We start from the raw sequence: 55,623 nt of genomic DNA on the forward strand, positions 1-55,623 counted from the left end.
CATGTACGCCCGGTACACCGCGAGGTCCTGCCGGGAGGGGTACGCGAAGGCCACATGGACGACCCGCTCACGCCACTCGGGGTACCCCGCCAGCAGCTCCCGGTACGCCAGCAGCCCCCGCACGATGTTCTTCGACAGCTCGGTGCGGTCCACCCGTACGATCGTCCGCCGCTCCGCCCCGCCGATCTGCTCCCGCAGTACCGCCATCCGCTCCGCGACATCCGGTTCGTGCGACCGCCGCCGAAGGAAGTCCGCGTCGGCCCCCAGCCCGTGCACCCCGATCGCGGTGTCCCCGGTCCCGCCCGGCACGAACGCCTCGCAGCACGCCCGGAACGCGTCCGCCCAGCGCCCGGTGAGAAAGCCCAGCCGGTCCGCGCCGAGCATCCCGCGCAGCAACTGCCCGGCGATGTCGTCCGGCAGCATCCGGAAGTACTCCGGCGGCGCCCACGGCGTGTGCGAGAAGTGCCCGATCCGCAGATCCGGCCGCAGCGCGCGCAGCATCCCCGGCACCAGCGCCAGGTGGTAGTCCTGCACCAGCACCGCCGCGCCCTCGGCCGCCTCCGCCGCCAGCGCCTCGGCGAACGCCCGGTTGTACGCCTCGTACGCCGCCCACTGCCGCCGGAACCCGGCGTCGAAGACCGGCTCCAGCGGCGTCTGGTACAGCATGTGGTGGACGAACCACAGGACCGAGTTCGCGATCCCGTTGTACGCGTCCGCGTGCACGTCCGCCGGGATGTCCAGCATCCGTACGCCCGGCTCGCCCACCCCCCGCCGGACCGCCTCGCGGTCGCCGTCGCCGAGCGCGGAGCACACCCACAGGGCGTCCGCCTCGGGCCCGATCGCGGAGAGCCCGGACACCAGTCCGCCGCCTCCGCGCCGGGCATGGAGGGTCCCGTCGTCGCCCACGGTGTACGTGACGGGACCCCGGTTGGAAGCGACCAGTACGCGCGCGGCGCCGGAAGTGGGTGCGGCCATACGCCTCAACCTAGCCCGCGCCGTAAACGCTCAAACGTACGGTTCCAGCACCTGTCCGTCGTATACGGCCGCCCGCGCGGCACCCCTCACGCCACCTTCCGGGCCGCGTACTCGGCGATCTCCACCATCGGCGGGCGCTCCTCGGTGTCCACCGCGTACGTCCGTGGCGCGAAGCCGTCCTCGACCCGCTCGAACTGGGTGAGCGAGGGCCGTACGAGATGCCCGCGGGCCAGTCTCAGCTGCGCGGTCCGGTAGATCGCGGCGGCCATCCGGCCCAGCGCCTGCCCGTCCTGGTGCCGGTGCTTGCGCACCCCGACGTCGACCTGTCCGAGCGCGTCCAGCCCGACCAGGTGCAGCGAGTCCACCAGCATCCCCAGCTCGACGCCGTACCCGACGGGGAAGGGCAGCTGCTCCAGCAGGGCGCGCCGGGCCGCGTACTCCCCGCCCAGCGGCTGTACGAAACCGGCCAGCTGCGGCCAGTGCAGATTGAGCAGCGGGCGGGCCACCAGCTCGGTGACCCGGCCGCCCTGTCCGGCCGCCCCGGCGAGCGGACGGTCGTACATCCCCTTGACCAGGTCCACGCCCGGCTCGGTGAGCAGCGGGCCGACGATGCCGGAGACGAAGCCGGACGAGAAGTCCCGCAGGTCGGCGTCGATGAAGCAGACGATGTCACCGTCGGTGACCAGCAGGGAGCGCCACAGCACCTCGCCCTTGCCGGGGGCGGCGGGCAGCCGGGGCAGGATCTGGTCGCGGTGCACCACCCGGGCGCCCGCGGCGGCGGCCCGCTCGGCGGTGCGGTCGGTGGAGCCGGAGTCCACGACGACGATCTCGTCGACGAGCGGCACCTGGTCCATCAGATCGCGGCGGATCACCGTGACGATCTCGCCGACGGTCTCCTCCTCGTTCAGCGCGGGCAGCACCACACTGACCGACTGGCCGGTGGCGCGTTTGGCGGCCATGATGCGATGGAGCGGTCGGTCGGACAGGGACCAGGTGCGGGTCCTCAGCCAGCGCTCGACTTCTTCCAGCACGGTCGGCGGCTCCTCACTGTTCGGACCATCTGGGGGCGTCTCGTGCCCGTATGTGATCCATCTCGCGGTTCGGACGACTATCTCAACTGTGCTGGCCTTCGGTTACAGTCTTGAACAACGCTGGTGACCATCGCATGTCAGGGTCGACAGCGTTCACAACCGCTCGGACAACCGTATAAACAACCACATATTGCTCATCCAGAGGGGCAGAGGGAAACGGCCCGATGAAGCCCCGGCAACCCTCCAGCCGGTCTCGTAGCGATCAGATCCGCCAGTTCTGCCGGATCAGTGACGATCGTCCCCGCGAGGCTCCCGGCTAGGGAAGGTGCCAAATCCGTCTCACGGCGAAATGCGTCGTGAGGAAGATGAGGAGAAAGGGCCTCGCCTCACATGGCTGTGCAGACTGTCGCGAACACCGGCAATTCCACCCTCGATCTCGGACCCGCCGCCGCGCTCTCCTGTCGCGAATGCGGCCACCGCGTCCCCCTCGGCCCGCTCTTCGCCTGCGAGGAGTGTTTCGGCCCGCTGGAGATCGCCTACGACTTCTCGGCCTACGACACCGAGGAACTGCGCAAGCGGATCACCGCGGGCCCCGCGAACATCTGGCGGTACGCCCCGCTGCTGCCCGTCCCCGCCGACGTGGCCGAGAAGCCCAATCTGAACCCCGGCTGGACCCAGCTCGTCCAGGCCGACAACCTCGCCCGCGAGCTGGGCATCACCGGCGCTCTCTTCGTCAAGGACGACTCCGGCAACCCGACCCACTCCTTCAAGGACCGGGTCGTCGCCCAGGCCCTGGAGGCGGCCCGCGCCTTCGGCTTCACCACCCTGTCCTGCTCCTCCACCGGCAACCTGGCCGGCGCGGTCGGCGCCGCGGCGGCCCGCGCGGGCCTGCGCTCCTGTGTCTTCATCCCGCACGACCTGGAGCAGGGCAAGGTCGTCATGGCCGCGGTCTACGGCGGCGAGCTGGTCGGCATCGAGGGCAACTACGACGACGTGAACCGCTTCTGCTCCGAGCTGATCGGCGACCCCGCCGGAGAGGGCTGGGGCTTCGTCAACGTCAATCTGCGGCCCTACTACGCGGAGGGCTCCAAGACCCTGGCGTACGAGATCTGTGAGCAGCTCGGCTGGCGGCTGCCCGACCAGCTCGTGGTGCCGATCGCCTCCGGCTCCCAGCTCACCAAGATCGACAAGGGGCTGAAGGAGCTGATCGCGCTCGGGCTGGTCGAGGACCGTCCCTACAAGATCTTCGGCGCCCAGGCGGAGGGCTGCTCGCCGGTGTCGGCGGCCTTCAAGGCGGGCCATGACGTGGTGCGCCCGCAGAAGCCGGACACCATCGCCAAGTCGCTGGCCATCGGCAACCCGGCGGACGGCCCGTACGTCCTGGACATCGCGCGGCGCACCGGCGGAGCGGTGGAGGACGTGACCGACGCGGAGATCGTCGACGCGATCCGGCTGCTGGCCCGCACGGAGGGGATCTTCGCGGAGACGGCGGGCGGGGTGACCGTCGGAGTGACGAAGAAGCTGGTGGAGAGCGGGCTGCTCGACCCCGCCCTGACGACCGTCGTCCTCAACACCGGGGACGGGCTGAAGACGCTGGACGCGGTGGCCGACACGGGGCTGACCGCGACGATCCGGCCGAGTCTGGAGTCGTTCCGCGACGCGGGTCTCGCGTCGGCGTCGTCCTAGTCGTTGTTCTTCGCCCAGTCGTTGTTCCCTGCGGGCCGGTGGGGGCTGGTCGCGCAGTTCTCCCCCAGAGGGGGGACCCCCAGCGCCCCTGAGCGCGTTCCCTTTTTCCGGAGGTTTTCATCGTGAGCGTCAGTGTCCGCATCCCCACCATCCTGCGCACCTATACCGGCGGTGCCGCCGAGGTGACCGCCGAGGGCACCACCCTCGGTGAGGTCATCGCCGACCTCGAGGCCAAGCACACCGGGATCGCCGCCCGCGTGCTGGACGACCAGGGCAAGCTGCGGCGGTTCGTCAATGTGTACGTCAATGACGACGATGTCCGCTTCGAGCAGGGACTGGAGACGGCCACTCCGGACGGCGCCGGGGTGTCGATCATCCCGGCGGTGGCCGGCGGCTGCTGAGCGTCACACACTGTTCCCTGAATTGCCCCCTCCGTGAGAGAAGCGGAGGGGGCAATTCTCTATGGTTAGACGAGGTAGAGTTGGGGAACCGCTGCCGATCGCGTTCCACTTTCCTTCCGCTCTCGTTCTGAAGCAGCGATGAGAAGTAGCCAAAGTGTGTGGTTCCTTTGCGTCTTTAGTTCTCTTTGTCGGGCCCGACTTGCCCCGAACTCTCAGTAATTCTCCAGAAATTCCCGACCGGTCCTGCCCGGATTTCTCGTCCGATTGACCTGTTGCAGACGGCAGTTGGACAGATACATTCGGCCGCGGTCGACGCGTTCCGGCGCACGCCCCCACCGATCGGGGGGTGAGGTCTGACCCGGGTCCGCGAAGGGTGGATCTGTGCAAGGGCCAGTAATAGGGGAGTTAGGCATGGCTCAGGGCACCGTCAAGTGGTTCAACGCGGAGAAGGGGTACGGCTTCATCGCGGTCGACGGTGGTGCGGACGTCTTCGTCCATTACAGCGCCATTCAGATGGACGGCTACCGCACCCTGGAAGAGGGCCAGCGGGTCGAGTTCGAAATCTCGCAGGGCCAGAAAGGCCCGCAGGCCGACATGGTTCGCGTGACCGCCTGAAACGTTTCTGTCCGGAAGGGCCCGCATCCACCTGGGTGCGGGCCCTTCCGCCTGCCCGGCGCGGGCCCCGTGCCGAGGGCGTCCCGGACCCCCTCGCGGACCGGCGGATCATGGCAGGCGCTTGCACTCTCCTAGGGCGAGTGCTAATCATTGGCGTTAGCACTCTGAAGGTGAGAGTGACAACGAAGGACCGGGTCGGTGAGGCCGCAGGCCGGGTGGGGCAAGGAACCACGAGGCAGGCGAGCCGTCCGTCGCGGGCGCGGGCGCGGTCCGATGAATCACCCCCAGTCCTGGAGGGACCACTTCACATGGCCAAGATCATCGCGTTCGACGAGGAGGCGCGGCGCGGCCTTGAGCGCGGTATGAACCAGCTCGCCGACGCCGTCAAGGTCACCCTCGGCCCCAAGGGCCGCAACGTCGTCCTTGAGAAGAAGTGGGGCGCCCCCACGATCACCAACGATGGTGTCTCCATCGCCAAGGAGATCGAGCTCGAAGACCCGTACGAGAAGATCGGCGCCGAGCTGGTCAAGGAAGTGGCGAAGAAGACGGACGACGTCGCCGGTGACGGTACGACGACGGCCACGGTCCTCGCCCAGGCGCTGGTCAAGGAAGGTCTGCGGAACGTAGCCGCGGGCGCCAACCCGATGGCCCTCAAGCGCGGTATCGAGAAGGCCGTCGAGGCCGTCTCCGGTGCCCTGCTCGACCAGGCCAAGGAGGTCGAGACCAAGGAGCAGATCGCCTCCACGGCCTCCATCTCCGCCGCCGACACCCAGATCGGCGAGCTGATCGCCGAGGCCATGGACAAGGTCGGCAAGGAAGGCGTCATCACCGTCGAGGAGTCCCAGACCTTCGGTCTGGAGCTCGAGCTGACGGAGGGCATGCGCTTCGACAAGGGCTACATCTCCGCCTACTTCGCCACCGACATGGAGCGCATGGAGGCGTCGCTTGAGGACCCGTACATCCTCATCGCGAACTCCAAGATCTCCAACGTCAAGGACCTGCTCCCGCTCCTGGAGAAGGTCATGCAGTCGGGCAAGCCGCTGCTGATCATCGCCGAGGACGTCGAGGGCGAGGCCCTGTCGACCCTGGTCGTCAACAAGATCCGTGGCACGTTCAAGTCCGTCGCCGTCAAGGCCCCGGGCTTCGGCGACCGCCGCAAGGCGATGCTGAACGACATCGCCATCCTCACCGGCGGCGAGGTGATCTCCGAGGAGGTCGGCCTCAAGCTGGAGAACACGACCCTGGACCTGCTCGGGCGGGCCCGCAAGGTCGTCATCACCAAGGACGAGACCACGATCGTCGACGGCGCCGGGTCCTCGGACCAGGTGGCCGGCCGGGTCAACCAGATCCGCGCCGAGATCGAGAACTCCGACTCCGACTACGACCGCGAGAAGCTCCAGGAGCGCCTGGCGAAGCTCGCGGGCGGCGTGGCCGTCATCAAGGCCGGTGCCGCGACCGAGGTCGAGCTGAAGGAGCGCAAGCACCGCATCGAGGACGCCGTGCGCAACGCCAAGGCGGCCGTCGAGGAGGGCATCGTCGCCGGTGGTGGCGTGGCGCTGCTCCAGGCTTCCTCGGTCTTCGAGAAGCTGGAGCTCGAGGGCGACGAGGCGACGGGCGCGGCTGCGGTCAAGCTCGCGCTGGAGGCTCCGCTGAAGCAGATCTCCGTCAACGCCGGCCTTGAGGGCGGCGTCGTGGTGGAGAAGGTCCGCAACCTCACCCCGGGTCACGGTCTGAACGCCGCGACCGGTGAGTACGTGGACATGATCGCCGAGGGCATCATCGACCCGGCGAAGGTGACGCGGTCCGCGCTGCAGAACGCCGCGTCGATCGCCGCGCTGTTCCTCACCACGGAGGCGGTCATCGCCGACAAGCCGGAGAAGGCCGCGGCGCCTGCCGGTGGCGGTATGCCGGGTGGTGACATGGACTTCTGATCGGGCTTGCTCGATCTGTGTCCTGCTGGTCCGAGGGCGACACCTTCCGGGGTTCCGGGGGTGTCGCCCTTGGGCGTTTGGGGGGCCTGGCGGGCCCGCTTCTCGTGCAGCGCGGAGGTCGCGTGCGGTGCACATGCCGTTGATGTCTCGGGGTGGGCATGTCGTCTCCGCCGGTGAAGGGGGCGGGGTGGTGGTCCGCCGGGCTGCCGACCCTCAGCGTGAGCCGTGGGTGGCCGGGTACTCAGGGGGGCGAACGCTTTCGCACAGGCTCCGGATGACCGCCACGGCGCGGGTGCGCAGTGTGTGCAGGGCGGGTCGTAGCCGTGGCTTGCGGTGGCGGGCGCGGCGGGGGTGCGGGGTCGGTGGGGTGCGTGGGGTGGATACGGGCCAGAGGGCGAGGACGTAGAGCCCGGTGTGATCGGCGGCGATGAAAGCGAAGGGGTCGCCCGATTCCAACTGGGCGACGACCGCGCGCTGTTCGCCGGGGGAGTTCGCCCACTGACGCAGGAGGGTCGGTACGTCGCCCTCCGCCTCGCTGACGGTCGCGGTGACCGGCCGCAGTGCCGCTGCCGGAACCCAGGGCTCCGCGGGGTGTGGGTCGAGCCGGTTCGCGATGCGCAGGGCTTGGGTGGCCAGCCAGTGGGCCGAGGCGTGCAGATGGGGGCTCTCGAACTCGGCGAGGACGATGCGGGCGGTCTCGTCGCGGCCGTGGACGGGGCCTTCCGCGGTGATCTCGGCCCAGTAGCCGCCGGTGGGGTTCACCAGGTCACGTCCCCTCGGCTGCGGGCGTTCACCTCGGTGAGGGCGGGCCTGAGCTGGTCCGCGACGGTCGCCGGCCGGACGTCGTCGTGCGACGCGTACCACTCGATGCCGCCCCTGGGCGGGCGGAGCGCGTAGCGGCCGTCGCCCCCGTCCGCGCCGGTGTCCATGACGACGCCGAGGGCTCTGGTGCGGGTGTCGAACGCCAGGTCACCGATGCTGAGTTGGGGGGCCTGGTGGTGCTCCGGTACGTTCCGGTCGGACATGGCCGACTCCTCTCCGTAGTGATTTCACTACCGGATGGAGTCAGCGTGGCTTCGGCTGGGACCTCAATCAACGTGGCTGTCAGGACAGAGCAGTTGGGGGAACGGATGGTGAACCGCAAGGATCTGAACCCGGATGCCTCGCCACAAGCAGCGTTCGGCGCGCGTTTACGCAGTTCACGGGAGGCGCGTGGCTGGACGCAGGAAGATCTCTCCACGCATATGGGTGTGTCCAGCGGGCATATTTCGGGCGTCGAAACTACCCGCAAAACACCTTCCTTGCGCTTCGCGAAGGCTGCGGACAGGGCCTTTGGCCTGGAAGGCACGGTAGATACGTTCGAACGCCAGTGGCGTGAGATGCAGAACGGCAGCTTGCTGGAGGGTTTTCCGGAGTACGTCGGGTACGAGGAGCGGGCTGTAGAGATCCGGATCTTCGAATCCGGACTGGTTCCCGGACCGCTCCAGACTCGCGAATACGCACGGGCGCTGGCTGACTTCGCGGTCCAGCGAGGCGATATCACGCCCGAACAAGCGACTGAGCGGGTCGATTTCCTCATAGAGCGGCAAGCCGCGCTGGTCCGGACCCCGCCGCCGATCGTCTTCGCGGTGCTCGATGAGAGTTGCATCCGTCGGCCCATCGGGGGACCCGACGTCATGGCGGGTCAGTTCGCGCGGCTGATCGAGTTCGCCAAGGAGCCGAACACTTCGTTCCAGATCGCTCCGTTCGCCTTGGGGGGACGGACGCCGTTCCGTCGGCTGGTCCACCTTCTGACCATGACGGACCGGACTCTGATGTCCTACGTCGAGTCGCAGACGCAGAGCCATCTGGAACGTGAACTGTCCTCCGTAGTACCGCTGATGAGGAACTACCATCAGTTGCAGGTCGAGGCTGCCTCACAAGCTGAATCGGTCGCCATGATCGAAGAGCTACGAAAGGGACCTATGTGATGGCCACAACCAACTCTTTCTCCATACGGTGGGTCAAGTCCTCCTACAGCGTCGACAACGGCGGATCGTGCGTCGAGTGGGCGCCCGAGCACGCCGCGGCCTCCGGCATCGTCCCGATCCGCGACAGCAAGTGCGCGGACGGCCCCGTGCTGACGGTGTCCCTGCACGCGTTCGCCGGGCTGGTCGCTCTCGCCCAGTCCGCCGACCTCTAGCACCGCGCCACCCCGGGCCCCGCCGTTTCCCGAGATCTCCTGGAGCGGCGGGGCTCGGGTGTTTGGGGTTCCCGGATGGTGATTCCTTTTGTTCGTACCTACAGATCGAGGCAGCCTCACAAGCGGAATCGGTCGCCATGATCGAGGAGCTACGAAAGGGAAGTATGTGATAGCCACAACCAACTCCCCGTCGCTGCGCTGGGTCACGTCCTCCTACAGCACACAGAACGGCGGATCGTGCGTCGAGTGGGCGCCCGAGCACGCCGCGGCCTCCGGCATCGTCCCGATCCGCGACAGCAAGCGCGCGGAGGGTCCCGTACTGGCGGTTTCCGTGCGCGCGTTCGCCGGGCTGGTCGCCCTCGCCCGGTCCGCCGACCTTTAGAACCGCGCCGCCCCGGGCCCCGCCGTTTCCCGAGACCTTCGGAGCGGCGGGGCTCGGGCGTTCGGGTCCCCGGAAGGTGGGGCCTTCTCCTCGTACGCCGCACGCGGAGCGCAGGTGGCCGCTAGCGTGCCGCGTATGCGCATTCTCCATCTGTCCGACACTCATATCGAGCGGACCGCCGGGCCCAACCGGCACGGCGTCGACGCCACCGAATCGTTGCGCCTGATGCTGGGCGAGCTGCGACATCAGCGCGGGGTCGACGCGATCATGGTCACCGGGGACGTCGCCGACGACGGCGCGGTGGAGTCGTACACCATCGCGCGGGAGTTGATCGGGGAGTTCGCGGCTCAGTTGGGGGTGCCGCTGTTCTTCACCGTGGGGAACCATGACGACCGGGCGGCCTTCGGGAAGGTGCTCGGCAGCGGGCATCTCGCGGTCGACGGTTCGGACCGTGCCACGACGGTCCTCTCCTCCGCCGAGGGCGAGAAGGCCGCGGTGAGCGTGGTGCGCGGATACCGGTTCATCACCATGGACTCCCAGGTGCCCGGCCAGGTGTACGGCGGGCTGAGCGATGCCCAGCTGGACTGGCTGAACGATCTGCTGCGCACCACCGGCGAGCGCGGCACGATCGTCGCCTTCCACCATCCGCCGATCGCCATGGACGTCGACACCCAGCGCGCCTTCGGGCTGCGCAACCCGCGCTCGCTGGCCGAGGTGCTGCGCGGCAGTGATGTACGGGCGGTGCTCACCGGGCATTTCCATCTCCAGTTGTTCGGGCTGCTCGCCGCGGTTCCGGTGTGGGTCGGTCCGGCCGTGGTCGACCGGATCGATCTGACCGCGCGTCCCGACACCGAGCGGGCGGTGCGGGGCGCCGCCGCGTCGGTGATCGACATCGGCGGGGCGGCGGGGCCGCTCTTCCACACCCTGCACGCCCGTGATCCACGCGCCCACGAGACCGTCTACGAGCTGGACGAGGACCAGGTGCTGGAGGTCATCGAGACGCGGGGCTGGGTGCGCTGAGTGCGCTGAGCCGGTCGGGCACCGGCACGGTGGCGGTCACGGTCGGCCGGTACGGGCGGGTGTGCGAGGAGCGGCTCGCGCCCCCCGCGGCGGCTCGCGCCCCCTGCCGCCTCCATCGGGGGCGCTTCACTCCTGTCCCCTGAGCATTATTTCTTGAGTAACTCAATCAATTGCCTTACCGTTGCCTCGGTCAATCACTTTGTGCTGTCCGACGGAGGCCCCGACATGTCCGACGCTCCCGCGCCCACCACCGCGACCGGGGGAGCGGCACCGCCCCGCAGCAACGCCGTGGTGGCGGTGCTGGCCTTCAGCGGCATCGTCGTCTCGCTGATGCAGACGCTGGTCATCCCGATCGTCCCGGAGCTGCCGCGGCTGCTCGCCGCGCCCGCGTCGGACGCCGCGTGGGCGGTCACCGCGACCCTGCTGGCGGCGGCCGTGGCCACCCCGGTGATGGGACGGCTCGGGGACATGTACGGCAAGCGGCGGATGCTGCTGGCCAGCATCGGGCTGCTGGTCGTCGGCTCGGTGGTCGCCGCGCTCAGCGACACCCTCACCCCGATGATCGTCGGACGGGCCCTCCAGGGGCTCGCCGCCGGGGTGATCCCGCTCGGCATCAGCATCATGCGGGACGAACTGCCCGCCGAGCGGCTCGGTTCCGCGACCGCGCTGATGAGTGCCTCGCTCGGGGTCGGCGGCGCGCTGGGGCTGCCCGCCGCCGCGCTGATCGCCGACCATTTCGACTGGCATGTGCTGTTCTGGACGTCCGCGGTGCTGGGGGTGGTCGCCGGGGCGCTGGTGGTCGCGCTGGTGCCCGAGTCGAAGGTGCGTGGCGGGGGACGGTTCGATGTGGTCGGCGGCGCCGGGCTGGCCGTCGGGCTGGTCTGTCTGCTGCTGGGCATCTCCAAGGGCGGCGACTGGGGCTGGACCAGTACGACCACGCTGGGGCTGTTCGCCGCGGCCGTGCTGGTGCTGCTGGCGTGGGGCCGGTGGGAGCTGCGGGTCGCGGAGCCGCTGGTCGATCTGCGGTCCACCGCGCGCCGCCAGGTGCTGGTGACCAACTTCGCCTCGATCGCCGTCGGCTTCGCGATGTTCGCGATGTCGCTGGTCATCCCGCAACTGCTCCAGCTGCCGTCGGAGACCGGGTACGGGCTCGGGCAGTCGATGCTCTCCGCCGGTCTGGTGATGGCCCCGTCCGGGCTGGTCATGATGGCCATAGCGCCGGTCTCCGCCGCCGTCTCGCGGGCGAAGGGGCCCCGGACGACCCTGATGATCGGCGCGCTGATCGTCGCCGCGGGCTATGGGCTGAACATCGCGCTGATGTCGGAGGTCTGGCACTTCGTGCTGGTCTCCTGTGTCATCGGCGCCGGGATCGGCTTCGCGTATGGCTCGATGCCCGCGCTGATCATGGGGGCGGTCCCGGCGTCCGAGACGGCCGCTGCGAACAGCTTCAACACGCTGATGCGGTCCATCGGCACCTCGGTGGCGAGCGCCGTCGCGGGGGTGATCCTGGCCCAGCTGACGACCACGCTCGGACCGGTCACGTTCCCGTCGCAGGACGGGTTCCGTACGGTGCTGGCGGTGGGCGCGGGGGCGGCGCTGCTGGCGTTCGCGGTCGCCGCGTTCATTCCGCGGCGCGGGGGCGTGGCGGTGGGGGAGGAGACGCTGCGGGCTTCTTCTGCGGAACCGGATGGGGCGGACGGGGTCGATGGGGTCGACGGGGCGGGTGTGAAGGAGCCCGTGCGTAAGGGGTGACGGGGTGACGGGGTGGCGTCGGGCTGTGGGGTGGAGGCGGAGGCGCCCGATGCCTGAGGGGCTGTCCGTCGTGGTGTCCCCAGGGGTGGGCTACAGGTTGCCCATCGGCTCGATGTCCGTGCGGACGGGGGTGCCCCAGACGCGGAGGACCTCGTAGTCGGTGAACTCATGGACCAGGCGGTAGGCCATCGCCGGGCGGGAGCCGCGGCGCTGGGCGGCGAGGTACAGCTCCGCCTCGTGGCGGTCGCGGCGCGGGGTGCCGCACAGCTGCCACTCCTGGCCGTTCCACAGCTCCGGCAGCCAGCGCTGCTGGGGCTGCGGGCGGTCGCCGCGCACTCCGTAGCGGGAGGGGGTGCCGGTGGACTGGCCCGCGGGGCCCGCCGGGCCGTTGAACTCCGCCCGGCGGGCCGCCCGGCGCCGGGTCTCGCACAGCAGGCACAGGTCCGGCGCGCTCGTGTCGACCGGACCGCCCGGATGCTCGGCGCAGCGGGTGGTGGGCTTCGCCGCGGTGACGCTCTCCTCCAGCAGATCCAGGGCGCGGCGCAGATCCGCGCGGATCTCGTGCAGCTTGGCGTCCGGGGTCGTGCCGGTCAGGGCGTCGCCGTGCTCACCGACGAGTCGGAGGGCACGGCCCAGGGCGGTGAGTTGGGCGTGGTTCATGGGTCCAGTGTCGTATGCCGCAGTCCGAAGGCGTATGTCGCGACGAATCCGGCCGCGTAACCGGTGGCCAGGCCGCCCGCGTACACCGCCGTCGTCAGGCCGAGGCCCCGGTTTCCGGCGAGCAGCGGGAACAGGGCCCAGCCCGACGGGCCGATCGCGGTCGCGCCGACCTTCACGCCGAGCATCGCGAACACCCCGATGAACGCCCCGCCCGCCGCCCCGCCCGCGCACGCGGTCAGGAACGGGCGGCCCAGCGGCAGCGAGACGCCGTAGATCAGCGGTTCGCCGACGCCGAGCAGTCCGGCCGGGAGCGCGGATCTGATCGTCGTCCGCAGGGAGCGGTTCGTCGTCCGCTGGGAGTGGTCGTGGCGCAGCCGGACGTACACGGCCGCCGCCGCGCCGACCTGGCCCGCGCCCGCCATGGCGAGGATCGGCAGCAGGACGGTGTAGCCCTGCTGCTCGATGAGGGTGGCGTGGATGGGGATGAGGGCCTGGTGCAGGCCCAGCATCACCAGGGGCAGGAACAGTCCGCCGAGGACCAGGCCCGCGAGGGCGCCGGTGGTGGTCAGCAGCCAGTCGGCGGCGGTGCCGATGGCGGCGGCGACCGCCCCGGCCGCGTACATCAGGCCGTACAGGGTGGCCAGGCCCGCGACCAGGACGGTGACCGTGGGGGTGACCAGGACGTCGAGGGCGGCGGGGACCCGGCCCCGGCACCCCTTCTCCACGTACGTGGCGAGCAGCGCGGCGGCGAGGGCGCCGAGGACGCCGCCCTGGCCGGGGGCGAGGGTCACGCCGAAGGCGGTGACGTTGGCGACCCCCGGGTAGACCACGACCGCCGCGACCGCGCCGCCGAGGATCGGGGTGCCGCCGAACTCCTTCGCCGTGTTGTAGCCGACGAACACCGCGATCAGCGCCATGAAGGCGGAGGCGACGGCGGCCAGGGCGGGGGTGACGCCGGGCAGCCAGCCCGCGTTCAGCAGCAGTCCGTTGAGCCCGGCGAGGATGCCGCAGCCGATCAGGGCGGGGATGAGGGGGACGAAGACGTTCGCGATGCGGCGCAGGGCGGTCTTGGCGGGGGTGGCGTTGCGGCGGCGTCGCTCGGTGCGGAGGGAGTCGCCGCGGTCGGCTAGTTCTTCGGCGGTGGTGGTGGGGGGCGCGGTGGTGGTGGGCGTCGTGGTCGTGGCCGTACGGGGGGCTTCCGTGAGCAGGGTTTCGAATGCTTCCGTCACCCGGGTGACGACCCCCGGGCCCAGCACGATCTGGTACGTGTCGTCGGCGACCGTGCCCAGGACGCCGGGCAGCGCGCGCAGTGCCGTGTCGTCGACCAGCGCGGGGTCGTCGAGGCCCACCCGCAGACGGGTCATGCAGTGGGCGACGGAGGTGATGTTCGCCGGGCCGCCGAGGAGGGGGAGCAGGGCGGAGGCGAGGACGGACGCCGGATCGGGGCGAGGGGTGGGCGGCTCTGGCTGGGGTACGGGTGGGTCGGGCTGCGGGGTGGGTGGGTCGGGCTGGGGGATGGGGGGATCGGGCTGAGGGGTGGGCGGGTCGGGCTGGGGGATGGGGGGATCGGTGCGCACCTCCCGAGCGTGCGGGTCAGTGGGGTGCGGCGGCGAGCGCGGCGCGCAGATGGCCGTCGGACTCCTCCAGAAGGCGGGCGGCGGTCGGGCCGTCCACTCCGGCCAGGATGGTCAGGATGGCGTCCTTGACCTCGCCGTCGGTGGCGGCGAGCGCGGTCTCGATCTCGTCCTCGGGCGCGCCGGTGGCCAGCGCGACGATCCGGCGGGAGCGGGCGCGCAGCTTGGCGTTGGAGGCGCGGACGTCGACCATGAGATTCCCGTAGGTCTTGCCGAGCCGGATCATCGTGATCGTCGAGAGCATGTTGAGGACCAGCTTCTGCGCGGTGCCCGCCTTCAGCCGGGTGGAGCCGGTGAGCAGTTCGGGGCCGACGACGACCTCGATGCCGTGGTCGGCGGCGGCGGCCAGCGGGCTGTGCGGGTTGCAGGACAGCCCGACGGTCAGCGCGCCCAGCGCGCGGGCGTGTGCGACGGCGCCCACCGCGTACGGGGTGCGGCCGGAGGCGGAGATCCCTACGACCGTGTCGGCGCCGGTCAGCTTGAGCGCGTCCAGGTCGGCGCGGGCCAGGTCGGGGGAGTCCTCGGCGCCCTCGACCGAGGTCACCATGGCGGACGCGCCGCCCGCGATCAGCCCGACGACCTGGTCCGGGCCGGTGTTGAAGGTGGGCGGGCACTCGGAGGCGTCGAGCACCCCGAGCCGCCCGGCGGTACCGGCGCCCGCGTACACCAGCCGCCCGCCGCGGGCCATCCGGGCGGCGACGGCGTCGATGGCGGCGGCGATCCGGGGGAGCTGAGCGGCGACGGCGGTGGAGACGGTGGCGTCCTCGCCGTTCATCAGGGTGGCGAGGGCGAGGGTGTCCAGCCGGTCGATCTCGGCCAGCTCGGGGCGGAACGCCTCGGTGGTCAGGGACTCCAACTCGGCACGAAGACCACGGGGTTCTGAGGTGGAGGTCATGGTGTCAGACGGCTCTTTTCCACGAGGGGGTGCCAGGAGGGGTAGGGGGCGTACGGGTGAGGGCGGTCTGTCTCACAGCCGGTGTCCGGCGCGGGGCGTGGCCCGCAGGGGGCTAACGCCGGTGGCGGTGGGCGAGCGCCTCGTAGGACGCGGCCAGCGCGGGCGCGGCCGTCTCGTACGTCCGTTGCGCCACGCCCACGAAGAGACAGTCCACGACCAGCAGCTGTCCGGTCCGGGAGGACATCGCGGCGGGCCGCAGCTCGCTCTCCCGGGCGGTGGAGGTGGTCAGGACGTGGTCGGCGTACTGGGTGACGGGGCCGTCCGGGCGGCCGGTGATGGCCACGGTGGTCGCCCCCCGCTCGAAGGCGGCCCGCAGTGGCTCGATCACGTCCCCGGTGGAGCCGGAGTGGGTGATGGCCACGGCGACATCGCCGGAGCGCAACTGGACCGCGTTGGTGACGGCGAGATGGGGGTCGGAGTGGGCGTGGGCTATGAGCCCGATCCGCAGCAGCTTCTGGGTGAGGTCCTGGGCGACCAGGCCGGACGCCCCGATGCCGTACACATCGATCCGGCGGGCCGTCGCGGCGGCGGCGACGGCGGCGCCGAGCTGCGCGGTGTCCAGCCCGGCGGCGGTGTCGGCGAGGGTCTGCTGCTCGTCGTAGGCGAGTTTGGCGACGACGTCGGCGATGGGGTCGTCCACGGCGATGTCGGTGGTGATCGCGGGTGCGCGGCCGGACTGCTGCTGGGCGGCCAGTCCGGCGAGGGCGAGCCGCAGATCGCGGTACCCGGGGTAGCCGAGCAGCCGGGCCGTGCGGACGACGGTGGCCTCGCTGGTGCCGGTGAGTTCGGCGAGGCCGGTGACCGTGAGGGCGGCGCAGCCGGCCGGGTCCCCGGCGACGGCCTCGGCGACCCGCTGCATGGAGCGGGTCATCGAGGGGGCGAGGGTGCGTACCTTGGCGGCGAGTGCGGCGGGGGCGGGGGCGGTCGTACCGCCGAAAATTTCCTTCACCTTCTGGGTCACCTCTGAAAGATATTTTCGGGCGGATGGTCCGGTCAAGCGTGCGCACAATGGGGGTATGCCCGCGCAGCCTTCTCCGCCCCCATTTCCGCCCCGGCCCGTCAGTGCGCTGGAACAGGCGCTGCACACCGCCCGTGCGCGGGTGCTGGCCGATCTGGTCGCCGGGGAGGTGGCCGAGGCGGACGTGGTGTCGCTGGTCGAGGACGCGGTGCGGGAGCGGCGCTGGTGGGTGGAGCAGTGGCCGGACGGGGCGGCCTTCGTCGCCGGGCTGGTGGCGCAGGACGTGCAGGACGCGCTGCTGGACCGGTACGGGCGCTGGCCGCTGTGCCCGGTGTGCGGTGCGGGCGACCCGCACGCGCTGGAGATCGAACCCGAACTCGGTCCCGACCCGCACTGGGTGTGCCACCAGGCGGGGGTGCGGGTGGCGGCACTGGGAGCGCTGGGCTCGGCTGTGGGGGGCGGGGCCGGGGGTGGGTCCGGCGGCGGGTCTGATGGCGGTTCCGGCGGTGGGTCGGATGGTGGGTCTGATGGTGCGTTCGGTGGCGGGTCTGCCGATGGGCTTGGCGGCGGGGCGGGTGACTGGTCCGGCGGTGGGCCGGGTGGCTGGTCGGGCGGTGGTTCCGGTGGTGGGCCTGGTGACGGTTCCGGTGGCTGGACCGGCGGCGGATCTGGTGACGGATCTGGTGACGGATCTGGTGGCGGGGCGCCCCTCTCGTGACGATCTATATCGACCCGCCGGTCTGGCCGGGTCATGGCCGGGTGTGGTCCCACCTGATCAGTGACGCCTCCTTCGATGAACTCCACCGCTTCGCGGCCGGGCTGGGCGTGTCGCCCAGGGCCTTCGAGCGCGACCACTACGACCTGCCGTCGGAGCGGTACGCGGACGCGGTCCGGGCGGGCGCGCGGGAGGTGAGCAGCCGGGAGGTGGTACGGCTGCTGACGGGCTCAGGGCTGCGCAGACCTAAGGGCCGCGCGGTCGACTCAGCGGACTAGGCCGGGCCTAGGGCGTCAGGGGGCCGCGCAGTTCGTAGGCGAACAGGGGTCTGGTCTCTGGGGTGTCGTCGGGGTGGTGGTCGTCGGCGCGGGTGAAGCCCGTGCGGGTCAGGACGGCCTGGGAGGCGACGTTGTCCGGTTCCACCGTGGCGAACAGGGCGCGTACGTCGGTGCGGGCCAGGGAGCGGGCGGCGAGCGCGCGCAGTGCCTCGGTCGCGTAGCCCTGGCCACGGGCGGTCTCGACCAGGTCGTAGCCGATCTCGACCCGGCCGTCGTCGTCGGGAGCGCCGTGGAAGCCCATGGCGCCGATTGCCCGGCCGTCGTGGTGCCTGACCAGCACGGACAGCCCGAACTCGGGCCGGTACACGCCCGCTTCATACGCTCTGACCAGCATCGCGGCGGCCACCCGGGTGCCCTCGAAGGGGGTGCCCCCAGCCCAGTCGAACCCGCCGTCGCCGCCGTCGGCGAGCGCGCGGGCGGTGTCCGGGCCGATGCCCTGGAGGGTGAGGCGCCCGGCCGGCGTACGGGGCGGCGGGCACTGCTCGGTGTCGGTCACGCGCGGGGTCCTTTCGAGGGGCCGGGTCCGCCGAGCAGCTCCAGTTCGGCGGTGATGTTGTAGCGGGCGGTGCGCTCCCAGTGCTCCGCGCCGTACGGGGTGCGGAAGAGGGCCGGGAGCGCGAGCAGCCCGCGCAGCACTTCCGCGCGTCCGTTGCGGAAGTCCTCGGGCGGTACGAAGCCGTACTCCTCGCGGACGGCGGCCGTGTATGCGGCGTACGCCGACGGGGGCGCCGCCAGGATCGCCAGATCGGCGTCGCACAGGGCCTGGCCGTTGCGGTCACCGGCGGCCGGGTCGTGACCGGTGGTCAGCCGGATCAGCCGGGCCACCTCGGCGGCGCGGTCCGCCGGAACCCCGGCCTCCGGCAGGGCGCGCTCGGCGAGCCGCGCCGACCGCTCCTCGTTCTCCGTTCGGTCCGGCCGGTACACGGCGTCATGGAACCAGGCCGCCAGCCGTACGGCGTCCGGGTCGGCGGCGTGGTCCGCCAGCGCCCCGTCGAGGTGGTCGAGCACCGCGGTGAGGTGGGTGAGCGTGTGGTAGTGCCGCTGCGGTTCGCCCCAGCGGGCGAGCAACTCATCCGCGTACGGCGCCGGATCGGGTCCGTCCGTACCGCCGCGGGCGCCGGTGAGGGCGGCGGCGAAACGGGCGCGCAGGGCGTCGGGATCGGCCATGTGGCCATTCTCCCTCCGCCGGGGTGTCCTGCTGGGCGGGGCTCCGTGCCTAGTTTGGGGTCATGACTGACAAAGGTGTTCATGGTGGCGGCGCGGCGGTACGGGATCCGGAGCTGCCGGGGCGGCTGCTGAGAGTGGAGCGGGACGAGTTGGTGCCGTGGCTGCGCGGCCTGGCGGACGCGGACTTCGCGGTCCGTACCGAGGCGTGTCCCGAGTGGACCGTGCGGGACCTGCTGGCGCATTGCGCCTCTGTGCTCCGCCGGGTGGTGGAGCGGCGGTACGAGAAAGACGTGTTCTCGCCGGCCGCCAACCAGCGGGACATCGAGGCGCTGTCCCCTCTGTCCCACCAGCAGATCGTGGACGAGCTGGAGCGGGGGATGACCGAGGCGGGGCCGGTGATCGCGAGGGCGGGCGGGGTTCTGGACGGGATCGGGCTCGGGGAGTGGGTGCACGCGGGCGATGTCCGCGAGGCGCTGGGCGCACCGGGCGCGTACGGGGGCGCGGGGCTGCCGGACGCGCTGGCCCTGTTCGCGCGGATCAGCCGGGAGCAGGGCAAGGTCCTGCTCCATGCCGACCTGGACGACCGGGACGAGCCTGTACTGCTGGGAGAGCCGGACGGACAGCGTCCCCCGGCCCGGTTCATCGGCGACGCGACCACCCTCGTCCGGCTGTGCTCGGGCCGATCGGTGCGCGGCGCCGACTTCGAACTGGTGGGCGCAACGGCGGCGGAGCTGAGCATCTACTGACCTCCTCCTGAACATCTACGGCTGACGGGCATGGAACGTGTACGGCTGACGGGCACGGAACGTGTACGGCTGACGGGCGCTGCACACGTGCGGCCGACTGGTGCCGAACGCCTACGGCTGACGCACGGAACAGGTACGGCTGACCGGTGCTGACCATCGACCGCTGACGGGCGCGAGATCGGCTGAATGTGGTCCCTGTGACCGCGCGGCCGATCGTCCGTTACGCGGCAGAAATCCTTTCATCGGGCAAACATTTACGCGTGACAACTGCGACGGTCACCTTCTAGGACGGGGCCCCTCCTCGCGGCCTGCGGGTTCGCGGCGTACTCTGATATTGGACTAGACCTGTAGTCGCCAGGGGAAACGGGAAGGGGTCCTGATGGTTTCGCGTGCAGTCCTGGAGGTGATCGCGCTCGATCCCGAGGACGCGGTCGCCGCCCAGGCGGGGGGTGCGGACCGGCTGGAGCTGGTCACCGACATGTCGGCGGACGGGCTGACCCCGTCCGCCGAGACCTTCACGGCGATCCGTGCAGCCGTGGACATTCCGCTGCGGGTGATGCTGCGGCTCGCGGCCGGGTTCGCCGCGGGGGACACGGAACGGCTGGTGGACGCGGCACGGCGGATGCGGGGGGCGGGGGCGGACGAGTTCGTGCTCGGCTTCCTGGACCCGCACGGGGGGCTGGACCTGGCCGTGGTCGAACAGCTCGTGGGGGAGCTGGACGGCTGTGCCTGGACCTTCCACCGGGCGATCGACCGCGCGGCGGACCGGGACGCGCTGCGCAAGCAACTCGACGGGCTGCCCGGCCTGGACACCTACCTCACGGCCGGTGCGGCGGGCGGGGTCGACGAGGGCCACGCGACCCTGCTGACCGAGGCGGGGCGGCGGGGCGAGCCGGGCTATGAACAGCAGCTGCTGGTGGGCGGCGGCCTGCGCCTCGACCACGTCCCCGCGCTGCGGGCGGCCGGCATCGACGCCTTCCACATCGGCGGCGCGGCGCGCCCCACGGGATGGGAGGGACCGGTCTCCGCGGTGGCCGTGCGGGAGTGGAGGGCCGCGGTGGACGGGGGCGTGGATGGGGGTGTGGATGGGGGGTAGGTGGCGAGGGTTCGCCGGGGTTCGTCGTCCGGTGTGCCTCCGGCGCTCCTGAGAGCGCCGGTGGTCACCGGCGGCGTACGCCCGCTTCCTCGCCGTACTCGCCGAGGATGACGACATCGAACGCCGCACCCGCGAACACCCGCACGGCACGCACGGCTTCACCTATGCGATGCCGGTGGGCCCCGGCGACTGCGGTGGCACCCGAGGGGCGCCCGGGAACTGGGGAGATCGTGGCTGCGCTCATGCATCCATAGTGCGTTCCCGGAGGTGAAGACGGCATCGGTCTACGGAGCCAATTCCCCCGCCGCCGCCGTCCACCCGGGGGTGGAGCCGAACCCCCAGGGAAGCCCCTCCGCGAGGACTGCAGTCCCCTAGGGGTTGTCACCGAAAGATCTTCGCGGCGTGCCGATGAGGTGTCGGCGGGGGCGTGGGTGGCGGTCTCGGCGACGGCGGGGACGCCGATGACGTGGCCGGTGGTGTGCCTGCGGTGGGGGCGGCTACTCCATGACCGCGCGGGGCGCGTCGAGGAAAGCAAAGCCAGCCGGTTGCCCTCCCGATGATCCCGCACGCTCTCGCCGTCCAGGGCAGGCCCTGCCACACGGCTCGGCTGAAGGCCGCGCGTTCCGCTTCCGCGCCGACCTCAGAGCGCTGACCCGGCATGGCGATCATCGCCCCACGGCGAAATTCAGTGGCCCCTCGCCGGTCGTTCCTCTAACATCTCCGCTCTTGCCCGCCTCCCTTCCGGAGTGCCGCCGACCGGACGGAAACCGGCCGGTCTCCCGCGTACGCGGCACCGCGCGCCGCCCCGCACACCCCGCAGACCACTCCCGGAGGCACCGCCTTGTCCACGCCCGCCATCGACCCCGCCGACCCCGGTACTGCCCCCGGCGCTCCTCTAGGAGATCCTCCCGGCGTACATGATCCGCTCTCGCGTGAGCGCGCCCATCTCACCTCCTCGCGGGCCGCCCTGCGGGCCATGCGGGAGGAGGCCGAGGGGCTCGACATCAGCGATGTCGCCGCGAACTGGGTGAGCGCGGAGGCGCTGGCCCACCAGGTCGAACTGCGGGTGAAGGCGCTCGCCGACCTCGCCGGCACCCCGCTGTTCTTCGGCCGCCTCGACTATCTGCACGCGCCCGGCGCCGAGCGGGCCGAAGGCGCGGACGGCGAGCGCTTCTACATCGGGCGCCGTCATGTGCACGATGGCGAGGGCGACCCCATGGTCATCGACTGGCGGGCACCGGTCGCACAGCCCTTCTACCGGGCGTCCAGGAAGGACCCCCTGGACATCGCGCTGCGCCGCCGCTTCGGCTACACCGGCGGCGAGCTGACCGCGTACGAGGACGAGCGGCTGTCCGACCCGGCGGAGACGGACCGCACCAGCCGTCTGCTCCAGCGGGAGATCGAGCGCCCGCGCGTGGGGCCGATGCGGGACATCGTCGCGACGATCCAGCCCGAGCAGGACGAGATCGTACGGTCCGGGCTGTCCGGGACGGTGTGTGTGCAGGGCGGGCCGGGCACCGGGAAGACGGCGGTGGGGCTGCACCGGGTGGCGTATCTGCTGTACGCCCACCGTGAGCGGCTGGCCCGGACGGGGACCCTGGTGATCGGCCCGAACCGGTCCTTCCTCCACTACATCGAGCAGGTGCTGCCCGCGCTCGGGGAGTTGTCGGTGCGGCAGGCTACCGTGGACGATCTGGTGGCGCGGGTGGAGGTGCGCGGTACGGACGAGGCGGCGACGGCCCTCGTCAAGGGCGACGCCCGGATGGCGCGGGTGCTGCGCCGGGCGCTGTACGCGCAGGTGACGACGCCGGTGGAGCCGGTGGTCGTGGTGCGCGGCTCACGGCGGTGGCGGGTGTCGGCGTACGAACTGGCGGAGCTGGTACGGGAGCTGCTCGACCGGGACATCCGCTACGGGGCGGCCCGGGAGGCGCTGCCGCAGCGGATCGCGCACGCGGTGCTGGTGCAGATGGAGCGGTCCGGGGAGGCGCCGGACGACCGGGTGCAGGACGCGGTCGCGCGGGACCGCGCGGTGAAGGCGGCGGTCAAGGCGGTGTGGCCCGCGATGGAACCGGCGAAGCTGGTGCTGCGGCTGCTGGGCGAACCGGAGTTCCTCGCGGAGCACGCGGACGGGATTCTGTCGGAGCGGGAGCAGACGGCGCTGCGCTGGGCGAAACCGGTGCGGTCGCTGAAGGCGGCGAAGTGGTCGGCGGCGGACGCGGTGCTGGTGGACGAGGCGGCGGATCTGATCGAGCGCACGCACTCGCTGGGGCATGTGGTGCTGGACGAGGCGCAGGACCTGTCGCCGATGCAGTACCGCGCGGTGGGACGGCGGTGTACGACGGGCTCGGCGACGGTCCTGGGGGACCTGGCTCAGGGGACGACCCCGTGGGCCACGCGCAGCTGGGCGGAGGCGCTGGGGCACCTCGGCAAGGGGGACGCGGTGGTGGAGGAGCTGACGGCGGGGTTCCGGGTGCCGACCGATGTCATCGCGTACGCGTCACGGCTGCTGCCGCACATCGCACCGGGCCTGGCGCCGGTGGAGTCGGTACGCGAGAACCCGGGCGCCTTCGAGGTACGGCAGATCTCCGACGACTCCGAGGTGGTGGACGCGGTACGGGAAGCCCTTCAGCGGGAGGGCTCGGTCGGACTGATCGCGGCGGACGCCCGCGCGCAGACGCTGGCGGAGGCCCTGCGGGCGGCGGGCGTCGGCTACCTCGGACCGGGCGAGGAGACGACCCGGGAGACCCGGCTGACACTGGTCCCGGCATCGCTGGCGAAGGGCCTGGAGTACGACTACGTGGTACTGGACGAACCGGGCGCCGTGGTGGCGGGGGAGCCTGATGCCCGAACGGGGTTGCGGCGGCTGTATGTGGCGCTGACCCGGGCGGTGTCGGGGCTGGTGGTGGCCCATCGGGGGGAGCTGCCGGGGGAGTTGGCGGGGTGAGGGGACGCGCCGTCGCCGACCGTGTGTCCGTGTGAGCCCGTGTACGACGCTCATAGCCCGGTGAGTCCTCGCCCCTGCCCCCTCCCTCCCGAGTAGGAGGCGCGGACTCCCCCCAGGGAGGGACACGGGCGGCCGGGGAATTGGCTCTGTAGACCGATGCCCTCTTTACCTCCGGGAACGCACTATGGATGCATGAGCGCAGCCACGATCTCCCCAGTTCCCGGGCGCCCCTCGGGTGCCACCGCAGTCGCCGGGGCCCACCGGCATCGCATAGGTGAAGCTGTGCGTGCCGTGCGGGTGTTCGCGGGTGCGGCGTTCGATGTCGTCATCCTCGGCGAGTACGGCGAGGAAGCGGGCGTTCGCCGGCGGTGAGCGCCTAGTGTCGCCGGGTGATCCGTTCCTCACTCCTGGTGACCTTCTTCGGCTCTCTCACGTCCCGGTCGGTCGCCGGCCTTCTCTGTCTGCTCTCCCTGAGCGCCTTCTGTGCGCTGTGTGCCGTGCGCGGGCTGCCCATGGCCGATGTGCTGGTCTACCGGGCCGAAGGCGCCGCGGTCCTCGACGGCCGTGATCTGTACGGGTTCACCGTCACCGAGTGGCGGCTGCCCGCCACCTATCCCCCCTTCGCCGCACTGCTGTTCACCCCGCTCGTCTGGTTCCCGGTCCCGGTGCTCAAGGCCGTGGTCCTGGGCGGCAATCTGGTCCTGCTGGCCTGGCTCGTCCAGCTCTCCGCCCGGCTGGCGGGCCGGACCCGGCTGCCCCGGCCCGTCGTCTGTGCGTGCGCCGCGCTCGCACTGTGGCTGGAGCCCGTCTTCCAGACGCTGTTGTTCGGGCAGATCAATCTCGCCTTGGTCTGTCTGGTGCTGTGGGATCTCACCCGGGCTCCCGGTGCTCGGGGGCGGGGCGTGGCCATCGGGATCGCGGCCGGGATCAAGCTCACCCCGGCGCTGTTCCTGGTGCACCTCGCGCTGCGCGGCCGGTACCGGGAGGCGGGCGTGGGACTGGCGGCGTTCGTGGGGACGGCCGTGGTCGGTGCGCTGGTGCTGCCTGCCGCCAGTGTGGATTTCTGGACGCGGCGGCTGTTCGAGACGGGGCGGGTCGGCAAGGCCTGGATCGTCGACAACCAGTCCTTGCAGGGGCTCGTCGCCCGCGCGCTCGGCGACCCCCACCCGGGACCGGCGTGGGCACTTACGGCGGTGGCGGTCGCGGCGGCCGGGCTGTGGCTGGTGCGGAGCGCGCCGGACGAGCGTACGGCCGTACTGCTCACGGCGGGCACCGCCCTGCTGGTCTCACCGATCAGCTGGAGCCACCACTGGGTGTGGTGCGTGCCGCTGCTGGCCGTGGCGCTCGCCCAGGGACAGCTGAGGGCGGCGGGGCTGCTGGGGCTGCTGTTCACCGCGCGCACGATGTGGCTGGTGCCGCACCAGGGCGACCTGGACCTGCGGCTGCCCTGGTGGCAGCAGCTCGCCGCCTCGCCGTACCCGCTGCTGGCGCTGGCGCTGTTCGGGGCGGTTCAGCTCTCGGCGAGAAGCTCGTCCGCGTCCATGATCCGGTACGCGTAGCCCTGTTCGGCCAGGAACCGCTGGCGGTGCGCGGCGAAGTCCTGGTCGATGGTGTCGCGGGCGACCACGGAGTAGAAGTGCGCCTGATGGCCGTCCGCCTTGGGGCGCAGGACCCGGCCGAGGCGCTGCGCCTCCTCCTGGCGGGAGCCGAATGTGCCCGACACCTGGACGGCCACCGTGGCCTCCGGCAGATCGATGGAGAAGTTGGCGACCTTGGACACCACCAGCACACTGATCTCGCCCTCGCGGAAGGCGTCGAAGAGCTTCTCGCGCTGGGCGTTGGAGGTCTCCCCCTTGATCACCGGGGCGTTCAGATGCTCACCGAGTTCGTCGAGCTGGTCGATGTACTGGCCGATCACCAGGATCTGCTGCCCGGCGAAGCGGCGCACGATCGCCTCGGTCACCTTCCGCTTGGTCGCGGTCGTGGCGCAGAAGCGGTACTTCTCCTCGGTCTCCGCCGTGGCGTACGCCAGCCGCTCGGAGTCGGTGAGATTGACCCGGACCTCGACGCAGTCGGCGGGCGCGATGTAGCCCTGCGCCTCGATCTCCTTCCAGGGCGCGTCGAACCGCTTCGGCCCGATCAGCGAGAACACATCCGACTCCCGGCCGTCCTCGCGCACCAGCGTCGCGGTCAGACCGAGGCGGCGGCGCGCCTGGAGATCGGCGGTGAACTTGAAGACCGGCGCGGGCAGCAGATGCACCTCGTCGTAGAGGATCAGGCCCCAGTCGCGGGAGTCGAACAGCTCCAGATGCGGGTAGACGCCCTTCCGCCGGGTCGTGAGCACCTGGTACGTGGCGATGGTGACCGGCCGGATCTCCTTCTTCGTACCGCTGTACTCGCCGATCTCGTCCTCGGTCAGGGAGGTCCGCTTCACCAGCTCGTGCTTCCACTGCCGGGCCGAGACGGTGTTGGTGACCAGGATCAGGGTGGTCGACTGGGACTGGGCCATGGCACCCGCGCCCACCAGCGTCTTGCCCGCGCCGCAGGGCAGGACGACGACTCCGCTGCCGCCGTGCCAGAAGTTCTCCACCGCCTGCTTCTGGTAGGGGCGCAGCGCCCAGCCCTCCTCGTGCAGGGCGATGGGGTGGGCCTCGCCGTCCACATATCCGGCGAGGTCCTCGGCCGGCCAGCCGAGCTTCAGCAGGGTCTGCTTGATCTGCCCGCGCTCGGAGGGGTGCACGGCCACGGTGTCCGGGTCGATCCGCGCCCCGACCAGCGGCGCGATCCGCTTGGAGCGCAGCACCTCCTCCAGCACCGGCCGGTCGGTGCTGGACAGCACCAGCCCGTGCGCCGGGTGCTTGGCCAGGGTCAGCCGTCCGTACCGGTCCATCGTCTCGGCGACGTCGACCAGCAGCGCGTGCGGCACGGGGTAGCGGCTGAACTGCACCAGCGCGTCCACCACCTGCTCGGCGTCGTGCCCGGCGGCCCGCGCGTTCCACAGGCCCAGCGGGGTCACCCGGTAGGTGTGGATGTGCTCCGGCGCCCGCTCCAGCTCGGCGAACGGGGCGATGGCCCGACGGCACTCGTCGGCCTGCTCGTGGTCCACTTCGAGCAGCAGCGTCTTGTCGGACTGGACGATCAATGGGCCATTCACGCGCGCCACCCTTTCCCGCGGCCGGACGGTTCGGCCAAACGTCCAGTGTGCCTGATCGAGGCGGCGGGGCGGGGGGACGGCGGGGGACGGGCGGAGAGGACCCGGTGCCCTCGTGCCCGGCCCGCGGGTCCGTCCGGTTCGGGGGCGGGGCGTGACCGGTTCCACGGCGCGGACTGACCGGGTTCGTCACCGATAGTGATCGGATCATCGGGATCAGTCACCCTTAGTACGGGATGTCTAATCAGTCCTGAGGGTGGCCGGGCTTGAGCCGAACGGCGGTGAGGTCCGGAGAATCAGGCGGTGTGCAGCATTCCTCCCCCACCTACCTGGCCCCCGCCCCCTACGCCCCGTCCTCCTCACCCCCGCCCCGCACCCTCGGGCTCGCCCTCTTCGCCACCCGCTGGCTCCAGGCCCCGCTCTACTTCGGCCTGGTCGCGGTGCAGGGGGTGTACGTCTACAAGTTCTTCTACGAGCTGTGGAAGCTGATCCTCACCTGTGTGGGAGGGCGGGCCACCGAGACGTATGTGATGCTCGCCGTCCTGAAATTAGTGGACGTGGTGATGATCGCCAATCTGCTGATCATGGTGATCGTCGGCGGCTATGAGACCTTCGTGTCCCGGATCGGCCTCCAGGGCCACCGCGACCAGCCCGAATGGCTCTCGCACGTCAACCCGAACGTCCTCAAGGTGAAGCTGGCCACCGCGATCGTCGGGATCTCCTCGGTCCATCTGCTCCAGATGTTCGTGGATGTGCACCGCACCTCCCGCCACTCCCTGCTGTGGGGAACGGTGATCCATATGGCGTTCATCGTGTCGGCCGCGATCCTCGCCTATATGTCCGGGCCGATGGCCGCCCGCGCCGACCAGATCCACAGCGAGATCCAGCAGCAGTACCGCGAGGCCCATTCCCGCGCCGACGACCAGGACGCCCCCGCGTCCCCGTCCACGCCCCCGCCGGGGCCGACCGCCGCGATCCCCGCGCCCCGCACGGGTGAGCCGGGCGCGGAGTCCCGGATCACCGAGGCCGGATTCCCCTCCCGGACCCTCCTGGAGCATTTCGACGCGGACCACCCCCGGCTGTTCGACCGGGAGCGGATCGCCCGCCTGGGCAAGCTGGACTTCCTGATCGCCCGGCACAACGTGGTCTTCACCGGCCCGCCCGGCACGGGCAAGACCCATCTGGCCGTCGGCCTGGGCGTACGGGCCTGCGAGTCGGGCCACCGGGTACTGTTCGCGACCGCCGCGGAGTGGGCGGTCCGGCTGTCGGGCGCCCGCACCGCCGGACGCCTCGACCAGGAACTCACCGAACTGGACGGCTACGGACTGCTCATCGTCGATGAGATCGGCTATGTGCCGTTCGACGCCGACACCACCGCGCTCTTCTTCCAACTGGTCGCCCACCGCTACCAGCGCGGCTCGATCGTCGTCACCGGAGACCGCCCGCCGGGCCGCTGGGACGAGATCTTCAGCGGCCCCGCCGCGGCGGCGATGGCGGACCGGCTGGCCCACCACGCCGAGATCGTGCGGCTCGACGGGGACAGCTACCGCACCCGGCGGCTCACAGCAGGGGCGTGAGCGAGGGCAGCACGATGTTCTGGAGCAGCGGCCCCTCCACCGTCACCCCCTCCGTGATCAGCGTCTCCGCCCCGGCGAGGGGCAGCGGCAGCGGGGACGGGTTGTGAGGGGCCGCGGACACGGGGGACCGAAGAGCCGAGGGAGCCGCCGGAGTGACGGCACCGGCCTCCGGGGCGAGCACCCCCAGCAGCGCGGCGGCGGAGATCAGCGCGGTGAGCGAGACGGCGACGCTGGTGGACGGGGCGGGGACGGAACGCTGGGCACGCATACGGGCGTCGGGACCTTTCCGAAGGGGGTGAGGAGAGGGGCGAAGGGGCGCAAGGGCTGAGTGCTGAAGGAACTGCCGGAGCCGCCGAGCACCGACCTCCCAAAGGTCAGGTCAGGTCCGGCGGGAGCGGACCACCCCGTGGCTGCCCGTCCCCGCCCACCCCGATGCGACCCGCCCGGCAACCTCCCCCATGGGAGCGAAGCCCCCGGCGTGGCGCGCATGAATCGCCGCGTACACCCGGCGGAGTGACGGGGACCCCCGTCAGCGCGGCCCAGGCTCTCGCCCACCGGCTCCGTGATCCCGGTCAGCGCCGCCCAGGACCCTCGCCCTCCGGCTCCGCGCCCCCCGTCAGCGCCGTCCAGGACCCTCGCCCACCGGCTCCACGCTCCCGTCAGCGCGGCCCAGGACCCTCCCCCGCCAGCTCCGCGACCCCCGTGATCCGGTGCAGTGGATACGTCCGTACCTCGTCCGCCGTATGGTCGTACGCCGTCACGAAGCCGCCCTCGACCCGCACCGGGGCGATCACCCGCTGACTGGCCGCGCCCTCCGCGTTGACATAACCGATCCACAGCGCCTGCCCCGTGAGCACGGCGGCCTGCACCGCCGCCAGGGTCTCGGCGGGCCCGGTGCGGGGCAGCTCCCCGCCGGTCGTCTCCGGGGTGACCGGCCGGCGTGGCGCGGTCGCGGCGAGATCACCGGCCCGGATCGCCCGGATCGCCGCCGTCAGCAGTGTCGCGTCCGGCGGCGGCGGACCGTCCGGGACCGGCTCGGGAACGGCCCGCGGCGGCGTACGGCGGGCCAGCGCGCGGGTGATCAGCACATCCCCCTCCGCGGACTCCGCGGCCGGGGCGAACCCCATCGCCCGCAACCCCTCCAGCAGCGCACCCGGATCGCTCTGCGCGGCCAGCACGGTCGGCGCAAGGCGCCGCAGCCGCAGCCCGGCGGAGCGCTTGTCGGCGAGGATCTCGCCGAGCACGGCGTCGTCGTCGCAGCGCACATACGCGGAGGCGGCGCCCACCCGCAGATGGCCATGTCTGCGGGCCACGTCGTCGATCAGATAGGCCAGCGGCTGCGGCACCGGCGTACGGGAGTGCGCGGCGAGGAAGGAATGCAGGTCGGACGCGGTCTGACCGGCGTCGAGACCACGCCGTACGGAGGCCGGGGTGAACCGGTACACCGTCGCCCCGCCCTTGGACTCGACGTCCGCGACGACCCCCATCACCTCGGCCAGCGGACGCCGCAGCGGACCGGGCGCGACGGCCGTCAGATCGGCCTGGAGCAGCACATGGTCCAGCGGCTCGGGCAACTGCGGGGCCAGCAGCCGGGCCGCCGCCGCACCGGCCACCGTCTGCTCGGCGGCGGACAGCGGCTCCGGCGGCGGGACACGGTGGTGCAGATGCCGTACGGGCAGCTTGTCCCCGGCGTCGGCCGGACCGTCGCCCGCCACGGCCGCCGGGCCCCCGGCCGGAGCCGCCACCGCCGCCGCCCCCACCGCCGCCGCCCCCACCGCCGCCGCCCCCACCGCCTCCGGCAGCCCCAGCAGCGCCCGCCCGAACGCCGACAGCGCGCCCCGCCCGGTGACCCCCAGCAGCTCCGCCTCCGACAGCGCCCAGCGCGCCAGCCGCTCCCGCAGATCGTCCTCCCGGCGCGGCGGACGCTCCCAGCGCAGCCGGTCGAGGACCGTCGCCGGGCCCGGAGCACCGCCCGGCGCCAGCCCGCCCAGCAAGGTCAGCACCCGGTGCCGCACCTCGGGCGCCGCCGCGCGGTCCAGCCCCGGGCCGAGCGCCGCCAGCGTGCGGTCCTTGCCGTCCCGGCCGCCGACCAGCCCCGGCGCGCGCGTCCCCGACAGCCACGCCACGGCCAGCCCCGCCCAGCGCTCGGCGGCGGGCCTCTCACGCCACTCGTCGTAGCGCGGTGTCACCGCGTACCGCTCGTCGGCCTCGCCGTCGGAGGCGATCAGCCCGGCCGCGTACGCCAGCTCCACCCAGAACGCGGCGACCGGCTCCGCCACGTCCAGCGCCACCGCCGTCCGCTTCAGATCACGCACGCTCAGCCCACCGGCCCGCAGCACCGCGGGACCGCCCTCGTCCCAGTCCCCCAGCAGCTCCTCGACCGTCGCCAGAGCCGTGAACGCCTGTCCCGCCGCCGTGGCGTCCACCAGCCGGGGGGAGTGCGTGGCGGCCGGGACCACCGCCGTCGGCAGCGGCTCCGGCGCCCGGTGCGCCCGCCCGTCGCGCAGATGCAGCGCCACCTCCCGGGGCAGCACCACCGTCCCGGGCGCCGTCGGCAGCAGCAGCCCGCGGTCCAGCAGCCAGCGCAGCCGGGGCGCCGGATCGGCCGTGACCTGCCCGTACGGCGGCCCCCACACCAGCCGGGCGAGTGCCTCGAGGGACTCCGCCGGAGCCTTCGCCAGCAGCGCGGACAGCCGCGCCCGGTCGCTGAACAGCGCGCTCAGCGAGGCCGCCGCCGACACCGCGTCAGGCGTACCCGGCAGCCCCGCCGCCGCCACGATCTCCTGCATCCGCCCCGGCGACATCCCCGCCGACGCCTCCCGCACGGCCGGCCCGAGCCCGGTCGGCGACGGATACTGAACGGACGGCGCCAGCAGCTCCCGCGCCGTGCGCACCAGCCGCAGCCGGTCGTCGCCGCCCCACACCAGCGCCAGCTCGCGCAGTGTGCCCACGGCGCCCGGCAGCGCGCCCGCGACCACCGCGTCGCCCTCGTCGCCCGCCATCAGCGCCAGCAGCTCCCCGTACGACGCCGGATCGGGGGCGACGGCCAGCGCCTGCGCGGTCTGCTGGGCGAACCGGTCCAGCCGCTCCAGCGCCCGCAGCACCGAGGCACGGGTGGCCGCGCGGGTGGCGAGCTGGGTCAGATCCGTCGGCACCGGCGTGATGAGATCCGGGCGACCGCGCAGCAGCACGGCCAGGGAGGCGTCGTCCCTGGCGCGGAGCGCCTCCGCGAGGGAGCGCGGGGCGGGCGCCGGCTTCTCGTCGCTCATCCGCTCCACGTTAGCGGGTCCCTACGACAGCCCGCCCTGTGTCCACGCCCCCTCCTGACCCCGCCCCGCCCGGAAAGGCCGAACCCCGGCCGGTGCGGCCCCATATGCCCGCACACCCCTGCGCTACCGTCGTCCCGTGGGGATCGAGAGCGACCAGGTCGTCTACGAGTATCTGAGCCGTGTCGGCGATGTGGCGCAGCAGCGGCAGCTGCCCTCGGCGGCCCGGATGCGGCTGGTCAACCAGTTGCGCGACGAGATCGACCGGCGCCGCGCCAAGGTCCCCGTCGACAGCCCCGCCGCCGTACGCCGCATCCTCACCCGGCTCGGCACCCCCGACGAGATCGTCACCAAGGCGGGCGGCGACCCGGTCGTCCCCGACACGCCGAGCCCCGGCGTCCCCGTCCAGCGCGAGGACGGCACGCCCCCCGCCCGCACCGGACGGCTGCGCCGGATGATCCCGAGGCCCCGCACCGCGGACCCGGCGGACGGACCCGACCCGGGCCCGCCGTTCGACCCGGCCCCCGGACCGTCCGCGCCGCATGTGGCCCCCGCCCATGAACTGGGCGACCCCGCCACCCAGCCCGACTGGTGGCGCACCGACAGCAGCCCCTTCGGCCCCGGCGACGAGGTCCCCGGCTTCATCGGCGGCGTGGAGATCCCCGAACTCCTCAAGCCGCCACCGCGGGGGGACGACGACCCGAAGGCGAAGAAGCCCGGACCGGCGGACGACGACGAGGAAGACACACCGGAGCCCGAGGAACCGGAGGACGCCGAGGAGGGCCGGACCCGCCGTTTCCTGCCCCGGCTGCCCCGCCTGCCCGAGGGCCGCTCCTGGCAGAACCCGCTGCTGCTGATCGCCGCCGCCCTGCTGGTCGCGGGCGCGGTCCTCGGCAACCTGCTCCCCCTCGCCCTCGGCTGGCTCATCGCCTGGGCCTCACGACGGCTGACCCCGGCCGAGACGAAATGGGCGGTGGTGTGGCTGCCCGGTCTCGCCGTCACCGCCGGGGTGGTCTGGCTCTGGGGCCGCGCCGACGGCCGCTGGGGCGACCCCCTCACCGAGGGCCATATGCGGGACGCCCTCGGCGAGACCTGGCCGTGGGTCCTGCGGGGCGCGGCCGTCGCGTCGGCGGCGTTCCTGGTCTGGCGCTCCCAGCGCGACCGGTAGCGCCGGGGGCCGTCACCCGCCGACCGCCACAAGGGACCCATGATGGACCCATGACTGACTCCGCCGCCGCCCCCACGCCGGTCCCCGCGCCCACCGTCGGGTTCGACCTCGACATGACGCTCATCGACTCCCGGCCCGGCATCCACGCCTGCTACCGGGCGCTGGCCGAACGGACGGGGACCTACATCGACGCCGATCTGGCGATCACCCGGCTGGGCCCCCCGCTGGAGGAGGAGCTGATCCACTGGTTCCCGGCCGAGCGGGTCGCCGAGACCGCCGACCTGTACCGCTCGATGTACCCGTCCATCGCCATCGCCGCGACCCCGGCCATGCCCGGCGCGCACCAGGCGGTGGCGGCGGTCCGGGCGGCCGGTGGACGGGCGGTCGTCGTCACCGCCAAGTACGAGCCCAACGCCCGCCTCCACCTGACCCACCTGGGCATCGAGCCGGACGCGGTGGTCGGCGACCGGTGGGCGGAGGCGAAGGCGGCGGCCCTGCGCGAGCACGGCGCCACCGTCTATGTCGGCGACCACGTCGGGGACGTCCGGGGCGCCCGCGCCGCGCACGCGCTGTCCGTCACCGTGCCGACCGGGCCCTGCGGCGCCGACGAACTGCGGGCGGCCGGGGCGGACGTCGTCCTCGCGGACCTGACCGCGTTCCCCGGCTGGCTCGCGGACTACCTGGAAGCCGCCGCCGACGAAGCCGAGGCCGCTGATGCGGATGCGGACGCGGCCCGCGCCTGACGCCGCCCCGCCGCCACCGACCGCATCAACCCCACCCCCGCGATCAGAAAACCGACGCCCATCAACATGCTCAGCAGGAACATGTAGGTCGGAAAAGGCGTCGAACCGAGAAACAGCGGGGTCACGGTGACGACGGTGGCCACCGTGCCGACCAGGAACACCACGCCACCGGCCCGGATCAGGCGGTCACCGGGCGCGGCGGAATTCGTTTGGGTTTTGTCACGCACCCGACCAGGGTAGTTCCCAGCGCAAAGGAACAACCGGGCGACGTCTTGTCACCCGCCCCAAGACCATTAGCCTTGGTAGCGCTTGGTAGCGGCGGGTCACGGTCGACCCGCCCCAGTGCTGTCAAGAGCCGTTTCCGAAGCAGTTTTCCGACGAGTACGAGGACGAGGACAGACGTGCCTACCGGCAAGGTCAAGTGGTTCAACAGCGAGAAGGGCTTCGGCTTTCTCTCCCGCGACGACGGCGGTGACGTCTTCGTCCATTCCTCGGTTCTCCCCGCCGGAGTCGAGACACTCAAGCCGGGACAGCGCGTGGAGTTCGGAGTGGTCGCCGGACAGCGCGGTGACCAGGCCCTTTCGGTGGTGCTGCTGGACCCGACCCCGTCGGTCGCCGCCGCCCAGCGCAAAAAGCCCGACGAGCTGGCCTCGATCGTCCAGGATCTGACGACCCTCCTGGAGAACGTCACCCAGACCCTGGAACGCGGCCGCTACCCCGACAAGACGGCCGGCAAGCAGGTCGCCGGACTGCTGCGCGCGGTCGCCGACCAACTCGACGTATAGGAACCCGGAAGAACCCGGACCTCAGGGGAAATCCAGCGCGTTAGGGCCGAGGGGCGGAAGCAGCCCCTCGGCCGCCGCGCGTGTGAGGAGTCCGCGGACCGCCGCATAGCCGTCCGTACCGAGGTCGGCGGTGAATTCGTTGACGTACAAGCCGATGTGCTGATCCGCCACCGACGGGTCCATTTCCTGGGCATGTGCCCGCACATAGGGCCGGGACGCCTCCGGGTCGTCCCACGCCGCCCGCACCGAGGCGCGGATCGCGTCCGCGATCCCCACCAGCCGCTCCGTACCCAGCGACCGCCGCGCGATGATCGCGCCCAGCGGGATCGGCAGCCCGGTGGTGCTCTCCCAGTGCTCGCCCATGTCGGCGAGCTTGTGCAGCCCGTAGTCCCGGTACGTGAAGCGGGCCTCGTGGATCACCAGACCGGCGTCCACCCGGCCGTCCCGCACCGCGGGCATGATCTCGTGGAACGGCAGCACCACGATCTTCCCGAACCCGTCCGGCAGAGTGTCCGCCGCCCACAGCCGGAACAGCAGATACGCCGTCGACCGCTCGCTCGGCACGGCGACCGTGGCACCCGCGAGATCGACGCCCGCCTCCCTGGCCAGCACCAGCGGACCGCAGCCGCGCCCCAGCGCCCCGCCGCACGGCAGCAGCGCGTACCGGTCCAGCACGTACGGCAGCACCGCGTACGACACCTTCAGCACATCCAGCTCGCCGCGCTCGGCCATGCCGTTGGTGAGGTCGATGTCCGCGAACGTCACCTCGAGGGCGGGGGCACCGGGGACCCGGCCATGGGCCAGGGCGTCGAAGACGAAGGTGTCGTTGGGACAGGGGGAGTAGGCGATCCGCAGCGGGTCACCGGGCGTCGTCGTCATATCGCTTCCAACTCTCCAAGGCGGGTACGAGCTTCCCGAACCCCTCCGTCAGCGCCGCCAGGGCGTCGGGAACGCGCCACGCGGCCCGGTCGCGCGGCCCGACCGCGTTGGACACGGCCCGCAGCTCCAGCACCGGCACACCGTGCGCGGCGGCGGCCTCGGCCACCCCGAACCCCTCCATCGCCTCGGCCAGCGCGTCCGGGTGCGCGTCGCGCAGGTCGGCGGCCCGGGACGCGGTGCCGGTGACGGTCGACACGGTGAGCACGGTCCCCGGGAGCGCGCCGGTCGCCAGTGCCACGGCGGTGACCAGGGCGGCGGGCGGACGGTGGGTGACGGTCCCGAAGCCGAGGGCGGTGACCGGCACGAAGCCGTCCGCGGTCTCCGCGCCCAGATCGGCGGCGGTGATCGCGTCGGCCACGACGAGCGAGCCCAGCGGGGCGCGCGGGGCGAAACCACCGGCGATCCCGGCACTGACCACCAGGCCGTAGGGACGGCCCGCGAGGGCGGCGGCGGTCAGCGCGGTGGCGGTGGAGGCGGCGGCGAGCGCGGGCCCGACACCGGCGGCGAGCAGCTCGGGCCCGGCGGGGGTACGCAGAAGGGGGGCGCGGAGGCCGGGGACGGGGATTTCCGTGCCCGTGTCCGGGCCGTGGGCGCCGGAGCCGGGGAAGGCGTGCGCCACCGCGTCCCGTTCGGCGGGGACGGCGGTGGCGACGAGGACACGCATCAGCGCACTTCCGGACGGGCCGGGACCGTGCTCAGCCTTCCTTCTTCAGCTTGAAGGACCACAGCCCGAAGCTCTCGGTCTCGCCCTCCTTGATGGACACCGTGGTGGTGTTGCCGGTCGCCCCGTACTGGGCGTTGAAGAAGACATTGGCCGGGATGGTCCGGTACGTCTTGTCGTAGGACTCCGTGAGCTGCTGGCCGTTCATCAGGATCGTCCAGCCCTTCTTCGCGATCTCCGGGTCGACACCGAAGCGGACGACCTCGTCCGGGTCCGCCGAGATCGTCTTGATGTCCGTGTCCCGCAGGCACGCGGTCAGCTCGGCGGCCGACAGCGCCTTGCCGTCGTTGTAGCAGGTCGCCTCGGAGCTGACGGAGTTCGTACCGACCGTGATCGTCGCCATCGGCGTCGGCTTCTCACAGGCGGACAGAACGAGCAGTCCGGCGGAGACGGCGCCGGCGGCGGCGACGCCGCGGCGGCGCACACGGGATTGCATCGTGGTCATGGCCGAAGGTTATCGGGCGCACGCGGCACGGCCGTCATGCGGGGTCGCGGCCATGTGGGCGGTAACCGGGGGCGGGTGGGTGCCGGGTGGTCACGCCACTTCGGGGCGGGCGCGTCCGCCGCGCCGCGCCGAGCCCAGCAGCCCGCGTACGGTGCTCAGCCACCCGGCGGCGATGATCACGGCGGCCACGGACAGCCCGAACGGGCCGTTCAGCGGCAGCGCGATACCGATCGCCCCGCCCACCACCCACGCCATCTGGAGCAGCGTCTCCGAACGGGCGAACGCCGACGTCCGCACCTGTTCCGGTACGTCCCGCTGGATCAGCGCGTCCAGCGACAGCTTCGCCAGCGCCTGCGCGAACCCGGCCGCCGCCGCCAGACACGCCACCAGGAACGCCCCGAAGAACACCGCCGCGACGATCGCCACGCCCAGCACGAACGCCACCACGGTCACGATGATCAGCTCCGGCGCGCGGGAGCGCCGCCACGCGCCCACCGCCGTACCGCACGCGTTGCCCGCGCCCGCCGCGACGGCCACCGTGCCCAGCGAGACCGCCGCGCTCTGCCCGGTCAGCGGGTGCTCGCGCAGCAGGAACGCCAGGAAGAAGATCAGGAAACCGGAGAGACAGCGCAGGGCGGCGTTCGCGCCGAGCGCGTGGGTGACGGCGATGCCCACGGTCCGCAGACCCGGCCGCCGTATCGGTTTGCGGTGCGGGCCGTGCAGATGATCGGCGTCGGCCGCCAGCAGCGCGGTGTCCTCGCCCTTCGCCGAATCCACCTTCGGAGGCAGCGAGAAGGAGAGCAGCATCCCGGCGATGAAGATCACGAAGGCGCCGTACAGCGGCCAGCGCGGCCCGATGAACTGGAGCCCGGCGCCGATCGGCGCGGCCACGCCGGTGGCCAGCAGCCCGCCGAGGGTCACCCGGGAGTTCGCCTTGACCAGCGAGAACTTCGGCGGCAGCAGCCGGGGGACGACGGCGCTGCGGACGACGCCGTACGCCTTGGACGCCACCAGGACGCCGAGCGCGGCCGGGTACAGCTCGATGCCGCCGGTGATCACCGCGGTCGACAGGACGAGGGCGAGCAGGGCGCGGGCCAGCATCGCGCAGGCCATCGCCAGCCGGCGGCCGTGCGGGACGCGGTCCAGGAGCGGGCCGATGACGGGGGCGAGGAGGGCGAACGGGGCCATGGTGATGGCGAGGTAGAGGGCGACGCGGCCCCGGGCCTCGTCGGTCGGCACGGAGAAGAAGACGGTGGAGGCGAGGGCGATGGTGATCATGACGTCACCGGCGCCGTTCACCGCGTGCAGCTCGATGAGTTTGCCGAGGCCGGATTCGCCGGCGCCGTTGGCGTTGGTGGCCTTGCGGATGCCGTGGGCTGTGCGGGAGAAGGGGGTACGCAGGGCGTGGCCGAGCGTCCGTAGGGCGGTGCGTGCCCTGCGTTCCCGCTCGCGTCTGCCTGCGGCTGCCACGCCGTTCATAGTGCCCCGAGATGGGGCTGGGCTCACGCGTTTCCCACCCACCCGCCCGTGACCCGGCGACGATCGGTCGCCCCCACGGCGTGTCCCGTCCCCGGCGTGAGCCGACCCACCGGCGTGGCAGCCCCTTGTCCCACCCACCCGCCCGCGACCCGGCGACGAGCGGGCGTCCCCACGGCGTGTCCCGTCCCCGGCGTGAGCCGACCCACCGGCGTGGCAGCCCCTTTTCCCACCCACCCGCCCGTGACCCGGCGACGATCGGTGGGTGGGGGGTGTGCCCGGCGTGGGCGGGCGGGTGCGGCGTGGGTCCGGCGTGGGTGGCCGGACCCGCAACACGCCGAGTAAAACCCCGCCGCTTCGTCACGAATGGGCGTCGGTGTAGGCCCCCGGACGGGGAACAGGCAGAATGGGTGACGTAGGTGCGCCCGAGCGCGACAGGCGTGGACGTCGACGCGGTCTTCCGTTCCGCTCCGTCCCCCCAACCGCCGGAGGCAAGCCGCACCCGGTAGCGACGGCGTAGGAGAGAAGCGATACCTGTGAGCGCAGCGACAACGCGAAGCCGTACCCCCGACCGTCTGTGCGCCGAGGCCGTCGATCTCGCCCGCGCCGCCGCCGAGGAGGCCGCCGCGCCGGGGGTCGTCGGAGAGCACACCGGGCTGACCTCCGACGGCGACCGGGTCGTCACGCATCTCTTCGAGTGCAAGGAACTGGGCTATCGCGGCTGGCGCTGGGCCGTGACCGTGGCCCGTGCCTCCCGCGCGAAGGTCGTCACCCTCGACGAGGTCGTCCTGCTGCCCGGCCCGGACGCCATCCTGGCCCCCGAATGGGTGCCGTGGAGCGAGCGTCTGCGCCCGGGGGACATGGGCCCCGGCGACCTCCTCCCCACCGACGCCGACGACCTCCGTCTGGAGCCCGGCTACACCGGCGAGGACGCGCCCCCGCCGAACTCCGCCGTCTCCGAGGACATGGCGGAACTGGTCGAGGCGGAGGACGCCGAGGTCACGGACGGTCCCCCGGCCGACCTCCCGTTCGCCCCCGCCCGGGGTTCCCTCGCGGCGGTCGCGCAGGAACTGGGCCTGGGCCGCGCCCGCGTCCTGTCCCGCTACGGACTGCATGTGGCGGCGGACCGCTGGGAAGAGGCGTTCGGCGCGAAGACCCCGATGGCGCAGGCCGCGCCCGCCCCGTGTGTGAGCTGCGGTTTCCTCGTCCCGATCGGCGGCTCGCTGGGCCAGGCGTTCGGCGTGTGCGGCAATGAGTTCTCCCCGGCGGACGGCCGACTCGTCTCCCTCACCTACGGCTGCGGAGGCCACTCGGAGGCGGCGGTCATGCCGACCCCGCCCCAGCCGCCGCCCCCGGTCATCGACGAGACGAAGGTGGACGACTTCCCGCTCCACCCGGACGCGGAGACCCCCGACGAGGCCACGGACGAGGCCACGGCGGAACTGGGCCACTCGTAACCACCCCGCCCGCCCGACCGCTCGACCCCGACTCACCCACCGTCACCGGTCCGAGTCGGGGCGGAACGGCACCCCCTCCGGCACTCCCCTCACTCCCCTCACCCCCCGATCCCACGCCCCGCGCACACCCCCACCCCCCGCGCTCTTCCTCACCACCCCTGCACCCCAACGCGGCCCCCAAGGGTGGATCTGTACGCCCCTCACCTGCGTGGACGCAGCGCCCGCACGCCCTTCGCCGTCAACACGGCGGTTCACCCCAGGCGGGGATGGAGGGGTCTCGCACCCCGGTGGTCCACTTCTGCGCGGCCCGGTCGCCCCGACCGTGCCCTTGACTTTCGTCCGCAGGAGACCCGCATGACCACCAGCAAGAAGCTCCCCGCGCTCCTCAGCCTGCCCGCGCTGCTCTCCCTCGCCCTGCTGACCCCCAGCCCCGCCGCCGCCACGGTCTCCGGTGACGGTGGCGATCGGATCGGCGTGCTGAAGGCGGACGGCCAGGCGTTCGTGAAGGCGGGCGGGCTCAGCGCCGACTGGGTGCTGGAGTCGGAGGACATCAAGCAGATCGTGCTGTCCGGGGACCGGATCGGCGTGCTGAAGGGCAACGGCGACGCGTACGTGAAGGAGGGCGGCCTCAGCGCGGAATGGGTCCTGGAGTACGACCACGTCAAGCAGCTCGCGCTGTCCGGCAACCGGATCGGCGTGCTGAAGGACAACGGCGACGCGCTGGTGAAGGAGGGCGGGCTCAGCGCCAACTGGGTCGTGGTCAACGACCACGTCAAGGAACTCGAACTCTCCGGTGACCGCATCGGCGTCGTACGCGGCAACGGCGAGGCCCTGGTGAAGGAGGGCGGGCTGAGCGCGAGCTGGGTCGTGGAGATGGACAACGTCATCGACATCGACCTCGCCGGGAAGCGGATCGGCGTCTTCAAGGGCAACGGCGACGCGCTGGTGAAGGAGGGCGGGCTGAGCGCGGAGTGGGTCGTGGAGTACCACAGCGTGATCCAGCTCGAACTGTCCGGTGACCGCATCGGCGTCCTGAAGGACAACGGCGAGGCCCTGGTGAAGGAGGGCGGGCTGAGCGCGGAGTGGGTCGTGGAGAACGACCACACCATCCAGATCGCCCTGTCCGGCAGCCGCATCGGCATCGTGAAGGGCGACGGCAACGCCTACGTGAAGGAGGGCGGGCTGAGCGCGGAGTGGGTCCACGAGGCGGGCAACGTCACGGAACTCGCCCTGTCCTGACCCCACCGCGGTCTCCGCTGAGAAACCCGCCCAGGACGGCTCGGACACCGGCACCACCAACACCGGTCCGGCCGCCCTGGGCACCGCTGTTCAGGGCGGACGACGGTACCGGGATCATGCGCGTACGTCCGGTCGGGGCGGCGGGCGATCTCGATGTCCCGGGCCCAGATCAGCATCCACGCCGAGAGGGGGCTCAGCGACTGCCACGCGACGGCCTGGGCGAACGCCTCGTCCTTCGTCGCCCGCATCTCGCCCAGCCGCTCGGGGGCGACCACGGCCAGGGCCGCCCGCAGCGCGTCGGGCGTCGGCTCCGGCCGGGGGATCACGCTCACTCCGCGTAGCGCGGCAGGCCGTCCGTGGCGATGGTCCATTCGCCGATCGTGACGTCCTCTCCGTACACGAAGTCCTTGCGGGTGGCGTAGCGGGGGCCGTCCGGGGTGGGGTGGATGTCGGTGAGGACGGCGCCGGTGCCGGTGCGGGGGTCGAAGACGGCGTAGACCGGGATGCCCATGAGCGGGTAGTCCCGCATCTTGGCCACCCAGTCGTTGTCGGGGTTGGAGCGGGAGACGATCTCCACGGCGGCGAAGAGGGTACGGGGGTCGAACGAACCCGGGACCTCCATGTCCTGCAAGGCGATCACCATCAGGTCGGGACGGCGCATGATGCCTTCGGGTTCGTTCTCGACGTCGGGTTCGCCGGTGTGGGCCACGATCTCCTCCGGCATCGTCTTCTCAAGACGCCGACGCAGGTGCACTGCGGTCAGCTCATGCGGACCAACGGGCGCCATCATGTCGTGGACGATTCCTTCCTTGGTCACTTCGAACTTGCCGGGGAGCGAGTCGTCCGTCGACTGCACGAAGCTCCGCATGGCCCGATACCGGCTGGAGGCGCTGTCCTGTGCGTTGTCCGGTGCGATGGTCATCGGCGCTCGCTCCTCGTCTGTGCCCAGAGGCAAGGGTCGTCCCCTTCATGCTAGGCAGACGCTCTCTCAGCGGCCCGGCATTTCCGGCACCGCCCCTCTCCCCGGAACGCCAGGTCGCAGCCGTCGCAGTTGATCAGGGGTGGACGGGGGCTGGGGAGTGCTGGTGGGGCCCTGAAGGGGGGAGGGGGCGGGAGGCCCTCGGTGAGGCGGTGGGCGAGCAGCGAGGCCGGGCGGTGCAAGGGCTCGGCGGGCAGTCCGGAGACCAGGGCCCGGCGTACGGCGGTCTCGCTGACGTCTCGTTCCAGCCAGGCGGCGACGCCCGGGGCGAGGTGTTCCGTGTCCGGTGCGGAGAGGAGGAGCCGGGAGTCTGTCCGGCGCAGGCCAGTCAGCAGGTCCGTCGCGATGCGCAGCAGCTCGGGGGCGGTGCAGGACGGCTGCGGGACGGGCGGGAGCTGGCGCTTGCGCGGCTCACGTCGACGCGCCGGGGGCGGCGGCGAGGGCTGTGCGGCGCGGGGTTCGTCGCGGTGGTGGCCCGGCCGGTTGCAGGAGGTCGTCCGGGTGACGATCTGGCCGCTGGGCGTCCGTAAGCGGGTCCGGTGCAGATAGCCGTGCTGCTCCAGTTCGCGCAGCGCTCCGGCGATCCGGGCGGCGCCCTCCGGGAAGCGGGCGGTGAGGGACTTGATGTCGACGCGGGCGCCCTGCGGCAGCGACTGGATGTGGCAGGCGAGACCGATCGCCAGCAGCGACAACTCCTTGTGTTGGGCAAGGTGGTTGCCGATCACCGTGAAATGGGTGGTGTGGCGGGCGTTGTCATGATTCAAGCCATGCCGGGGAGGGTTCTTTTCCGCCGCCGTACGAGACTCGGCGGGGGGCGGCACGCTAGTGTCGTTTTCATCCATAGCGGAAGGCTCGACTTCCTAAGTGGTCAGGCCCTCGCCATATGGGATGGCAGTCCCGGCGGGGGCCGACGTATGTGTGTACGCGGTTGCGTGCCGCCGAGCGTAGATCAAAGAACTGCGCGTGAGTCCAGTGAAGTTGAGGAAATTCACCCTTACGGGTGACGTGGCTCTTGCGGACGGGAGGAGGGGTGGGGCTTGGTCGGGTCCTTTTCCCTCGTTGCTTTAAGTAGGTAGTCGCCGGTGCAGCCGAAGCACGGGGAACCGGGTTCCGGTAGGTCCACCTTCAGTTCCGCCCAGACGGTCTTGCGGGGCCGGGCCCCGACGGAGGCGCCCCAGCGGTCGGCGAGCGCCTCCACGATGAGCAGTCCCCGGCCGGACTCGGAGTCGTCCTCGGGCGGGGCGAGGTGGGGCATGAGGTGGCCCTGCGTGTCCGTCACCTCCATCCGGAGCGTGTCCTTGACGACGTACAGGGTCAGCCGGAAGCAGCGCCCGGAGATGCGCCCGTGGGTGGCGGCGTTGGCGGCGAGTTCGGCGACGATCTGACGGGCGGGGTCGAGGGGAAGCCCCCACTCACTGAGCCGCTCTTCGGTGATCCGCCGCGCGGATCGGGCCCCTCGGGGGGTGGGCATCAGCCGGATCGTGAAGCTGAGGAAGGGGGGAACCAGGTCAATTTCCTGGCCGGTGGTTTCGTTGTTCACATCACCCAGCGTGGCGGGACGTGCGTACCGTGAACAGTGACGGTGGATGTGCGTACGGTGACTGTCCGCCGTTGTCCAGGGCTGTCCGGGCGTGTAAGGAGGAGCTGATGTCGGTGGAACCGGACGAGGCGGACGAGCCGGGATGGGAAGTCGACCCGGACGATGAGTGGGCGTTGGCCGTTGTGGCCACAGTGGGACGGCAGTTACGGCTGCGGCGCGAGGCGGCCGGAATGAAGGCCCCCGACTTCGGCATGGCGATCGGCTATGGCGAGGACATGGTCTACAAGGTGGAGGCGGGGACGCGGATTCCCCGGCCCGAGTACCTGGACAAGGCCGACGGAGCGCTCGGGGCGGAGGGCCTCATCTCCGCGATGAAGGAGGACGTGGCCAAGGTCCGGTACCCCAAGCAGGTACGGGACTTGGCGGCGCTGGAGTCGCGAGCCGTCGAGTTGATGTCGTACGGCAGCCACGCCATGCACGGGCTGGTTCAGACCGAAGAGTACGCGCGGGCTCTGCTGATGACTCGTAGGCCCTCGCCGCCGAACGGAAAGCTCGACCGGGCTCTGGCTGGCCGCATGGCCAGGAAGGCCATATTCAGTCGCTCACCGGCACCGGAGCTGAGTTTCGTCCTGGAAGAGACGACGCTCCGGCGACCGGTCGGAGGCAAGATGGTGCATCGAGCGCAACTCGAACACCTGTTGGGAGTGGCCCAGTTGCGAAACGTCGAGCTTCAGGTGATGCCGATGGAGCGCTGGGACCACCCGGGAACGGGCGGAAGGATTCAGGTGCTGAAGTTCGCGGACGGCACGGCCGTCGGCCGCCTGGACGACGAGTTCAACGGTCGTCCGGTCCAAGATCCACGGCAGCTCCGAATCCTCGAACTGCGCTATGGCATCATCCGAGCCGAGGCTCTGACCGCTCGGGAGTCACTGGCCTTCATCGAGCAACTGCTGGGAGAGACATGAACCGCAAGGCAACCGCCGAGGGCACCTCTGATCTGGCGTGGTTCAAGAGCAGCTACAGCGACACCAGCAACCCCAACGACTGCGTCGAGGTCGCCAACACCCCGGAGACGATCCACGTCCGCGACTCCAAGGACGTGAACGGTCCCCGTCTCGCGCTGACCCCGGCCGTCTGGACGGCGTTCGTGGACCACACCTCGACCCGCTGACAACCGACATTGGGGGAAGCATGATCCGCGAGCCCTCGCTGCGGTGGTTCAAGAGCAGCCACAGCAGCAGCAGTGAAGGCGACTCGTGCGTCGAAGTCGCCTTGGACTGGTTCAAGAGCAGCTACAGCGACAGCAACAACCCCAACGACTGTGTCGAGGTCGCCACGACCCTGGGCACTGTCCACGTTCGCGATTCCAAGAACGTGGACGGTCCCCGGCTCGCCCTCGGCCCGGCGGCCTGGACAGAGTTCCTCACGCTCACAGCGACCTCATGAGCCGGGAGCTCTCCCTGCTCTGGTTCAAGAGCAGCCACAGCAGCAGCGGCGACGGCAATGACTGCGTAGAAGTCGCCCTCAGCTGGCACAAGAGCACCTACAGCAGCGGCGCCGAGATCGAGTCCTGCATCGAGGTCGCCGCCACCCCTTCCACCATCCACGTCCGCGACTCCAAGACCGTCGACGGCCCCCGCCTCGCGCTGAGCCCGGCAGCCTGGACGGCGTTCGTCGGACACACATCCCGCTGAGACCGACATGGGGGAAGCATGATCCGCGAGCCCTCGCTGAGGTGGTTCAAGAGCAGTTACAGCAGCGGTCCTGATGGCGACACCTGTGTCGAAGTTGCCCTGGACTGGTTCAAGAGCAGCTACAGCGACAGCAGCAACCCGAACGACTGTGTCGAGGTCGCCACGACCCCGGGCACTGTCCACGTTCGCGACTCCAAGAACGTGAACGGTCCCCGCCTCGCGCTGACCCCCGCCGCCTGGACGGAGTTCGTCACTCACGCCTCTCAGGGGTGACGTAAAGGCTCAGGCCCAGGTCGATCGCGATCTGGGCCACCGCCTTCCCGCCCCGCACACTGTTGCCCACCACATCGAGCGGAGGCGAGAACGCCGCGATGGCGAGGTTGCCCGGGGACACCGCCATCACCCCGCCGCCCACACCGCTCTTCGCCGGGATTCCGACGACGTACGCCCAGTCGCCGGACGTGTCGTACATCCCCTCCATCGTCATCTCGGCCAGGATGTGCGGGACGTTCCCGTGCCGTACGACCCGCTTGCCGGTGAACGGGTTCACCCCGCCCGCCGCCAGCGTCGCGCCCATCCTCGCCAGGTCCGTCACCGTCACCAGCGTCGAACACTGGCGCGTATAGACCTCGCACGCCTCCATCGGGTCGGAGTAGAGCGTGTCCGCGCTGTAGAGGAGCCACGCGATGGCGCGGTTGTGGGCGTTGGTCCGCTGCTCGGAGATGTCGACCTCGTCGCTCAGGGCGATGTCGCGGCCCGCGAAGTCCCGTTGGGTCCGCAGGATGCGCGCCCAGCGTTCCTCTCGCGTCGACGCCCGCACCAGGCTCGTCGTCGCGATCGCCCCCGCGTTCACCAGCGGTGACAGCGGCTTGTTGCCGTGGAGTTCCAGCGCCATCACCGAGCTGAACGGCAGACCCGTCGGGTCCGCGCCCACCTTCTTGCGGATCGCCGCCGGGCCGACGTCCTCCATGGCGAGGGCCAGCGTGAACACCTTCGAGATCGACTCCAGCGCGAACGCGTACCCGCTGTCCCCGGTCTCGTACAGCTCGCCGTCCGCCGTCGCCACCGCCAGGCCGAAGAGACCCGGGTCCACGGAGGCCAGGTACGGGATGTAGTCCGCGTTCTTGCCGCCCCAGTCGGCGGCGTGCGCGGCGTGCGCGGTGTCCAGGGCGCGCTGGATGCGGGTCCCGTCCGGCGGCGTCACGTGCCCGACTCCGGGGACTCGGCCAGCAGCTCACCGGTCGTCGCCCGGGACGTGCTCGGCAGACCCGGGTGATGGCCCTCCGTCTGCCAGGTGAACGGGGCGAACTCGGTGTCGGGGTCCCGCCAGTGCGGTTTGCGTACCGCGTACACCCACAGGGGGAGGGCGACGAAGAGGACCGTCAGGCCCATCAGCAGCCCCACGTACACCCCGGAACTGCCGATCGAGATCTGGCTCGGGGGGATGAAGCTCAGCACGAACGCGATCAGCGCGCCGATGAAACCCGCCCCGGCGACGATCCACATGCCCACCGCGCCGCCCGGGATCCGGTACGGCCGGGGCCGGTTCGGCTGGCTGTAGCGCAGATGGATCGCCGACGCGAACATCAGCAAGTACATGATCAGGTAGAGGATCACCGTCAGTTGGCTCAGGATCTGGTACGCGGCCTGCACCGACGGCAGGACCACGAACAGCGTCGACAGGAACGTCACCATCCCCGCCTGGATGTACATGATGTGCGTGGCCATGCCGTTCTTGTTGGTCGCCTGGAAGAAGCGGGGCAGATAGCCCGCCTTCGCCACCACCAGGAGACCGGACGACGGGCCGCCGACCCACGTCACGATCCCGGCCAGCACGCCCACCGCGAGCGCCACCGCCACGATCGGCGCCGCCCAGCCGATGCCCGCCCAGTCGAACATGTCGTCGTACGCCGTCAGCAGGCTCTGGGTGAGATTGATGTCCGCGTGGGGGACCACGAACGCGATGGCGAGCGTGCCGAGGACGAAAATGGCCACCGTGCCGAGCGCGGCGATGCCGATGGCGATCGGGTAGTTGCGGGAGGCGTTCTTCACCTCCTTCACATGGATCGCGTTCATCTCCATGCCCGCGTAGAACAGGAAGATGCTGGCCGCCAGGACCACATTGCTGAAGTTGTTGAAGTCCGGCACCAGTTCGCCCCAGCGGGTGTCGATCTTCGGGGTGTTCCCGGCGATGACATACGCGAAGCCGAGGACGATCAGGATGCCCGCCGGGACGATCGTCCCGATGATCCCGCCCCACTTCGCGACCTTCGCGAACGACCGCACTCCCCGGAACGCCAGGAAGGTCGCGATCCAGTACACGACCAGGACCACCCCCAGCACGAAGAACCGCTTCCCGGAGATCTGCGCGTCCAGCCCCTTGTCCGGGCCGGTGTAGGCGAGCGCCACCGCGCCGAACGTCAGGGCGGTCGGGAACCAGATCGTCACCTCGATGAACAGCATCGCCATCGCCAGGAACGCCAGCCGCGAGCCGAACGCCTCACCCACCCAGCGGAACACCCCGCCCTTCTCCGGCCAGCCGGTCGCCAGCTCCGCCGCCACCAGCGACACCGGGACCAGGAAGAAGACGGCCGCGAAGACGTAGTAGAAGATCGAACTGAGCCCGTACTCGGCCTCCGCCGGGAGACCGCGCAGGCTGATCACCGCGACCATGTTCATGATGACCAGGGCGGCGATGGTCAGCTTCTTGTCGCCGACGGACGCTTTACGGCCGCTCGGCCGGTCCGTGCCGTTCGGCTGGTCCGGCCCGCTTGGCTGGTCCGTCGACATCGGCCGCTCCCTCTCGTGGGCGTGCCGGTCCCTGGCGGGCCGGTCCTCGTGGGCCTGTTACCGGGCATTTCTGGGCATATGCCATGACGTGAGGCAGCTTCATGCTCGGGCGCGGACCATCCCCCCGCAATTCCGGTCACCCGAACGCGTGGGGCCCCGTATGCCGTCCGCCCGCCGTCCGGGGAGCGTGACCCGGGCCCTCCCGTGAGCGGTACCTTCGTCCTCACGCCGATGAGGAGAGTGAACGTGAGCAAGTTCGTGCGGCCGGCCGCCGAGGGGGCCGACCCGTTCGGGACCGCCCGGCTGCGACGAGGAGTGCTCGACGCGTGGGCCACCAGCCCCGCCCGGTTCCGGGAGGACGCCAACGCCGAGGAGGATCTCGTCCTCGGCGGCTACCGCGACCGCCTGGTCGTCGAGCTGGCGCAGAACGCCGCCGACGCCGCCGCCCGCGCCGGGGTCCCGGGACGGCTCCGGCTCACCCTCCGTGACGGGGTCCTGGTCGCCGCCAACACCGGCGCCCCGCTGGACGCCGCCGGGGTCGAGTCCCTCGCCACCCTGCGCGCCTCCGCCAAACGGGACACCGAGTCCGTCGGCCGGTTCGGCGTCGGCTTCGCCGCCGTCGTCGCCGTCACCGACGAACCCGCCGTCGTCGGACGGCACGGCGGCGTCCGCTGGTCCCTCGCCGAGGCGCGCGAGCTGGCCGCCGACACCGCCCGGCACAGCCCCGGCCTCGGGGACGAGATCCGCCGCCGCGACGGCCATGTCCCCCTGCTGCGGCTCCCCTTCGCCGCCGAGGGCACCGCGCCCGACCCGTACGACACCGCCGTCATCCTGCCGCTGCGGGACACCGCCGCCGCCGATCTCGCCGAGCGGCTCCTCGACGCCGTGGACGACGCTCTGCTGCTCGCCCTGCCGGGGCTGGCGGAGGTCGTGGTGGAGGGGGACGGATGGGAGCGGACCCTGCGGCGCGGCACGGACGGGACCGGGGTCGGCGATCTCACCGTCGTCGACGACTCCCGCGCCGGAGTCACCCGCTGGCGGACCGCGACCGCCCACGGCCCCCTCGCCCCCGAACTCCTCGCCGACCGCCCCGTGGAAGAGCGGCTGCGGCCCCACTGGTCGATCACCTGGGCCGTCCCCGTGGACGACGAGGGCGCCCCCGCCACCCCGCGCACCAGCCCCGTCCTGCACGCGCCCACGCCCAGCGACGAGCCCCTCGGGCTGCCCGCGCTGCTGATCGCCTCGTTCCCGCAGGACACCACCCGCCGCCACACCGCGCCCGGCCCGCTCACCGACTTCCTGGTCCAGCAGGCCGCCGACGCGTACGCCGGGCTGCTCGCCGACTGGCGGCCGGTCGGCGAGGGGATCATCCCCCTCGTCCCCGGACCGCTCGGCAAGGGCGCGCTGGACGGCGCCCTGCGCGAGGCCGTCCTCGACCGGCTGCCCCGCGTCTCCTTCCTGCCGCCCGCGCTCCCGCCGACGGACGAGGACGCCCCGGAGTCCCTGCGCCCCCGGGACGCCGAGATCGTGGAGGGCGCCGGGGCGGACACGGTACGGGTGCTGGCGGAGGTGCTGCCGACCCTGCTGCCCGCCGGGCTGGAACGCCGCGCCGAGCTGCGCACCCTGGGCGTGGCCCGCGTCCCCCTCACCGACGCCGTGGACCGGCTGGCGGGGCTGGAGAAGACCCCGGAGTGGTGGCGACGGCTGTACGACAGCCTGGCGGGCGTGGACCCGGACCGGCTGTCCGGGCTGCCGGTGCCGCTCGCCGACGGCCGCACGACGATCGGCCCCCGCCAGATCCTCCTCCCCACCCCCGACTCCGCCGGGCTCGACCCCTCCCTCCTCGCCCGGCTCGGGCTGAAGATGGCCCACCCGGACGCCGCCCACCCCCTCCTGGAGAAGCTGGGCGCGCTCCCCGCGACCCCGAGGGCCGTCCTCACCACCCCCCAGGTCCGGGCCGCCGTAGCCGCCTCCCTGGACGACGAGGGAGCCGCCTGGGACGACGACACCCCGGACGCCGAGGAACTCGCCGACACCGTCCTCGCCCTGGTCCGCGCCGCCGACCTCGAACCCGGCGACGAACCCTGGCTCGGCGCCCTCGCCCTCCCCGACGAGGACGGCGAACCCGCCCCCGCGGGCGAACTCGTCCTCCCCGGCAGCCCCTTCGCCGCCGTCATGCGCGCGGACGAACTCGCCTACGTGGACGCCGAGCTGGCCGAGAAGTGGGGCGAGCAGCCGCTCGCCGCCTGCGGTGTCCTCGCCACCTTCGCCCTGGTCCGCGCCACGGACGTGGTCCTCGACCCCGACGAACTCGAACCCCGCGAGGGCGACTACGCCGAGCCCGACGACCCCGGACTCCTCGACGCCGTCGACGTCTGGAGCGAGGACATCCTCGACCGCTTCCCCGACTCCCCGGTCCCGCCCGTCGCCACCGAGCTGATCGCCGTACGCGACCTGGACCTGGTGGACGAGGACAAGTGGCCCGAGGCCCTCGCCCTCCTCGCCCGTCCGCCGCTGCGCGACGCCCTCACCCAGCCGGTCCGCGTCCTGCTCCCCGACGGCACGCACGAGATCGTCCGCCCGTACACGGCGTGGTGGCTGCGCGGCAACCCCGTCCTCGACGGCCGCCGCCCCGCGGGCCTCCTCGCCGCGGGCGGCGACCCCCTCCTGCGCGGCCTCTACGACGAGGCCGACGCCACCGGCTTCGACGACGAACAGGTCCTGCGCGCGCTGGGCGTCCGCACCTCCGTCGCCGCCCTCCTGGACGAACCGGGCGGCGCCGCGGAACTCCTGGACCGCCTGGCCGACCCCGACCCCGACCGCGAGGTCACCGCCGCCCAGCTCCACGCCCTGTACGGGGCACTGGCCGACCTCGACCCCGAGCAGGTCACCCTCCCCGACGACCTGCGCGCCGTACGGGACGGCGAGGTCGTGGTGGTCGACGCCTCGGACGCGGTGGTCGTCGACTCCCCCGACCTCCTCCCCTTCACCGACGGCACCCCCCTCCTCCCGGTCCGCCCGGCCCGCGCCGCGGAACTCGCGGACCTCTTCCAGGTACGGCGGCTGAGCGAGTCGGTGACGGGGGTGGTGGACTCGCAGGGCACGGAACACGCCGTCCCCGACTCCGTACGCCTCCTGCTGGGCCCGCGTGCCCTCCCCACCTACGTCGAACACGAGGAACTCCTCGTCGACGGCATCGACCTCGACTGGCGCCTCACCACGGACGGCGTCCTGCACGCCGCCACCCTGGAGGGCGTCGCCGCGGGCCTCGCCTGGGCGGCAGGCCAGTGGCCGCGTCGCTTCGAGGTGGCGGCGCTGCTGGAGGACCCGTCTAGGACGGGGGAGCTGGGGCGGGATCGGTGGTTTGACTGAGGGTGGGGTGAGGGGGTCGGCCCCACCGGAGTACCGGTGGGGCCGACCTCGGGGTCAGGGCGAGCTGTGCGAGCCGTGGAGCGCCTCGAACCGCTCGAATACCAGCTCCAGCTCTCCCGGCTTGTCCCGCTCCTCCAGGAACTCCAGGAGGAGCGAGCAGAGCTGGACCACGGCCTCCCGGTTCTGCTCGGGGGTCAGATGGTCCGGCTCCTTCCAGTCCCCGAAGGGGATGTCGGGGAACAGGTCGAGCAGGACGAGCCTGGCCCAGTAGAACTTGTTGCACTCGTCCCTACGGACGACCAGCCACTCGTTGAACCCCCGCAACAGCTCACCCGACCTGCCGCGATCGAGCCCCGTGAGGAACATGACTGTGGCGTAGTAGGTCCCGTTCAGCCCATACGATTCGGGATCTTCGTGGATCGTCCCGATGATCTGCTTGTCGCTCACTCGTCCCCTAGAAACCGAATTCGATGAACTCGTGCTTGGCCCACTGGGCCTTGTACTCGGCGATGGTCTCTCCGCCCCGTCCGGTCCAGGCGTCGTAGACCCGGTCGTTGTAGACCACCACCTCGTGCCAGAACCAGTACGGCTCCACTCCCCGGTATCGCGGAAGCTCCTTTTGGTCCTTCGGCTTGATCCTGACGATTTTGCCGCCTCCGAGACTCTTCCTGATCTTCTCGGCGCACACGTCGCAGCCCCCGGAATTCTGGATCTGGTCCACCGACCGTGGCAGCCCCGGAACCCGGTGCTCCCCACACGGCACCTCGCCCGCCGCAGCGACCTGACGGGTGGTGAAGCCCACCCGGACCGCCGTCGTCGGTGACGCCTTGCCGGCGACCTTGCAGCCCCGTTCCAGCAGCTTCAGCTCGTCGTACACCCGGTCGAGTGCCTTGATCTTCGCGCCGAGCAGGGCGTCGACGGCCAGGCCCTTGCAGCTGTCCAGGTTCTTGTTCTGGAGGCACTTCTCGAACGCGCTGATGCCCAGGAGATCCTTCTCGATCTCCCACAGGGATTCCATCGCGTCGCCGAACTCCTTGCCGTTGGCGAGGATGTCGCACATGACCTCCTGGTGCTGGCACCAGCGGGCGAAGCCCTCGGGGTCGCACGGGATGTAGCCCTGCTGACAGCGGTACATCTCGGCGGCGTCGGGTCCGGTGGCCTTCTCCTTGGCCTCGACCGCCGCCTTGCGCCGGACCTCTTCCTCCTCGCGGTACTTGGTGACCGCGGTGGTGAAGGCGGAGAGGGCCGCCGCGAGCGCGGCCTCGGCGTCCTTGCCCGCCGCGACCGCCGATCTGCGGGCCTCCTCGGAGTGGTAGGCGGCGGTGGCCGCGGACGCCTGGGCCGACTCCGCCGAGAGCGTGGCGTCGGCCGCCGACCTGGCCGCGCGGGAAGCCGACACGTCCGCGCGGTTCGCCGCGTCCCGGGCCGTCCTGGCCGACGCCGCGGCCTGCGCGGCGGACGCCTCGGCGTTCTTGGCGTGCTGGTCGGCCTCCTTGGCGTGGTCCTGCGCCTTGGTGGCCGACGCCGCGGCCTTCTTGGCCCAGTCGGCGGCCTCCGTGGCGGCCTTGCGGGCCGTGGCGGCGACCTTCTGCGCTGTCGCCGCGTTCTGCTGGGCGGTCGCCGCGACCTTCGCCGCGTCCGCGATCAGCTTCTGGACCTGCGCCACATGCGTCGCGGTGAGCAGGTCCTTGCGCTTGGCCTGGTACTGGCCGGAGACCACGAACGCGTGCAGCGCCTGCGGCGAGCCCTCCAGGGCGACCCGTGCCGCCGACTTCACCTCGGGCGTGCCGCTGTCGATCAGCTGGGCGGCCGTGACCCGCTCGTCCTGGGTGCGGGCGACGTGCTGGGTGGTCAGCAGGAACTCGCTGTATTTCTTCGGGTCCCCGCTGTTCAGAGCCGTACGTCCGGCATCCGCGACGACCGGGCCCGCGACCGCGACGACCTGGGCGATGGCGACCCGCATCCCCTGGGAGCCGACCTGGTACTGGCCCGTCCGGACGAACTCGGTGACGGTCGCGGCGCCGCCCGCGAGGGCGGTCTCGGCGGCGGCGCGCACCGGTTGCTCCGGACTCTCCTCCGCCAGACGCCCGACATAGGAACGGTCGTCCTGCTCCTTGGCGGTCCGCCAGCCGTTGCGCAGATAGTCGATGACGACCTCGTCGGGGCCGCCCAGTGCGGCTTCGGCCGCCGCACGGCCCCATGCCGTGCTGTTCTTCATCACCAGGACGGCCAGATCGCGGCCCTGGTCGGCGATGGCGGCCAGGTCGGCGCCGGGTGCGGCGGCAGCCGCCACCAGCCGGTCCCGTTCGGCTTCCCGGTCCGCGGCGGCCTTCTCCTGCCGGGCCCGTACGGCGGTGCGCGCGTCGTGCGCGATCCGGTCGTCCCGGGCGCGCTCGATGCCCTCGTTGGTGCGCACCCGCAGTTCCTCGGCCTCGATCTCACGGGCGAGCAGATAGATCTGCTGGGCCTTGACCACGGCGGCGGAGGCGGCGTTCGCGGCGGTGGTGGCCGCGTTGGCGTGGGCCGTCGACCGGGTGGCGGCATGGGCCGCCTGTCCGGCCTGGTCGGCTGCTTCCCTGGCGGCGATACCCGCGTTGCGCGCATGGGTGGCCGCCGACCGTGCGGCGTCCCGGGCCTCCCTGGCCGCCGTGGCCGCCTTGCGGGCCAGGCTCTCGGAGGCCGACGCGGCCCGGTTGGCCTCGGCCGCGTGCCGCTTGGCGGTCTCGGCGGCGGCGCGGGCCTCGGCGGCGGCGGAGCTGGACTGCCCGGCGTAGTTGCCCGCCTCGATCGCCGCGCTGGCCGCCGTGTCGGCGTTGACGCCCGCGCTGGCCGCCGAGCGGGCGGCGTCCCCTGCCGCGTCGGCCGCCTTGGCCGCCAGGTCGGCGGCGTCGGCGGCCAGGTCGGCGCCCTTCGCGGCCTTGTCGGCATCCTCGGCGGCGGCCCGCGCGGCAGCCGCGTTACCGGCGTCCACGGCCGCGTCGGCGGCTGCGTTGCGCGCGCGGGAGGCGGACTGGGAGGCACCGGCCGCGGCGGCGGCTGCCTGGGCGGCGGCGTTGGCCGCGATCCTGGCGGAGTTGTTGGCGGCGCTCGCCGCATCGATCGCCCGCTGTGCGGAGGCGGCGGCCTGCGATGCCGCGGTGGCGGCGCGCTGGGCGGCCTGCGCCGCCTTCTTGGTGTCGTTCTGGGCGGCCTTGGCCTGTGCTTCGGCTTCCTTCGCCGCCTCCTTGGCCAGCTCGGACGCCTTCACCGCCTTCGCCGACTCCAGCTTGGCGGCCTCGGTCTGCGCGGCGGCCTGCCGCCCGGCCTCCTTCGCCTGCTCGGCCAACTCGGCGACGGTGGCGTGTTCCTGGTCCTTGTCACGGGCGACGAACTGGCCGACCTCCAGGAACTCCCGGATGTCGGCCGCTCCGCCGCCCAGCGCGATGCGCCCGGCCGCACGCACGTTGGTGCCGCCGACGCTGATGATCTGGACGAGCTGCACCCGCTCGTCCTGCTCCCGCTGGACGTACTGGCCCTCAAGGAGGAACTTCCGTACGTCCTCCGGGCTGCCGCTCAGCGCGGCCCGCCCGGCGGCCTGCACATTGGGTCCGGAAGCGTCGATGATCTGGGCCACCCGGACCCGGTTGTCCTGCCGCATCGGGGCTTCCCAGCCCCAGCTGACGAACGACTGGAGATCCTCGCGGCTGCCCGAGAGCGCGCTGCGCGCCGCCGCCAGCAACTCCGGTCCCCCGACGGAGGCGAGCTGCGCGGCGGTCACCCGCTCGTCCTGGGACGCCAGGACGTCCGCCGCGGCCAGGAAGCTGGTGACGTCCGCGTCGCTGCCGGTCAGCGCCGCCTCGGCGGCGGCCTTGACCCCGGGTCCGCCGTCCTTCCACAGATCGACGACCCGGCCCCGGTCGGCCACGGACACACTCGTCCCGGCCGCGACCCTGACGCCGGTGTCCGGCGGGCCCGCGGCCAGGGCCGGGGCTCCGCCCAGTAAGCCCCCGGCCAGGGCCAGCGGCAGCAGCGCCAGCGCCGTTCTGCGCAGCACATGCCGTGCTTTTCCAGCTCTCTCGAAATGGTCGGTTCTTCGTATCACTGAGCACCTGTCCCGGTAATAGGTGACGGCTCCTCGAATAAGCCGTCGCTGAATGTCCGACGGGTGAGCCTAGCCATGCATTTCCGGGGTGCCGGATGATTATTCGGGATCAGTCATTTCGGTTGATCGGGGATCTTTGTGAGTAAATTGCCCGACGTTCTCGGTGTTCTCGGCGTTCTCGATGGTGCGTGCGGATTTGGTGTTGACGGAGTGTGCTCATTTGCATACGCTGTTCATCGGCTTTGCGTGTGAAGACTCCCCGGCCTGACCAGTCGGGAGTGCCGTCGAACGCGAATTGCACGGGGGTGAGGGGGTTCCGCTGCCGTCTTGGCAGCTGTCTGAGCAGGTGGTATGGGGTAAGCCTGGCTGGTTCACGCCGCTTAACTGTCTGCTTTTCATCGCATCCTGGTGAGGGTGTCGTGAGGGCGATGTCCTGCGCCGGAAGGGGTTCTTCGGTGTCTTTTCATTTCCGCGCCATTATTGTTTCGGCAATAGTCTTGACCGGTGTCACGATGGCTGGTGTCTCCATTGCCTCCGCAGAGAATCCACGGCAATCTCAGGCTGATTCCGCGCCACCTGTGGCGGTCGAGGACTACAACTATCCCGATGCCGGTCGAATACTTGCCGAGCAGGGCATCAAGCTGAAGCGGGGTGATGGGGGAATTCTGCTCACCGACTGCGATCGGGCCGCCGACCAGTTGGAGATCATGACGATCAGGGACGATTCCGTCGGGCGCCGGGACTCCTACTGCTTCACGACGCAGCGGGCGAACGGCTGGCTCACGCTGGAGCTGCCACGCGTGTTCGGCATCGACACCGCCGGCCGCGGCATCCAGGCGGACCTGACCACCGGCGGCCAGACCACGTCGGTCGCTGTCCCGAAGGACACGTTCAAGTCCGTAGGCGAAGGCGTCCCCGGAGGCGCCCACGCGACGCTGGTGGAACTCCGTGTCACCGGCTGATCCGCCGAGCGCGGGTTGATACACGAACCCGGCAGCACACCCTCTCCCTC

Annotated in this window: 53 protein-coding genes, 3 pseudogenes and 1 riboswitch (1 of these 57 cut by a window edge); of the genes and pseudogenes, 29 read left to right on the forward strand and 27 right to left on the reverse strand. The window is 71.7% G+C overall.

The genetic code is table 11. The annotated features are described in order from the left end of the window. Together AB0D49_RS12085 and AB0D49_RS12090 are read right to left on the reverse strand one after the other, a co-directional pair. On the reverse strand, positions 1-975 hold the 5' portion of the coding sequence (locus AB0D49_RS12085) for a trehalose-6-phosphate synthase (protein ID WP_362754955.1). Its footprint begins 423 nt before the window's first position; the window shows 975 of its 1,398 coding nt (coding positions 1-975); its start codon is at positions 973-975; its stop codon lies beyond the left edge, outside the window. 86 nt (positions 976-1,061) lie between these two features. After that, positions 1,062-2,006 carry a glucosyl-3-phosphoglycerate synthase gene (locus AB0D49_RS12090; protein ID WP_362754958.1) on the reverse strand — a complete coding sequence of 315 codons (945 nt, stop codon included), beginning with the start codon at positions 2,004-2,006 and terminating at the stop codon, positions 1,062-1,064. Positions 2,007-2,197: 191 nt separating this feature from the next. Next, a riboswitch (SAM riboswitch) is annotated at positions 2,198-2,378 on the forward strand. Positions 2,379-2,396: 18 nt separating this feature from the next. Between AB0D49_RS12090 and thrC the strand changes: the two genes are divergently transcribed. The 4 genes from thrC (at position 2,397) to groL (ending at position 6,639) form a co-directional block, all read left to right on the forward strand. Then, complete coding sequence (thrC, locus tag AB0D49_RS12095; RefSeq protein WP_362754961.1) at positions 2,397-3,692, forward strand: threonine synthase; 1,296 nt, start codon at positions 2,397-2,399, stop codon at positions 3,690-3,692. A 122-nt stretch (positions 3,693-3,814) separates the two neighbouring features. Further along, complete coding sequence (locus AB0D49_RS12100) at positions 3,815-4,093, forward strand: MoaD/ThiS family protein (protein WP_362754964.1); 279 nt, start codon at positions 3,815-3,817, stop codon at positions 4,091-4,093. 411 nt (positions 4,094-4,504) lie between these two features. Continuing rightward, positions 4,505-4,708 carry a cold-shock protein gene (locus tag AB0D49_RS12105; RefSeq protein WP_004986573.1) on the forward strand — a complete coding sequence of 68 codons (204 nt, stop codon included), beginning with the start codon at positions 4,505-4,507 and terminating at the stop codon, positions 4,706-4,708. 308 nt (positions 4,709-5,016) lie between these two features. Continuing rightward, positions 5,017-6,639: a chaperonin GroEL gene (groL, locus tag AB0D49_RS12110; RefSeq protein ID WP_355734230.1), complete on the forward strand. Its 1,623-nt coding sequence runs from the start codon at positions 5,017-5,019 to the stop codon at positions 6,637-6,639. 213 nt (positions 6,640-6,852) lie between these two features. Here the strand turns inward: groL and AB0D49_RS12115 are convergent, their stop codons facing one another. Both AB0D49_RS12115 and AB0D49_RS12120 read right to left on the reverse strand, forming a co-directional pair. Beyond that, the gene (locus AB0D49_RS12115) at positions 6,853-7,401 is read right to left on the reverse strand and encodes a hypothetical protein (RefSeq protein WP_362754968.1); all 549 of its coding nucleotides are present in this window, start codon (positions 7,399-7,401) and stop codon (positions 6,853-6,855) included. Next, positions 7,398-7,664 (reverse strand): hypothetical protein, encoded by a 267-nt coding sequence (locus AB0D49_RS12120; RefSeq protein WP_362754971.1) that lies wholly within the window; start codon positions 7,662-7,664, stop codon positions 7,398-7,400. The genes AB0D49_RS12115 and AB0D49_RS12120 overlap by 4 nt, the downstream gene beginning before the upstream one ends. A 105-nt stretch (positions 7,665-7,769) precedes the next feature. Between AB0D49_RS12120 and AB0D49_RS12125 the strand changes: the two genes are divergently transcribed. The 5 genes from AB0D49_RS12125 to AB0D49_RS12145 all read left to right on the forward strand — a co-directional run bounded on the left by AB0D49_RS12125 (position 7,770) and on the right by AB0D49_RS12145 (position 11,975). Further along, entirely contained in the window at positions 7,770-8,609 is an 840-nt protein-coding gene (locus AB0D49_RS12125; protein ID WP_362754974.1) for a helix-turn-helix transcriptional regulator, read from the forward strand. Then, complete coding sequence (locus AB0D49_RS12130) at positions 8,609-8,821, forward strand: DUF397 domain-containing protein (RefSeq protein WP_362754977.1); 213 nt, start codon at positions 8,609-8,611, stop codon at positions 8,819-8,821. The genes AB0D49_RS12125 and AB0D49_RS12130 overlap by 1 nt, the downstream gene beginning before the upstream one ends. A gap of 166 nt (positions 8,822-8,987) precedes the next feature. Continuing rightward, complete coding sequence (locus tag AB0D49_RS12135; RefSeq protein ID WP_362754980.1) at positions 8,988-9,203, forward strand: DUF397 domain-containing protein; 216 nt, start codon at positions 8,988-8,990, stop codon at positions 9,201-9,203. A 135-nt stretch (positions 9,204-9,338) separates the two neighbouring features. Then, positions 9,339-10,223 (forward strand): metallophosphoesterase, encoded by an 885-nt coding sequence (locus AB0D49_RS12140; protein WP_362754983.1) that lies wholly within the window; start codon positions 9,339-9,341, stop codon positions 10,221-10,223. A gap of 225 nt (positions 10,224-10,448) precedes the next feature. Next, entirely contained in the window at positions 10,449-11,975 is a 1,527-nt protein-coding gene (locus AB0D49_RS12145) for an MFS transporter (RefSeq protein WP_362754986.1), read from the forward strand. Between the two features lie 90 nt (positions 11,976-12,065). Here the strand turns inward: AB0D49_RS12145 and AB0D49_RS12150 are convergent, their stop codons facing one another. The 4 genes from AB0D49_RS12150 to AB0D49_RS12165 all read right to left on the reverse strand — a co-directional run bounded on the left by AB0D49_RS12150 (position 12,066) and on the right by AB0D49_RS12165 (position 16,185). Next, complete coding sequence (locus AB0D49_RS12150) at positions 12,066-12,635, reverse strand: hypothetical protein (RefSeq protein ID WP_362754989.1); 570 nt, start codon at positions 12,633-12,635, stop codon at positions 12,066-12,068. Further along, positions 12,632-14,050 (reverse strand): PTS transporter subunit EIIC, encoded by a 1,419-nt coding sequence (locus AB0D49_RS12155; protein WP_362755793.1) that lies wholly within the window; start codon positions 14,048-14,050, stop codon positions 12,632-12,634. The genes AB0D49_RS12150 and AB0D49_RS12155 overlap by 4 nt, the downstream gene beginning before the upstream one ends. A gap of 178 nt (positions 14,051-14,228) precedes the next feature. Then, complete coding sequence (gene murQ, locus AB0D49_RS12160; protein ID WP_362754992.1) at positions 14,229-15,164, reverse strand: N-acetylmuramic acid 6-phosphate etherase; 936 nt, start codon at positions 15,162-15,164, stop codon at positions 14,229-14,231. Between the two features lie 112 nt (positions 15,165-15,276). Further along, a complete protein-coding gene (locus AB0D49_RS12165) occupies positions 15,277-16,185 on the reverse strand; it encodes a MurR/RpiR family transcriptional regulator (RefSeq protein ID WP_362754995.1) in 909 nt (302 codons plus the stop codon). Between the two features lie 55 nt (positions 16,186-16,240). Between AB0D49_RS12165 and AB0D49_RS12170 the strand changes: the two are divergent. After that, positions 16,241-16,639, forward strand: a pseudogene (locus tag AB0D49_RS12170) (hypothetical protein); the annotation flags it as partial. A gap of 257 nt (positions 16,640-16,896) precedes the next feature. Continuing rightward, positions 16,897-17,175 (forward strand): DUF4031 domain-containing protein, encoded by a 279-nt coding sequence (locus AB0D49_RS12175; protein WP_362754998.1) that lies wholly within the window; start codon positions 16,897-16,899, stop codon positions 17,173-17,175. A gap of 7 nt (positions 17,176-17,182) precedes the next feature. On the opposite strand, the pseudogene AB0D49_RS12180 reads toward AB0D49_RS12175, so the two are convergent. Beyond that, positions 17,183-17,695 (reverse strand): annotated as a pseudogene (locus AB0D49_RS12180) (GNAT family N-acetyltransferase); the annotation flags it as partial. Positions 17,696-17,727: 32 nt separating this feature from the next. Then, positions 17,728-18,402 (reverse strand): hypothetical protein, encoded by a 675-nt coding sequence (locus AB0D49_RS12185; RefSeq protein WP_362755001.1) that lies wholly within the window; start codon positions 18,400-18,402, stop codon positions 17,728-17,730. Between the two features lie 62 nt (positions 18,403-18,464). On the opposite strand from AB0D49_RS12185, the gene AB0D49_RS12190 reads away from it, so the two are divergent. Together AB0D49_RS12190 and AB0D49_RS12195 are read left to right on the forward strand one after the other, a co-directional pair. Then, the gene (locus AB0D49_RS12190; protein WP_362755004.1) at positions 18,465-19,148 is read left to right on the forward strand and encodes a maleylpyruvate isomerase family mycothiol-dependent enzyme; all 684 of its coding nucleotides are present in this window, start codon (positions 18,465-18,467) and stop codon (positions 19,146-19,148) included. 379 nt (positions 19,149-19,527) lie between these two features. Continuing rightward, positions 19,528-20,244, forward strand: a complete 717-nt coding sequence (locus AB0D49_RS12195) for a copper homeostasis protein CutC (RefSeq protein ID WP_362755007.1) — start codon at positions 19,528-19,530, stop codon at positions 20,242-20,244. Between the two features lie 64 nt (positions 20,245-20,308). On the opposite strand, the gene AB0D49_RS12200 is transcribed toward AB0D49_RS12195, so the two are convergent. Then, on the reverse strand, positions 20,309-20,488 hold the full coding sequence (locus AB0D49_RS12200) for a hypothetical protein (RefSeq protein WP_362755011.1): 180 nt from the start codon (positions 20,486-20,488) through the stop codon (positions 20,309-20,311). Positions 20,489-21,085: 597 nt separating this feature from the next. Between AB0D49_RS12200 and AB0D49_RS12205 the strand changes: the two genes are divergently transcribed. The 3 genes from AB0D49_RS12205 (at position 21,086) to AB0D49_RS12215 (ending at position 24,747) form a co-directional block, all read left to right on the forward strand. Beyond that, entirely contained in the window at positions 21,086-23,188 is a 2,103-nt protein-coding gene (locus AB0D49_RS12205; protein ID WP_362755014.1) for a UvrD-helicase domain-containing protein, read from the forward strand. A 192-nt stretch (positions 23,189-23,380) separates the two neighbouring features. Next, positions 23,381-23,560 (forward strand): hypothetical protein, encoded by a 180-nt coding sequence (locus AB0D49_RS12210; protein ID WP_362755011.1) that lies wholly within the window; start codon positions 23,381-23,383, stop codon positions 23,558-23,560. A 140-nt stretch (positions 23,561-23,700) separates the two neighbouring features. Further along, a complete protein-coding gene (locus AB0D49_RS12215; RefSeq protein ID WP_362755796.1) occupies positions 23,701-24,747 on the forward strand; it encodes a glycosyltransferase 87 family protein in 1,047 nt (348 codons plus the stop codon). Here AB0D49_RS12215 and AB0D49_RS12220 read toward each other — a convergent pair. Then, complete coding sequence (locus AB0D49_RS12220; protein WP_362755017.1) at positions 24,699-26,342, reverse strand: DNA repair helicase XPB; 1,644 nt, start codon at positions 26,340-26,342, stop codon at positions 24,699-24,701. The two genes, AB0D49_RS12215 and AB0D49_RS12220, sit on opposite strands and share 49 nt — an antisense overlap. A 302-nt stretch (positions 26,343-26,644) precedes the next feature. Between AB0D49_RS12220 and istB the strand changes: the two genes are divergently transcribed. Beyond that, positions 26,645-27,916 (forward strand): IS21-like element helper ATPase IstB, encoded by a 1,272-nt coding sequence (gene istB / locus AB0D49_RS12225; protein WP_362755021.1) that lies wholly within the window; start codon positions 26,645-26,647, stop codon positions 27,914-27,916. Here istB and AB0D49_RS12230 read toward each other — a convergent pair. Both AB0D49_RS12230 and AB0D49_RS12235 read right to left on the reverse strand, forming a co-directional pair. After that, positions 27,900-28,184, reverse strand: coding sequence for a hypothetical protein (locus tag AB0D49_RS12230; RefSeq protein WP_362755024.1), 285 nt, complete (start codon positions 28,182-28,184; stop codon positions 27,900-27,902). The genes istB and AB0D49_RS12230 overlap by 17 nt on opposite strands. Positions 28,185-28,575: 391 nt before the next feature. Beyond that, positions 28,576-31,185: a helicase C-terminal domain-containing protein gene (locus AB0D49_RS12235; RefSeq protein WP_362755027.1), complete on the reverse strand. Its 2,610-nt coding sequence runs from the start codon at positions 31,183-31,185 to the stop codon at positions 28,576-28,578. A gap of 136 nt (positions 31,186-31,321) precedes the next feature. Between AB0D49_RS12235 and AB0D49_RS12240 the strand changes: the two genes are divergently transcribed. Continuing rightward, the gene (locus AB0D49_RS12240) at positions 31,322-32,350 is read left to right on the forward strand and encodes a hypothetical protein (RefSeq protein ID WP_362755030.1); all 1,029 of its coding nucleotides are present in this window, start codon (positions 31,322-31,324) and stop codon (positions 32,348-32,350) included. Positions 32,351-32,400: 50 nt separating this feature from the next. Next, positions 32,401-33,093 carry a haloacid dehalogenase-like hydrolase gene (locus AB0D49_RS12245; RefSeq protein WP_362755033.1) on the forward strand — a complete coding sequence of 231 codons (693 nt, stop codon included), beginning with the start codon at positions 32,401-32,403 and terminating at the stop codon, positions 33,091-33,093. Here AB0D49_RS12245 and AB0D49_RS12250 read toward each other — a convergent pair. Continuing rightward, on the reverse strand, positions 33,027-33,320 hold the full coding sequence (locus tag AB0D49_RS12250; RefSeq protein ID WP_362755036.1) for a hypothetical protein: 294 nt from the start codon (positions 33,318-33,320) through the stop codon (positions 33,027-33,029). The two genes, AB0D49_RS12245 and AB0D49_RS12250, sit on opposite strands and share 67 nt — an antisense overlap. A gap of 174 nt (positions 33,321-33,494) precedes the next feature. On the opposite strand from AB0D49_RS12250, the gene AB0D49_RS12255 reads away from it, so the two are divergent. Next, complete coding sequence (locus AB0D49_RS12255) at positions 33,495-33,878, forward strand: cold-shock protein (RefSeq protein WP_351145089.1); 384 nt, start codon at positions 33,495-33,497, stop codon at positions 33,876-33,878. Between the two features lie 21 nt (positions 33,879-33,899). Here AB0D49_RS12255 and AB0D49_RS12260 read toward each other — a convergent pair whose 3' ends face one another. The 4 genes from AB0D49_RS12260 to AB0D49_RS12275 all read right to left on the reverse strand — a co-directional run bounded on the left by AB0D49_RS12260 (position 33,900) and on the right by AB0D49_RS12275 (position 37,462). Beyond that, positions 33,900-34,757, reverse strand: coding sequence for a 1,4-dihydroxy-6-naphthoate synthase (locus AB0D49_RS12260; RefSeq protein ID WP_362755041.1), 858 nt, complete (start codon positions 34,755-34,757; stop codon positions 33,900-33,902). Next, positions 34,738-35,481, reverse strand: a complete 744-nt coding sequence (locus AB0D49_RS12265; protein ID WP_362755045.1) for a futalosine hydrolase — start codon at positions 35,479-35,481, stop codon at positions 34,738-34,740. The genes AB0D49_RS12260 and AB0D49_RS12265 overlap by 20 nt, the downstream gene beginning before the upstream one ends. A 31-nt stretch (positions 35,482-35,512) precedes the next feature. Continuing rightward, on the reverse strand, positions 35,513-35,983 hold the full coding sequence (locus AB0D49_RS12270; protein ID WP_362755048.1) for a DUF2771 domain-containing protein: 471 nt from the start codon (positions 35,981-35,983) through the stop codon (positions 35,513-35,515). Positions 35,984-36,073: 90 nt separating this feature from the next. Then, a complete protein-coding gene (locus tag AB0D49_RS12275) occupies positions 36,074-37,462 on the reverse strand; it encodes an MFS transporter (protein ID WP_362755051.1) in 1,389 nt (462 codons plus the stop codon). Between the two features lie 533 nt (positions 37,463-37,995). Between AB0D49_RS12275 and AB0D49_RS12280 the strand changes: the two genes are divergently transcribed. Both AB0D49_RS12280 and AB0D49_RS12285 read left to right on the forward strand, forming a co-directional pair. After that, on the forward strand, positions 37,996-38,916 hold the full coding sequence (locus AB0D49_RS12280) for a DUF3027 domain-containing protein (protein WP_362755054.1): 921 nt from the start codon (positions 37,996-37,998) through the stop codon (positions 38,914-38,916). A gap of 354 nt (positions 38,917-39,270) precedes the next feature. Then, positions 39,271-40,155, forward strand: coding sequence for a peptidase S1 (locus tag AB0D49_RS12285; protein ID WP_362755057.1), 885 nt, complete (start codon positions 39,271-39,273; stop codon positions 40,153-40,155). 131 nt (positions 40,156-40,286) lie between these two features. On the opposite strand, the pseudogene AB0D49_RS12290 reads toward AB0D49_RS12285, so the two are convergent. The 4 genes and pseudogenes from AB0D49_RS12290 to AB0D49_RS12305 all read right to left on the reverse strand — a co-directional run. Then, a pseudogene (locus AB0D49_RS12290) lies at positions 40,287-40,526 on the reverse strand (hypothetical protein); the annotation flags it as partial. Continuing rightward, positions 40,484-41,077, reverse strand: a complete 594-nt coding sequence (locus tag AB0D49_RS12295; protein WP_362755060.1) for a Uma2 family endonuclease — start codon at positions 41,075-41,077, stop codon at positions 40,484-40,486. The pseudogene AB0D49_RS12290 and the gene AB0D49_RS12295, both read right to left, overlap by 43 nt. A gap of 50 nt (positions 41,078-41,127) precedes the next feature. Beyond that, positions 41,128-41,976, reverse strand: a complete 849-nt coding sequence (locus AB0D49_RS12300; protein WP_362755063.1) for a helix-turn-helix domain-containing protein — start codon at positions 41,974-41,976, stop codon at positions 41,128-41,130. A gap of 152 nt (positions 41,977-42,128) precedes the next feature. Beyond that, entirely contained in the window at positions 42,129-42,605 is a 477-nt protein-coding gene (locus AB0D49_RS12305; RefSeq protein WP_362755066.1) for an ATP-binding protein, read from the reverse strand. Positions 42,606-42,781: 176 nt separating this feature from the next. Between AB0D49_RS12305 and AB0D49_RS12310 the strand changes: the two genes are divergently transcribed. The 5 genes from AB0D49_RS12310 to AB0D49_RS12330 are packed head-to-tail and all read left to right on the forward strand — an operon-like array spanning position 42,782 to position 44,641. Then, on the forward strand, positions 42,782-43,639 hold the full coding sequence (locus AB0D49_RS12310; protein WP_362755069.1) for a helix-turn-helix transcriptional regulator: 858 nt from the start codon (positions 42,782-42,784) through the stop codon (positions 43,637-43,639). After that, entirely contained in the window at positions 43,636-43,845 is a 210-nt protein-coding gene (locus AB0D49_RS12315; RefSeq protein ID WP_362755072.1) for a DUF397 domain-containing protein, read from the forward strand. The genes AB0D49_RS12310 and AB0D49_RS12315 overlap by 4 nt, the downstream gene beginning before the upstream one ends. Positions 43,846-43,865: 20 nt before the next feature. Next, positions 43,866-44,120: a DUF397 domain-containing protein gene (locus AB0D49_RS12320; RefSeq protein ID WP_362755075.1), complete on the forward strand. Its 255-nt coding sequence runs from the start codon at positions 43,866-43,868 to the stop codon at positions 44,118-44,120. Continuing rightward, entirely contained in the window at positions 44,117-44,368 is a 252-nt protein-coding gene (locus AB0D49_RS12325; protein ID WP_362755078.1) for a DUF397 domain-containing protein, read from the forward strand. The genes AB0D49_RS12320 and AB0D49_RS12325 overlap by 4 nt, the downstream gene beginning before the upstream one ends. Positions 44,369-44,386: 18 nt before the next feature. Continuing rightward, positions 44,387-44,641 (forward strand): DUF397 domain-containing protein, encoded by a 255-nt coding sequence (locus tag AB0D49_RS12330; RefSeq protein WP_362755081.1) that lies wholly within the window; start codon positions 44,387-44,389, stop codon positions 44,639-44,641. Here the strand turns inward: AB0D49_RS12330 and glsA are convergent. Continuing rightward, positions 44,619-45,572, reverse strand: a complete 954-nt coding sequence (gene glsA, locus AB0D49_RS12335; protein ID WP_362755084.1) for a glutaminase A — start codon at positions 45,570-45,572, stop codon at positions 44,619-44,621. The two genes, AB0D49_RS12330 and glsA, sit on opposite strands and share 23 nt — an antisense overlap. Then, positions 45,569-47,158: a putative glutamine/gamma-aminobutyrate antiporter GadC gene (gadC, locus tag AB0D49_RS12340; RefSeq protein WP_362755087.1), complete on the reverse strand. Its 1,590-nt coding sequence runs from the start codon at positions 47,156-47,158 to the stop codon at positions 45,569-45,571. The genes glsA and gadC overlap by 4 nt, the downstream gene beginning before the upstream one ends. 246 nt (positions 47,159-47,404) lie before the next feature. Here gadC and AB0D49_RS12345 point away from each other — a divergent pair, with 246 nt between their 5' ends. Then, positions 47,405-50,530 carry a molecular chaperone Hsp90 gene (locus AB0D49_RS12345; protein ID WP_362755090.1) on the forward strand — a complete coding sequence of 1,042 codons (3,126 nt, stop codon included), beginning with the start codon at positions 47,405-47,407 and terminating at the stop codon, positions 50,528-50,530. Between the two features lie 54 nt (positions 50,531-50,584). Here the strand turns inward: AB0D49_RS12345 and AB0D49_RS12350 are convergent, their stop codons facing one another. Both AB0D49_RS12350 and AB0D49_RS12355 read right to left on the reverse strand, forming a co-directional pair. Next, on the reverse strand, positions 50,585-50,977 hold the full coding sequence (locus AB0D49_RS12350) for a hypothetical protein (protein ID WP_362755093.1): 393 nt from the start codon (positions 50,975-50,977) through the stop codon (positions 50,585-50,587). A gap of 7 nt (positions 50,978-50,984) precedes the next feature. After that, positions 50,985-54,563, reverse strand: coding sequence for an ALF repeat-containing protein (locus AB0D49_RS12355; RefSeq protein WP_362755096.1), 3,579 nt, complete (start codon positions 54,561-54,563; stop codon positions 50,985-50,987). 503 nt (positions 54,564-55,066) lie between these two features. Here AB0D49_RS12355 and AB0D49_RS12360 point away from each other — a divergent pair. Beyond that, the gene (locus AB0D49_RS12360) at positions 55,067-55,573 is read left to right on the forward strand and encodes a hypothetical protein (protein ID WP_362755099.1); all 507 of its coding nucleotides are present in this window, start codon (positions 55,067-55,069) and stop codon (positions 55,571-55,573) included. The last annotated feature ends 50 nt before the right edge of the window (positions 55,574-55,623 follow it).

This window comes from Streptomyces sp. NPDC048290, from assembly GCF_040652095.1.
Lineage (GTDB): Bacteria > Actinomycetota > Actinomycetes > Streptomycetales > Streptomycetaceae > Streptomyces.

Bases quoted from the DNA above. Each gene is read 5' to 3' on its own strand.
- thrC (WP_362754961.1), top strand. From the start codon at position 2,397: ATGGCTGTGCAGACTGTCGCGAACACCGGCAATTCCACCCTCGATCTC.
- AB0D49_RS12105 (WP_004986573.1), top strand. From the start codon at position 4,505: ATGGCTCAGGGCACCGTCAAGTGGTTCAACGCGGAGAAGGGGTACGGC.
- groL (WP_355734230.1), top strand. From the start codon at position 5,017: ATGGCCAAGATCATCGCGTTCGACGAGGAGGCGCGGCGCGGCCTTGAG.
- AB0D49_RS12120 (WP_362754971.1), bottom strand. From the start codon at position 7,664: ATGTCCGACCGGAACGTACCGGAGCACCACCAGGCCCCCCAACTCAGC.
- AB0D49_RS12125 (WP_362754974.1), top strand. From the start codon at position 7,770: ATGGTGAACCGCAAGGATCTGAACCCGGATGCCTCGCCACAAGCAGCG.
- AB0D49_RS12130 (WP_362754977.1), top strand. From the start codon at position 8,609: ATGGCCACAACCAACTCTTTCTCCATACGGTGGGTCAAGTCCTCCTAC.
- AB0D49_RS12140 (WP_362754983.1), top strand. From the start codon at position 9,339: ATGCGCATTCTCCATCTGTCCGACACTCATATCGAGCGGACCGCCGGG.
- AB0D49_RS12145 (WP_362754986.1), top strand. From the start codon at position 10,449: ATGTCCGACGCTCCCGCGCCCACCACCGCGACCGGGGGAGCGGCACCG.
- AB0D49_RS12150 (WP_362754989.1), bottom strand. From the start codon at position 12,635: ATGAACCACGCCCAACTCACCGCCCTGGGCCGTGCCCTCCGACTCGTC.
- murQ (WP_362754992.1), bottom strand. From the start codon at position 15,164: ATGACCTCCACCTCAGAACCCCGTGGTCTTCGTGCCGAGTTGGAGTCC.
- AB0D49_RS12185 (WP_362755001.1), bottom strand. From the start codon at position 18,402: ATGGCCGATCCCGACGCCCTGCGCGCCCGTTTCGCCGCCGCCCTCACC.
- AB0D49_RS12190 (WP_362755004.1), top strand. From the start codon at position 18,465: ATGACTGACAAAGGTGTTCATGGTGGCGGCGCGGCGGTACGGGATCCG.
- AB0D49_RS12195 (WP_362755007.1), top strand. From the start codon at position 19,528: ATGGTTTCGCGTGCAGTCCTGGAGGTGATCGCGCTCGATCCCGAGGAC.
- AB0D49_RS12200 (WP_362755011.1), bottom strand. From the start codon at position 20,488: ATGAGCGCAGCCACGATCTCCCCAGTTCCCGGGCGCCCCTCGGGTGCC.
- AB0D49_RS12210 (WP_362755011.1), top strand. From the start codon at position 23,381: ATGAGCGCAGCCACGATCTCCCCAGTTCCCGGGCGCCCCTCGGGTGCC.
- AB0D49_RS12215 (WP_362755796.1), top strand. From the start codon at position 23,701: ATGGCCGATGTGCTGGTCTACCGGGCCGAAGGCGCCGCGGTCCTCGAC.
- AB0D49_RS12230 (WP_362755024.1), bottom strand. From the start codon at position 28,184: ATGCGTGCCCAGCGTTCCGTCCCCGCCCCGTCCACCAGCGTCGCCGTC.
- AB0D49_RS12235 (WP_362755027.1), bottom strand. From the start codon at position 31,185: ATGAGCGACGAGAAGCCGGCGCCCGCCCCGCGCTCCCTCGCGGAGGCG.
- AB0D49_RS12245 (WP_362755033.1), top strand. From the start codon at position 32,401: ATGACTGACTCCGCCGCCGCCCCCACGCCGGTCCCCGCGCCCACCGTC.
- AB0D49_RS12260 (WP_362755041.1), bottom strand. From the start codon at position 34,757: ATGACGACGACGCCCGGTGACCCGCTGCGGATCGCCTACTCCCCCTGT.
- AB0D49_RS12265 (WP_362755045.1), bottom strand. From the start codon at position 35,481: ATGCGTGTCCTCGTCGCCACCGCCGTCCCCGCCGAACGGGACGCGGTG.
- AB0D49_RS12270 (WP_362755048.1), bottom strand. From the start codon at position 35,983: ATGACCACGATGCAATCCCGTGTGCGCCGCCGCGGCGTCGCCGCCGCC.
- AB0D49_RS12275 (WP_362755051.1), bottom strand. From the start codon at position 37,462: ATGAACGGCGTGGCAGCCGCAGGCAGACGCGAGCGGGAACGCAGGGCA.
- AB0D49_RS12285 (WP_362755057.1), top strand. From the start codon at position 39,271: ATGACCACCAGCAAGAAGCTCCCCGCGCTCCTCAGCCTGCCCGCGCTG.
- AB0D49_RS12295 (WP_362755060.1), bottom strand. From the start codon at position 41,077: ATGACCATCGCACCGGACAACGCACAGGACAGCGCCTCCAGCCGGTAT.
- AB0D49_RS12300 (WP_362755063.1), bottom strand. From the start codon at position 41,976: ATGGATGAAAACGACACTAGCGTGCCGCCCCCCGCCGAGTCTCGTACG.
- AB0D49_RS12305 (WP_362755066.1), bottom strand. From the start codon at position 42,605: ATGCCCACCCCCCGAGGGGCCCGATCCGCGCGGCGGATCACCGAAGAG.
- AB0D49_RS12310 (WP_362755069.1), top strand. From the start codon at position 42,782: ATGTCGGTGGAACCGGACGAGGCGGACGAGCCGGGATGGGAAGTCGAC.
- AB0D49_RS12315 (WP_362755072.1), top strand. From the start codon at position 43,636: ATGAACCGCAAGGCAACCGCCGAGGGCACCTCTGATCTGGCGTGGTTC.
- AB0D49_RS12320 (WP_362755075.1), top strand. From the start codon at position 43,866: ATGATCCGCGAGCCCTCGCTGCGGTGGTTCAAGAGCAGCCACAGCAGC.
- AB0D49_RS12325 (WP_362755078.1), top strand. From the start codon at position 44,117: ATGAGCCGGGAGCTCTCCCTGCTCTGGTTCAAGAGCAGCCACAGCAGC.
- AB0D49_RS12330 (WP_362755081.1), top strand. From the start codon at position 44,387: ATGATCCGCGAGCCCTCGCTGAGGTGGTTCAAGAGCAGTTACAGCAGC.
- gadC (WP_362755087.1), bottom strand. From the start codon at position 47,158: ATGTCGACGGACCAGCCAAGCGGGCCGGACCAGCCGAACGGCACGGAC.